The organism is Curtobacterium sp. NPDC086286 (assembly GCF_044746255.1).
Classification (GTDB): domain Bacteria; phylum Actinomycetota; class Actinomycetes; order Actinomycetales; family Microbacteriaceae; genus Curtobacterium.
Genome location: NZ_JBIVBW010000001.1, coordinates 674,896 through 732,566, shown reverse-complemented (window position 1 = coordinate 732,566; position 57,671 = coordinate 674,896). Strand labels below are relative to the sequence as shown.

The window sequence follows — 57,671 nt, the reverse complement described above, 5'->3', positions numbered from 1 at the left end:
GGTTGGCGGTGGCACGGACCTCGCGGCGCTGGCGCATCTCCTCCCAGTCGGCGGTGGTGCGGGCGGCGCCCATCACGGTCAGCATCTGGCCGATGGCCTCGCCGTCGCGGATGACCACGCGGTGCACACCGCGGACCTCACGGCCCTTCGCCGCGATGCCGAGCCGCGAGGCGGCACCGACGAGGGCCATCGCGGCCTCGTTGCCGGGGCAGGTGACCTCGAGCGCGGCGGCACGACCCGGGTCGGTCAGGGTGCCGGCGGCGAGGAACGCTCCACGCCAGATCGCGGCGAGGTCCTCGCGGTTGCCGGTGGTGAGCCGGTTCGGCAGACCGCGCACCGGGCGGCGGCGGGCGTCCATGAGGCCCGTCTGCCGGGCGAGGGTCTCCCCCGCCTCGAGCACGCGCACGAGGTACCGGGTGCCACGACGGGCTGACGCGGACGACCCCACCGACGCCTCGCTCCGCACGCCGTACAGCTCGGCGAGGTCCTTGCGCACACGGTGCACGATGATCCGGGTGTCGAGTTCGACCTCGACGGCGATCCGGCCCGAGATGACGTGCAGGCCACCCGCGAACCGCAGGATGGTCGCGAGCTCGGCAGCGCGGACCGTGTTGCGGTTCACGACGACCCGGGCCAGTTCGTCCTTGACCTCGGCAGTCAACGGCACAGCATCATTCCTAACGTTTCTTCTGGTGGGGTCCGCGTGCCCGGCGCACGTCGTGTGGAGCGGCCGGAGGGACGGTCACTCTCGGCCGAGGTCTCGGTTCTTCACACGCACGGCGACGTCGGGCATCCCGCGGAGGAGGTTCGCCAGCTCGGCGACGATGGCGACCGAACGGTGCTTGCCGCCGGTACAGCCGATGGCGATCGTAGCGTGTCTTTTGTTCTCGCGCTGGTACCCCTCGAACACCGGCTCGAGGACGTCGGCGTAGCGCTCGACGAACGTGCGGGCTCCGGGCTGGGCCAGGACGTAGTCCGAGACGGGTCGGTCGAGGCCCGTGTGCGGGCGGAGTTCCGGGACCCAGTAGGGGTTCGGCAGGAACCGCACGTCGGCCACCATGTCGGCGTCGGCGGGCAATCCGTACTTGAACCCGAAGCTCATCAGGGTCACCTGGACACCCGTGAAGTGGTCGTCGGCGAACTGCTCGGTCACGGCGTTCGCGAGTTGGTGGATGTTCAGGTCGGAGGTGTCGATGACGAGGTCCGATGCCTCGCGCAGGGCAGCGAGCCGGCTGCGTTCGCGGCCGATGCCGTCGAGCAGCGTGTCCTCGCCCTGGAGCGGGTGGGGCCGCCGCACCTGCTCGAAGCGCCGCACGAGGACCGCGTCCGTCGCCTCGAGGAACAGCACCCGGACGCGGGCCGAGGCGCTCTTGCGCACCTGCTCGACCGCCTGCTCGGGGTCGGTGAAGAACCGGCCGCCGCGGACGTCGACCACCGTGGCGATCTTCGGGATCTTCTCACCGGCACGGTCCGCGAGCTCGGTGAGCGGCGCGAGCATCTGCGTCGGGAGGTTGTCGACGACGTACCAGCCGAGGTCCTCGAGCGCCTTCCCCACCGTCGAACGACCGGCTCCGGACATGCCGGTGACGATGAGGATGTCGTGCTGCTGCGGCGATCGTGTCGGCGCTGGGACGCTGTCGGTCATCTGGGAGTGGGCTCCGTCGTGGCGGCCCGGGCGCGTCGCCCGGGGAGGTCTCGGCTGCGGGACAAGGGTATCGCCCGGACGCCGGGCTCGGGGCCCGTCATCCGGTCGGGTGCGGTCCGTCCGTCGGCCCTGGCCCGTCGGTCGGGTGCGGTCCGTCGGTCGAGTGCGGTCCGTCGGTCGGGTGCGGTCCGTCGGTCGGGTGCGGTCCGTCCGTCGGCCGCACGGGAGGTGCGGTGTGCGTCATGCGGGCAGGTGCGGGCCGTCGTCGGTCACCTCGGGGAGCCGGGCCGGCCCTCCGGAGCGGGTGGCTGCTGACTGCGTGGCGGCTGCCAGGTCGGGCGCGCTGGCTGGGCCGGGCGCGCTGGCGGTGCCCGGTTCGCCGGTTGCGTCGGCCGCGCTGGCGGTGCCGGGTTCGATCGCCGTGTCCGGCGCACCGACCCCGTCGGGAGCGCTCGTCGGCGTCGGGGCGCCCGCGGCCTCCGGCGCGCTCGTCGGCGTCTGCGCGAGCTTCGTGACCACGGCCGCCGCCGTCGCCGGCCCGACGCCGTTCACCTCGGCGATCTCATCCGCCGTCGCCTCGCGCAGGCGCGCCACCGACCCGAAGTGCTTCAGCAGCGCGTTCACCCGGGTGGGCCCGAGACCCGGGATCTCGGACAGCCGCGACCGGACGTCCCGCTTCCGCCGGGTCCGCTGGTGCGTGATCGCGAACCGGTGCGCCTCGTCGCGGATGCGCTGGATGAGGAACAGTGCCTCGGAGTTGCGCGGCAGGATCACCGGGAAGTCGTCGTCCGGCAACCAGAGTTCCTCGAGCCGCTTCGCGATCCCCACGAGCGCGATGTCGTGCACCCCGGCCTCGTCCATCGCGCGCTTCGCCGCCTGCACCTGTGGCTGCCCGCCGTCGACGATGAGGAGCTGCGGCCGGTACGCGAACCGCTTGGTGGGCTTCGAGCCCTCGACGACCTCGTCACTGGTGACGTCGGGAACGTCCGGCAGCTCGGCGTCCTCGTCGAGGCGCGCGAGCCGGCGGGACAGCACCTGGTACATGCTGTCGGTGTCGTCGGTGGTCTCGGCGATCGAGTACCGCCGGTACTGGTCCTTGCGGGGCAACCCGTCCTCGAACACGACCATCGACGCGACGACGTTCGTCCCCTGCAGGTGCGAGATGTCGTAGCACTCCATGCGGAGCGGTGCCTCGGTCATGCCGAGGGCGTCCTGGATGTCCGCCAACGCCGCTGACCGCGTCGTGTAGTCGGCGGAGCGCTTCGTCTTGTAGAGCATGAGCGCCTGGGCAGCGTTCTGCGCCGCGGTCCGGGCGAGCCCCGCCCGGTCACCCCGCTGCGCGGTGCTGAGCTTGGTGCCCCGACCGCCACGGCGTTCGCTGAGCCACTGCTGCAGCGCGTCGGCGTCCTCCGGCAGTTCCGGCACGACGACCTCGCGCGGGGGCTCCTCGCCCGTCGCGTACTGTCCCTGCACGATCTGCTCGATGAGGTCGCCCGTCGAGATGTCGAGTTCCTTGTCGACGACCCACCCGCGCACACCGCGGATGCGCCCGCCGCGCACCGAGAACAGCTGCACGGCCGCGGCGAGCTCGTCCTCGGAGATGCCGAACAGGTCGAGGTCGACCGAGTCGCGGAGCACGACCGCGGACTTCTCGAGCACGGCCTCGAGCGCGCCGACCTGGTCGCGGAACTTCGCGGCCTGCTCGTACTGCATCGCGTCGGCCGAAGCGGCCATGCGCTGCCGCAGCTGGGTGATCACCCGGCGGTCGTAGCTCGCCATGAAGCGCACGAACTCCTCGACCAGCGCACGGTGCTCGGCGATCGTGACCTTCTGGGAGCACGGACCGCCGCACTTGCCGATCTGCCCCGGGAAGCACGGCTTGCCGGTCTGCATCGCCTTCTTGTACGACGAGTCCGAGCAGGTGCGGATCGGGAACACCTTGATCATCAGGTCGATCGTGTCGTGCACCGCCCAGATCTTCGGGTACGGCCCGAAGTACTTCGCGCCCTTGATCTTCCGGTTCCGGGTGACCATCACCCGGGGCGACTCCTCGCCCAGGGTGATCGCCATGTACGGGTAGGACTTGTCGTCCCGGAACTTGACGTTGAAGGGCGGATCGAACTCCTTGATCCACGTGTACTCGAGCTGCAGCGCCTCGATCTCGGAGCCGACCGTCGTCCACTCGACGCTCCGTGCCGTGAGCACCATGCGCCGGGTGCGCTCGTGCAGCGTCGGCAGCGGTGCGAAGTAGTTGCTCAGCCGGGCACGGAGGTTCTTCGCCTTGCCGACGTAGAGCACCCGGCCGGCTTCGTCACGCCAGCGGTAGACGCCCGGATCAGTGGGGATCTCCCCCGCCTTCGGACGCCACGGGACGGTGTCCGCCACCTACCGAGCACCCGCCTTCTGCTTCGCCTTCGGCCGCTTCTGGCTCGCCGTGCGTGCGCCGACCGCCTGTTCCTTGCCGACCCGCGCGTCCTGCGCGTCGAAGATCTCCTTGAGGAAGACCCCGGTGTGGCTCTCGGGCACGTTCGCCACGTGCTCGGGCGTCCCCGTCGCGAGGACCGTCCCGCCGCCGGATCCACCCTCGGGTCCCATGTCGATCAACCAGTCCGCCGACTTGATGACGTCGAGGTTGTGCTCGATCGTGATGACCGTGTTGCCCTTGTCGACCAGGCTCTGCAGCACGAGGAGCAGCTTGCGGACGTCTTCGAAGTGCAGACCGGTGGTCGGTTCGTCGAGGACGTAGACCGTCCGGCCGTTCGACCGGCGCTGGAGCTCGGTGGCGAGCTTGACGCGCTGCGCCTCGCCCCCGGAGAGCGTCGTTGCGCTCTGCCCGAGCCGGACGTAGCCCAGCCCGACGTCGACGAGCGTCGCCATGTACCGGTGGATCGCGGAGATCGGCTCGAAGAACTCGGCTGCCTCGCTGATCGGCATGTCGAGGACCTCGGAGATGTCCTTGCCCTTGTAGTGCACCTGCAGCGTCTCGCGGTTGTACCGCGCACCGCCGCAGACCTCGCACGCGACGTAGACGTCGGGGAGGAAGTTCATCTCGATCTTGATCGTGCCGTCACCGGAGCAGTTCTCGCAGCGACCGCCCTTGACGTTGAAGCTGAAGCGACCGGGCTGGTAGCCGCGCGCCTTCGCCTCGGGCGTCTCGGCGAAGAGCTGCCGGATCCGGTCGAACACACCCGTGTAGGTCGCCGGGTTGGACCGCGGGGTCCGACCGATCGGCGCCTGGTCGACGTGCACGACCTTGTCGAGCTGGTCGAGCCCCTTCACGCGGGTGTGCTTGCCCGCGATGTGCCGTGCGCCGTTGAGCTGGTTGGCGAGCACCTTGTAGAGGATGTCGTTGACGAGCGTCGACTTGCCCGAGCCGCTCACCCCGGTGACCGCGGTGAACACCCCGAGCGGGAAGTCCGCGTCGATCGACTTGAGGTTGTTCGCCCGCGCACCCTGCACGCTGATCGTGCGCTTGAGGTTGACCTTGCGACGCTCGGCCGGGACCTCGATCGCACGTCGGCCCGCGAGGTAGTCGCCCGTGATCGATTCGCGGTTCTCGATGATCCCCTCGTACGAGCCGGAGTGGACGACGTTGCCGCCGTTCACACCCGCGCCGGGGCCGATGTCGACGACCCAGTCCGCCGTGCGGATCGTGTCCTCGTCGTGCTCGACGACGATGAGCGTGTTGCCGAGGTCCTTGAGCTTCACCAGGGTGTCGATCAACCGCCGGTTGTCGCGCTGGTGCAGCCCGATGCTCGGCTCGTCGAGGACGTAGAGCACGCCGGTCAGACCGGACCCGATCTGGGTGGCCAGACGGATGCGCTGCGCCTCGCCGCCGGACAGCCCGCCCGCGCCACGGGAGAGCGTCAGGTAGTTCAGACCGACCTCGAGCAGGAACTCGAGCCGCGCCCGGATCTCGCGCAAGACCGCCGCCGCGATGTGCGCCTCGCGCTCGGTGAGGGTGAGGCTCTCCATGAAGCCGTACGCGTTGTCGAGCGACATGTCCGTCACGTCGGCGATGCTGCGGCCGTCGACCGTCACCGCGAGCACCTCGGGCTTGAGGCGAGTGCCGTCGCAGACCGGGCAGGGGACCTCGCGCAGGTAGCCCTGGAAGCGCTGCCGCTGCGAGTCCGACTCGGCCTCGGCGAACTTGCGCTCGATGTAGGGCATGACGCCCTCGAACCCGCTCGTGTACCGCATCTCGCGGCCGAACCGGTTGCGCCAGGACACCGACACCTGGAAGTCCTTGCCGGTGAGGATCGCTGCCTGCACCGAGGCGTCGAGACGGTTCCACGGGGTGTCCAGGTCGAACCCGAGGTCCTTGCCGAGGCCGGCGAGGAGCTTCTCGAAGTAGGAGTAGAGCCCGCTCGTGCCCGTCCACGGCAGCAGGACGCCGTCGCGCAGGGACGCCTCGGGGTCGCCGAGGACGAGGTCCGGGTCGACCGACATGCGGGTACCGAGGCCGGAGCACTCGGGGCACGCGCCGAACGGCGCGTTGAACGAGAACGTGCGGGGCTCGATCTCGGTGAGCGCCAGCGGGTGGTTGTTCGGGCAGGAGAGGTTCTCGGAGTAGGTCCGGACCGCACCGGGTCCCTCGGCGTCGACGAGGTCGATCGCGACCGTGCCGTCGGTCAGGCGCAGTGCCGTCTCGAGCGAGTCGGTCAGACGCCCGAGGATGTCCTCGTTCGCGACGAGACGGTCGACGATGACGGAGATGTCGTGCTTGACCTGCTTCTTGAGCTTGGGCGGGTCGCTGAGCTGGATGCGCTCCCCGTCGACGATCGCGCGGGCGTAGCCGGACGCCGCCAGTTCTTGGAAGAGGTCGACGAACTCGCCCTTCTTCTTGGAGATGACGGGCGCGAGCACCTGGAACCGCGTGCCCGACTCGAACTCCATGAGCTGGTCGGCGATCTGCTGCACGCTCTGCTTGCTGATCACCTCACCGCAGACGGGGCAGTGCGGGATGCCGATGCGCGCCCAGAGCAGACGCATGTAGTCGTAGACCTCGGTGATGGTGCCGACCGTCGATCGCGGGTTGCGGTTCGTCGACTTCTGGTCGATCGAGACCGCGGGCGAGAGCCCTTCGATGAAGTCGACGTCCGGGCGGTCGACCTGCCCGAGGAACTGGCGCGCGTACGCGGACAGCGACTCGACGTAGCGGCGCTGTCCCTCGGCGAAGATCGTGTCGAACGCCAGCGAGGACTTGCCGGATCCGGACAGACCCGTGAACACGACGAGCGAGTCGCGTGGGATCTCGAGGTCGACGTCGCGCAGGTTGTGCACGCGGGCGCCGCGCACGCTGAGCGTGGAGGTGCTGTGCGGTGCCGTGCCGCCGGGGATGTGGAGGTCTACGGGCTCGCCGAAGGCATTCCGGCCCGACGTCGAGGTTCCGCGGTCAGAGGTGATGGTCATCGTCGTCGATTCTACGAAGCGGCACCGACATTCGGCCGCGATGGACGGTCAGACGAGTGCGTCGAGAGCGAACGCGACCCCGGCGGCACGCTCGCTCGCCACCCACAGCCGGGCGGCCTCGGCCCGGTCGTGGGCCCGCGGTTCGGCCCGGACGACCGCTGCCGGCCCCCGGAGCTGCATCCAGCCCGACGGCCCCCAGTACTCGCCGGATCGGACGCCGTCGGCGATCGCCGCGTGCACGAGCGGGTCGGCGCCGGCGTCCTTGCCCTGGGCGTAGAGCCGCTGCGCCGGACGGGTCCACGCCGGCTCCGATCGGGACGATGCGACGTCGGGACGCTCGGGTGACAGCAGGTCGAGCGAGAACCCGGGGTGGGCGACGACGCTGGAGACCGGTGACCCGGCATCGGCGAGGCGTTCGGCGAGCTCGAAGCCGAAGAGCATGACCGCGAGCTTGCTCCGCCCGTACTGGCGGTAACTCGAGTAGTGGCTCGCGCCGAGCGGGTCCGACGGGTCGAGCCGTGCCCACCGGTGTGCGATCGACCCGAGGTGCACCACGCGCCCCGCGCGTCGGTCGAGCAGTGGGAGCGTCAGCGCCGTCCAGGCGAAGTGCCCGAGGTGGTTCGTGCCCACCTGCAGCTCGGTGCCCTGGGCCGTTCGCTGCATCGTGCTCGCGCCCACCACGCCGGCGTTGTTCACGATCGCGTCGACACCCTCCGGCTGCAGCGCCGCGAGCTCGTCGGCGGCTGCCCGCACGCCGTCGAGGTCGGCGAGGTCGAGGTGCACGTGCGCGAGGTCGGCGCCGTCCACGTGGCGACGGATGCTCCGCTCGGCCGCCGCAGCGCGCTCGCGGCTGCGGGTCGCGAGGACGACGCGGTGACCGGCGGCGGCGAGCTGCTCCGCGGCGAAGTACCCGAGGCCGGCACTCGCACCGGTGACGACGACCGTGCGACGAGACCCGTCGCGCGCGGCGCGCGCGCCGGCGTCAGCTGACATGGCCCGCCGACTCCATCTGGCGGAGCGCCTTCTTGAGGTCCTGCACCTCGTCGCGGAGCCGTGCGGCGAGTTCGAACTTCAGCTCGGCCGCCGCCTGCAGCATCTGCTCGTTGAGGTCGCCGATGGTCGCTTCGATCTGCATCGCCCCTTCGCCGGCGATCCCGCCGCGCTTGAGGTTCGGCGTCGGCGAGCGTCGGCCGTCCGCTCCGGGGCGACCTTCGAGCAGCGCCTTCGTGTCGTCGTTCTCACGCGCCAGGATCTCGGTGATGTCGGCGATCTTCTTGCGCAGCGGCTGCGGGTCGATGCCGCGCTCGGTGTTGTACGCCACCTGCTTCTCGCGGCGCCGGTCGGTTTCCTCGATCGCGGTCTTCATCGAGTCGGTCATCTTGTCGGCGTACATCAGCACCTGGCCCGACACGTTGCGGGCGGCACGACCGATCGTCTGGATGAGCGACGTCGACGAGCGGAGGAAGCCCTCCTTGTCGGCGTCGAGGATCGCCACGAGGGAGACCTCGGGCAGGTCGAGCCCCTCGCGCAGGAGGTTGATGCCGACGAGCACGTCGTAGACGCCCTGGCGCAGTTCGGTCAGCAGCTCGACGCGCTTGAGGGTGTCGACGTCGGAGTGCAGGTACCGGACCCGGACGCCGGCGTTGCCGAGGAAGTCGGTGAGTTCCTCGGCCATGCGCTTGGTCAGCGTCGTGACGAGGACACGCTCGTCCTTCTCGACGCGCTGGTTGATCTCCTCGAGCAGGTCGTCGATCTGGCCGTCACTCGGCTTCACGACGATCTCGGGGTCGACCAGGCCCGTCGGGCGGATGATCTGCTCGACGACGCTGTCGGTCACGCCGAGTTCGTACCGGCCCGGGGTCGCCGACAGGTAGACCTTCTGGCCGGAGCGCTCGAGGAACTCTTCCCAGGTGAGCGGCCGGTTGTCGAGGGCGCTCGGCAGCCGGAACCCGTGCTCGACCAGCGTGCGTTTGCGGGAGGCGTCCCCTTCGTACATCGCGCCGATCTGCGGCACGGTGACGTGCGACTCGTCGATCACGATGAGGAGGTCGTCCGGGAAGAAGTCGAGCAGGCAGTGCGGCGGTTCCCCCGCGGCACGGCCGTCCATGTGGCGCGAGTAGTTCTCGATGCCGGAGCAGAAGCCGATCTGCTCCATCATCTCGATGTCGAACGTGGTACGCATCCGGAGCCGCTGGGCCTCGAGCAGCTTGCCCTGCCCCTCGAGCTCGGCCAGGCGCTCGGCGAGTTCGTCCTTGATCGTGGCGATCGCCCGGTGCATGACCTCGGTGTCGGCGACGTAGTGCGACGCCGGGAAGATCGACACGGCGGGCATGTCCTCGATCACGTTGCCGGTGAGCGGGTGGAGGTACGACAGGGCCTCGACCTCGTCGCCGAACATCTCGATGCGGATCGCGTGCTCTTCGTACATCGGGATGATCTCGAGCGTGTCGCCGCGGACCCGGAAGGTCCCTCGTGCGAAGTCGACGTCGTTCCGCTGGTACTGCATCGCGACGAACTTGCGGACGAGCTGGTCGCGGGAGATCGTCTGGCCGACGTGCAGCGCGACCGACGCGTTCATGTACTGCTCCGGCGTCCCCAGGCCGTAGATGCAGGACACCGTCGAGACCACCACGACGTCGCGCCGGCTGAGCAGCGAGTTCGTCGTCGAGTGCCGGAGCCGCTCGACCTCGGCGTTGACCGAGGAGTCCTTCTCGATGAAGGTGTCCGTCTGTGGGACGTAGGCCTCGGGCTGGTAGTAGTCGTAGTACGAGACGAAGTACTCGACGGCGTTGTTCGGCAGCAGGCTCCGGAACTCGTTCGCGAGCTGGGCCGCCAGGGTCTTGTTGTGCGCGAGCACGAGCGTCGGCCGCTGCACCTGCTCGATGAGCCACGCGGTCGTCGCCGACTTGCCCGTACCGGTCGCACCGAGCAGTACGACGTCGGTCTCACCGGCGTTGATACGACCGGCCAGTTCGGCGATCGCCGCGGGCTGGTCGCCGCTCGGCGAGTACTCGCTGATGACCTCGAACGGGCGGACCGCGCGCGTGGGCTCGATTGACACTGCCATGCCCACCACGGTAGTCGGCACCCCTGACACCGGAGCCGTCTGCTCGCCCTCGGCGTATCGTCCACGCCAAGCACGCTCCGAGACCGCTGATAGGGACCCGGCATAGCCTCCGATCCGTTCAGCAACCCGACTCGCTCTCACTCCCCGAAGAGGCCCCCATGACGACGGCGACCCCCGCCGCACCGACGAAGGGCACCCCGTTCCGCGGACGCATCCGCGGACGAGTGCTCATCCTGCTGTGCTGCATGTACGCGATCTCGTACATCGACCGCACCAACATCTCCACGGCGCTCCCCCACATCACCGAGGACTTCGGCTTCAACGAGACGACCGCCGGGCTCATCGTCTCCGCCTTCGCACTCCCCTACGCCCTGCTGCAGGTCTTCGGCGGCACGATCGCCGAGAAGTTCGGTCCCCGGAAGGCCCTGTTCGTCATCACCGTGATCTGGGGTGTCGCCACCCTCTGGACCGGGTTCTCGGTCGGCTTCTGGACGCTCTTCGCCGCCCGCGCGCTCCTCGGCCTGAGCGAGGCCGCCGCGTTCCCCGCCGCCACCCAGGCCATGAGCCGCTGGATCCCCCGCGACCGCAACGGCTTCGCACAGGGCGTCGTGCACTCCGCGGCGCGCCTCGGCAACGCCCTCGCACCGCTCCTCGTCGCCTGGGTCATCGGTGCGACGGGCAGCTGGCGGTGGGCCTTCTTCGCGACGGCCGTCCTGTCCATCGCCTGGGCGATCGTCTGGTTCGTCTGGTTCCGCGACAAGCCCGAGGACACCGCCGGCATCCAGCAGGTCGAGCTCGACGAGCTCCCGCCCGTCGAGACCCGCGCCACCCGGCCGCCCGTCCCGTGGCGCACGCTGGCCCGGCAGATCTCCCCGGTGACCTTCGTCGACTTCGGGTACGGCTGGGTGCTCTGGGTGTTCCTCACCTGGATCCCGACGTTCCTCAGCGACACCTACGGCCTGCCGATCAGCCAGTTCGCCCTCTTCACCACGCTCGTGCTCCTCGCCGGCGTCGTCGGCGACACCGTCGGCGGGATGCTCAGCGACCGGATCATCCACCGCGGCGGCGACAGCCGGAACGCCCGGAGGATCGTCCTCGTCATCGGCCTCGGTGGCTCCCTCGTCTGTCTCGTCCCCCTCGTGATCGGGCAGGGCCTGGTCGTCGCGACGATCTCGCTCGCCCTCTCGTTCTTCTTCCTGGAGCTCTGCAACGCCAACCTCTGGGCCATCCCGATGGACGTCGCCCCGCAGTGGTCCGGCACCGCGTCGGGGTTCATGAACACCGGCTTCGGCATCGCCGGCGTGATCTCGCCGATCGTGTTCGGCGCGCTGATCGACGCCTCCGGCTGGCAGCTGCCCTTCGCGCTCTCCTGCGCGCTGCTCGCCGCCGCGGCCGTGGTCGCGTGGTTCATGAAGCCGAAGCGGCTCACGATGACGGACGGCGTCCTCGAGATCGGCGTCCCGAAGGCCGAGCAGCACGCCGGCTGATCCGCGTCGCGACGACCGCGACACGCTGCGGACGGGAGGCGCGGTGCCAGCCCGACCCGCGCCTCCCGTCCAGCACTGCGCACGACGGGAGGCGCGCTGCGGGCCCGACCCGCGCCTCCAGACCCCGCCCGGTGCGGGCGACGCCCCATCGGCGGACGCGCTCAGCGCGTCGACCGCCGCCCGACGTCGTCCGTCTCCCCCACGAGCGCATCGTCCGGCTCGACCGGCTCGACCCGCGGTTCCGGGGCGACCACCGGCACGGCACCAGCACCCGCACCCCGAGCAGCCGCCTCCCGCTTCCGCGCCCGCGCCGCCCGCTGCCCACGCGATGACAACGACGGCCGCCCCGTGAGCGGCACGCTCAACGGCGTCCACCGGAACAGCTCCGTCACGGCCACCGACAGCACGAGCACGAGCACGTAGGTGACCAGCGTGAGCCAGGGCTGGGGCACGACCCGTTCGAGCCAGCTGTCGCCGTACAGCAGGATCCAGATCGCGAACGGGTGGCTGAGGAAGATGCCGAACGACCGGTCCGAGCCGTAATCGACGACGCGGGCGAGCGCGCTCCCGGGCCGGCGCCGATCCGCCCAGCGCGCGCCGATCGCCAGGAACCCGACGAACACGGCGCTGCTCCAGAGCACCTGGACGGGCTGCAGGGGCGTGCCGGCGGCGTAGAGCGACTGCCCGAGACCGACCTGCAGCCACCACACGCCGAGGGTGAGCGCGCCGACCCCCGCGAAGCCCCAGAGGACGGCGCGGCGGTGCACGCGGATGAACCGGAGGAAGGCATCCGCGTGGTCAGCGGCGATCGCGCCGGACACGATGAAGAACACGTACGAGAAGAAGAACTGCTTCTGGTAGCCGTGCATCCACGCGTCGCTGGCGGGGAAGTACTTGTACCCGGCGAAGACCACGAGCTGGAACACGAGTGTCACCGCGAGGACCGCGACGTGGTGGCCGCGCGTCCTCCGGACCAGCCACGCGATGACCGGCAGGAGCAGGTACACCTGCATCGTCACGAGCAGGAAGTAGAGGTGGTACCAGGAGACGCCGGTGACGATGCCCTCGGCGTACGTGCGCACGAGGTCGGGCACGTCGCCGCGGCGGGTGGCGCTGAGGAGCCAGGACGACGCCACGTAGACGAACGACCACGCCAGGTAGGGCACGCCGACGAGCAGGAAGCGCTTCGGCCAGAACTGGGCCATCGGCCGCGGGCGGAGCGTGTAGCTGTAGACGAGCACGAAGGCCGTCAGCGAGAAGAAGACCAGGCGGGTGAAGTGGAGCAGGCCGAGCAGGGCGTTCAGCGGGACGTCGTCGGCGGCGACCGTGTGACTGGTGGTGTGCACGCCGATGACGCAGGCGAAGGTCAGGATGCGGAGGACGTCGACCTCGTAGAGGTGCCGCGGCTTCCCCTTGGCGGTGCGGGTCGGCGTCTGCACCCGACGGTCGGCAGCGCCGGCGGTGGGCGTGGCGGCGTCGGCGGTGGGCGTGGCGGCGTCGGCGGTGGGCGTGGCGGCGTCGGTCACGGGTGTTCGGCCATCGTCCGCACCTTCGCCCGCTGGACCTTGCCGGTCGGCGCGCGCGGCAGGTCGGGCACGACGACGATCTCGACCGGACGGCGGAACCGTGTGAGGTGCGCCTCGGCTCGCGCGGTGAGGTCGGCGACCAGGGCCTCGGCGTCCACGGCCTCGTCCGGCTGCGGGATCACGTAGGCGATCGGCACCGCGCCGAGGACCTCGTGCGGCCGCCCGACGACCACGGCCTCGAGCACGCGGTCGTCGCCGAGCAGCACGTCCTCCACCTCGGAGGGGTACACCTTCTCGCCGCCCCGGTTGATGACGTCGTCCGAGCGACCGGCGAGCGACACCCAGCCGTCCGCCGAGACCGATCCGACGTCGCCCGTGCTCAACCAGCCGTCCGCGTCGAAGCGCTCGGCTGCGCGACCGAAGAGGTAGCGGTGGACGATGCCCTCGCCGCGGATCCAGAGGGCACCGACCTCGTCGGCGGGCAGCACCGTGCCGTCCTCGCCCCGGACCTGCACCTCGGATCCGACCGGCACGCCGACGGTCCCGACGTGTGCGGGTGCACCGAGCGGCGTGGCGGTGATCTGCGACGCCCCCTCGGTCATCCCCCAGCTGACGACGAGCGGGACGTCGCCGAGCGCCTGCCGCACCGGATCGGGCAGCGGAGCGGAGGCGCTGCGGACGAACCGGAGGCCCTCGGGGAAGTCGAGCGGACCGGTCTTCGCGAGGACCGCGAGGATCGCCGGGACCGCGTTCAGCCAGGTGATCCGGCGCTCGGCGAGCAGCTCCCAGAAGCCGGTGCGACGGAACCGCCGGTCGAGCACGAGGGTCCCGCCGGCCACGAGGGTCGCCAGCAACCCGACGACCTCGGCGTTCACGTGGAAGAGCGGGAGGGAGTTGAACCCGCGGTCCTCCGGCGTGAGGCGGTTGTGCTGCGCCACGGCCCGGGCCACGAACAGCAGCTGCGACTCGGGCAGCTCGACGCCCTTCGGGGTTCCGGTGGAGCCGGAGGTGAAGAGCACGACGGACCCCTCGCCGGGTGCGTCCGGGTTCTCCGACGGCAGGTCGCCGTCGCGGACGGATGCCGGGAGGAACGTGGCCGCATCGATCCCGCTCGCCGGCGCCCCGGGGACGGTCGCGTCCACGGCGCGGTCCGACACCACGAGCGAGGCGCCGCCGATCAGGTCGGCGAGACGGCCGGGTTCCGAGGTCGGCTGTCCGGTGTCGACGGGGATCGCCCGCCGACCGGTCGCGAGGGCGGCGAGGTGCACGACCGCGAACGAGAGCGGATCGGCGAGGTCGACCAGGACCGCCCCGGACGGCGCGACGCCGATCGCGTCGAAGGTCGACGACCACGCCGACACCGCGTCCTCGAGCGCGCGGTAGGTCAGGACGCGGTCACTGCGCGCGTCCTCGAGGTAGCTGCGCTCCCCGTCCTGCGCCGCGCGGGCACGGATGGTCGAGCGCAGGTCGGGTCGTTCGCCTGCTTGCTGCACGGACTCAGAGTATTGCGGGATCCTATGACCGGTCCGAGGGGAAGCGGTGGAGCAGCCACTGCCACAGCGTCTCCATCCGCGGGAGCCCGTCGCGGCCGATCGGGGTCGTGTCCTTGATCGTGCGCGAGTGCGACTCGGCCGGCGACCCCACCGCGATGTCGGTGAGGATCGCGTGCGGGTCCTCGTCGGGTCCGGGCGGCGCGGTGTCGGTCCGGAACGGCCCGTCGGGACCGTCGAGCCCGAGCACTTTCCAGGAGCCGCGGATCCGCGGGCCGAAGACGTCGCGCACGTCGTCGATCGCGTACATCCGGGCGACCGGTGTCCGCCCCGGGCGGTCCATCCAGGCCGCGTGCTCGCTGCCCAACGACTCCACGGGCGAGGAGAACATCAGCGCGCCCCGCACCGGCCGGATGTGCGCGATGTACGCCGCTTCTCCACCGCCCTGCGAGTGCCCGGCCACCACGATGTCCTGCCAGGCGATGTCCGAGTCGCCCTGGACGAACCGTCCCCACCCGCCGTCCGGGTCGTGGTCGTCGAGGTAGGCGATCGCGTCGCGGAACCGCGAGACGATCGAGCCGGCCGGCTGCACCGAGCTGAACCGTGACGGCCGGGTGCCGTCGAACCGGTTCCGCTGCACCTGCCCGTAGCAGTGCGGATCCGCCTCGCACGTCCCCGACAGCGTCTTGCCGAGGTTCCAGTAGTCGAGCCCGAGCACGTGGTACCCGTCGCGCAGCGCCGCGGACAGGAACAGCTGGTAGTCGGCGGGCCGGGCGCGGGTCGCCGGCAGGAACAACAGCAGCGGGCCGCCGGAGTCGGTGCGTGCCGCGAAGTCGTCACGGTTCGGCTCGAGGCGCTGGCCGTTGATCGTGCCGAGGCGGAAGCGGTGGAACTCCCCGACCGGACCGTGCTCGTCGCCGCGCGGTCGGTCGGCTGCGGACACCCGGCCGTGTTCCGCGACCCGATCGCCACCGAGGACGTTCGCCGCGACGAGCGACGCGGCGCCGATCGCCACGAGGAGGACGGCCGCGAGGACCAGGAGCACCCGGTGCTTCATCGGCCGATGCGCTCCCAGACCTCGTCGGCGGATCGGATCGTGTCGGCGAGGGTGCCGGTGGCGTCCACCACGTGGTCGGCCAGCGCCAGTCGGTCGGCGTCACTCGCCTGTGCGGCGACGCGGCGCTCGGCTTCGTCGCGGGGCATGCCGCGGTGCTCCACGAGCCGCTCGATCCGCTGGGCAGCGGGTGCGTCGACCACCACGACCGCGTCGAACCGCAGTGGACGACTTCCCCGGGCTTCGGCGAGGAGCGGCACGTCGTAGACCACGACGGCGTCCGGGTCCGCTGCCTCGGCTGCGTCGAACGCCGCCTGGGCGAGACGCCAGACCTCGGGGTGGGTGATCCCCTCGAGGTCCTTCCGCGCCGCGGCGTCGGCGAACACGATCGCGCCGAGTGCCGGCCGGTCGAGCGAACCGTCGGGGGCGATGACGCCGGGGCCGAACCGCTCGGCGACCTGCGCGAGGCCCGGGCTGCCGGGAGCGACGGCGTCGCGCGCCAGCCGGTCGGCGTCCACCACGGCCGCACCGTGCTCGGCCCAGCGGCCGGAGACGGTGGACTTGCCCGCGGCGATGCCGCCCGTGAGACCGATGATGCGCACACCGACAGGCTACCGACCCGCCACCTCCGGAACGGCCGGAAGCCCGGCACCCCTTCTCAGGGATGCCGGGCTTCCGGTACGGCTGCGCCGCTCGATCAGTTGGTCGAGCTGAGCTTCTCGCGGAGCGCTGCGAGCGAAGCGTCGTCGGCCAGGGTGCCCTGACCGTTCGACTCGGTCGCGAACGTCGAGGACGACGACGACGAAGCGGTCGCCGGGAGGTCGAAGCCACCCTGCGCCTCGTCGGCGATGGTCTTCGCGACCTGCGCCTTGTGGGCTTCCCAACGCGACTGGGCGGCAGCGTACTGACGCTCCCACTCCTCGCGCTGGGTGTCGAAGCCCTCGAGCCACTCGTTCGTCTCCGGGTCGAAGCCGTCCGGGTACTTGTAGTCGCCCTTGTCGTCGTACTCGGTCGGCATGCCGTAGAGCGCCGGGTCGAACTCGGAGCCTTCCGGGTCCACGCCCTCGTTCGCCTGCTTGAGGCTGAGCGAGATGCGACGACGGTCGAGGTCGATGTCGATGATCTTGACGAAGACCTCGTCGTTGACCGAGACGACCTGCTCGGCGAGCTCGACGTGCTTGTTCGAGAGCTCCGAGATGTGCACGAGGCCCTCGATGCCGTCGGCAACGCGGACGAAGGCACCGAACGGCACGAGCTTCGTGACCTTGCCCGGTGCGATCTGGCCGATCGCGTGGGTGCGGGCGAAGACCTGCCACGGGTCTTCCTGCGTGGCCTTGAGCGAGAGCGACACGCGCTCGCGGTCCAGGTCCACCTCGAGGATCTCGACGGTGACTTCCTGACCGACCTCGACGACCTCGCTGGCGTGCTCGATGTGCTTCCAGCTGAGCTCGGAGACGTGGACGAGACCGTCGACGCCGCCGAGGTCGACGAACGCACCGAAGTTGACGATCGACGACACGATGCCCTTGCGGACCTGGCCCTTGTGGAGGTTGTTGAGGAACGTGGTCCGGGACTCGGACTGCGTCTGCTCGAGCAGCGCGCGGCGCGAGAGGACGACGTTGTTCCGGTTCTTGTCGAGCTCGAGGATCTTCGCCTCGAGCTCCTGACCGAGGTACGGCGTGAGGTCGCGGACGCGACGCAGCTCGATGAGCGACGCCGGGAGGAAGCCGCGGAGGCCGATGTCGACGATCAGACCGCCCTTGACGACCTCGATGACCGTACCGGTCACGACGCCGTCGGACTCCTTGATCTTCTCGACGTCGCCCCAGGCGCGCTCGTACTGCGCACGCTTCTTCGACAGGATGAGGCGACCTTCCTTGTCCTCCTTCTGGAGAACCAGGGCCTCGACCTCGTCGCCGACCTCGACGACCTCGTTGGGGTCGACGTCGTGCTTGATGGAGAGTTCGCGCGAGGGGATGACACCCTCGGTCTTGTAACCGACGTCGAGGAGGACCTCGTCGCGGTCGATCTTCACGACGGTGCCGGAGATGAGGTCTCCGTCGTTGAAGAACTTCAGGGTCTTCTCGACCTCGGCCAGGAAGTCATCAGCCGAGCCGATGTCGTTGATGGCGACCTGCTTGGGAGCCTTGGTCGTGGTGGTTGTCATGTAGAGATTGCTCCGAACGGACATGAGTCGGGCCGAGACGGCGAGGGAGCGACCCCCTGGTCCGAACCGGATGCCGGTTCGAGCCGTCCTGGCGATGTGTTTGGTGAGCGCGGATTGCGCCGCACAAGTCTAACCGCAGCGAGCGAGCGCCCACAACCGGGCGTGTCGGATCGTGTCGGCCCCGATCGATCAGCCGAGCAGGGCGCTGCGGAGCGTGTCCAGACCGATGCTGCCGAGCGCGAGGGCCCGGTGGTGGAACGCCTTGAGGTCGAACGACGCACCCTCGCGGGCGGCCACCTCGTCGCGGATGGACTCCCAGACGCGCTGACCGACCTTGTACGACGGCGCCTGCCCGGGCCAGCCGAAGTAGCGCGCCACCTCGAACTGCACGAACTCGTCGGACATGTTCACGTTCTGGCGCATGAAGTCGAGGGCGTACTCCCACGTCCAGGCACCACCGTCGGGGTTCGTCTTCTGCAAGTGGACGCCGATGTCGAGCACCACCCGGGCCGCACGCATGCGCTGCCCGTCGAGCATGCCGAGCCGGTCCCCGTCGTCGTCGAGGAAGCCGAGCTGCTCCATGAGGCGCTCGGCGTAGAGCGCCCAGCCCTCGACGTGCCCCGATGACCCGGACAGCTGCCGACGCCAGGTGTTCAGCTCGCCGCGGTTGTAGACGCCCTGGCTGATCTGGAGGTGGTGGCCGGGGACACCCTCGTGGTAGACCGTCGTCTTCTCGCGCCAGGTGCCGAACTCGGTCACGCCCTGCGGTACGGACCACCACATGCGGCCGGCGCGCGAGAAGTCGTCGGACGGGCCGGTGTAGTAGATCCCGCCCTCTTGTGTGGGGGCGATCCGGCACTCGAGGCGCTTGATCGGGTCGGCGATGTCGAAGTACTTGCCGTCCATCGCCCGGATCGACTCGTCGCTCGTCTCCTGCATCCACCGCTGCAGGGCGTCGGTGCCGTGCAGCACCCGCGCCGGGTCTGCGTCGAGGACCTCGATCGCCCGGGCGACGCTCGCACCGGACTCGATGCGGTCGGCGATGCGCTCCTGTTCGTCACGCATCCGCGCGAGTTCCTCGATCCCCCACTGGTACGTCTCGTCGAGGTCGACGACCGCACCGAGGAACCGCCGGGAGTGCAGCTCGTACGCCTCGCGCCCGACGGCGTCGACCGGCGTCGCGAGCGGCATCAGCTCGTGCTCGAGGAACTGCCCGAACGACCGGTACGCAGCAGCGGCGACCTCGGCACCGCGGGCGAGCTCGGCCCGGAGCGGCTCGGGCACCGTGCCGCCGTCGTCGAAGGCGGCACCGTCGACCAGCTGCCGGAAGACGCCGTCCGCCGCGCCGGTGCGGGTGGCCTGCTCGGCGATGAGCGCGACCTGGCGACGAGCGGGCGTGACGTCCTCGCGCGTTCCCTCGAGCAGGGTCTCGCGGATACCCTCGATCGCGTCGGGGAGCGCGTGCAGCCGACTCGCGATGTCCTGCCAGTCGGACTCGGTCGCGGTCGGCATGAGGTCGAGGACGTCGCGCACGGACTGCGCCGGGCTGGCGATGACGTTGAGGTCGCGGAGGTGGAGCTTGCGGTCGAAGGACTCCTGGACGAGGTCGAGCTCGGCGCCGAGGTCGGTCTTCGTCACCTCGTCGACGGCGTCCACCGCGTCGGCCGCGTCCAGTGCACGCTTCGCGGCGCGCGCCGCGTCCGCCATGGCCGCCGCACCGGCGGGCGACGTGTCGCCGTACTCCCCCGTGCGCCCCGGGACGCCGATGTACGTGGCGACGGTCGGGTCGAGGTCGACGAGGGTGGACACCCAGTCCTCGGCGACGCGGTCGACGGCGGAGGGCTGGCGGACGGGACGGTCATCGGTCATGCTCACGACCCTATCCACGACCGCTCACGACGCGGAACCTGCGGGACTGGAGGCGCGGTGCGGGCCGGCACCGTGCCTCCTGTCCAGCGGGCGGTCGCGCCTCAGTGCGCAGCGGCTTCCCAGTTCGGGCCGACGCCCACGGACACGTCCAGCGGGACGGTCAGCTCGGCCGCGCCGCCCATGCGGGTGCGGAGGATCTCCTCGACCCGCTCCTGCTCGCCGGGCGCGACCTCGAGGATGAGCTCGTCGTGCACCTGCAGCAGCAGGTGCGACGCGAGCTCGCCGTCGCGGAGGTCGGCGGCGACGCCGAGCATCGCGATCTTCATGATGTCGGCCGCCGAGCCCTGGATCGGCGCGTTCAGCGCCGCGCGCTCGGCGTTCTCGCGGAGGACGCGGTTCGGGCTCTTCAGGTCGGGGAACGGGCGACGGCGACCGAAGATGGTCTCGGTGTAGCCGTCCTCGCGCGCCTGCTCGACGACACCGCGCAGGTAGTCGCGCACCGCGCCGAACCGGGCGAAGTACTCGTTCATGAGGGTGCGCGCCTCGGACTGCTCGATGCGGAGCTGCTTCGACAGGCCGAACGGGCTGAGGCCGTAGGCGAGGCCGTACGACATCGCCTTGACCTTCGTGCGCATCTCGGGCGTGACGTCGGCCGGCTCGACCGAGAACACCCGGGCGCCGACGAACCGGTGCAGGTCCTCGCCCTCGTTGAAGGCCTGGATCAGACCCGGGTCACCGGACAGGTGCGCCATGATGCGCATCTCGATCTGCGAGTAGTCGGCCGTGATGAGCGTCGTGTAGGGCTCGGCGACGGCGAACGCCGACCGGACCCGGCGCCCCACCGCGGTCTTCACCGGGATGTTCTGCAGGTTCGGGTCGGTCGACGAGATGCGGCCGGTGCTGCTGCCGGTCTGCTCGTACCGGGTGTGGATGCGACCGTCGACGATCGCGGCGTCGAGCGTGTCCACTATCTGCCGGAGCTTCGTGGCGTCGCGGTGCTGGAGCAGCAGGCCGAGGAACGGGTGCGGGTGCTGTTCCTGCAGGTCGGCGAGGCTCGCGGCGTCGGTCGAGAACCCGGTCTTCGTCTTGCGGGTCTTCGGCATCGCGAGCTCGGTGAAGAGGACCTCTTGCAGCTGCTTCGGCGACCCGAGGTTCACCTCGTGCCCGATCTCGGCGAAGGCCTGCTGCGCGAGTTCGGCCGCGCGCTCCCCCAGGTCGTGCGACAGCCCGGTGAGCACCGGACGGTCGATCGCGACACCCGTGGTCTCCATGCCGGCGAGGACCGGGACGAGCGGGAGCTCGATGTCGTCGAGGACGGTGAGCGAGGACTCGTCGAGACGCGCACGCAGCGCGGTGGTGACCCGGAGCACGAACCACGCGTGCACGCCGACGTTCACCGGGTCGGTCTCGGGGACGAGCTGGTTCGGGTCGGCCGTGGGGAGCTCTTCGCCGAGTTCCTGGTAGACGAGGTCGGCGAGGGGCTGCCCCTGCTTGCCCGGCTGCGCGAGCCACCCGGTCAGGCGGGCGTCGCCGGCGATGCCGTTCACCTCGAAGCCGACCGTGGCGAGTGCCTTGATCGCGGTCTTGGCGTCGTGGAAGTGCTTCGGGGCGTCGGAGGCGAACCACGCCGACAGCTGCTCGTAGTCCTTCGCGCCGCTGCCGCCCGGGACGAGGACGGCGTCGTCGTGCGTGGCGATGCCGATCGCGCTGAGGCGGCCGTCGATGACCTCGACCGCGACGCCGTAGCCGTTCGCCGCCTCGGCCGCGTTGCGCCGCTCGAGCCAGTAGCCGAGCTCCTCGTCGATGAGGGTCTTGACCGCGGGCGGCGTCGGCGCACCGCTGTCGACCGAGCCCTCGACCGCGCTGGACTCCGACGCCTCGCCGGAGCCCGCGACCTTGAACACGCGGTCGAGCAGCGTGCGGAACTGCAGCTTCGCGAAGAGCTCGCGCACCGCGGCCTCGTCGAGGGGACGGAGTGCGACGTCAGCAGGCCCGACGGGCAGTTCCACGTCGTTCACGAGCCGGTTGAGCTTCCGGTTGCGGATCGCCCGGTCCTTCTGCTCGCGCAGGTTGTTGCCGACGACGCCCTTGATCTCGTCGGCGTGCTCGAGCACTCCGTCGAGGGAGCCGTACGCCGTGATCCACTTCACCGCGGTCTTCTCGCCGACCTTGTCGATGCCGATGAGGTTGTCGCTGGTCTCGCCGACGAGGGCCGCGATGTCGGGGTACTGGTGCGGCTCGATGCCGTACCGCTCGTACACCTTGTCGCGGTCGTACCGGGTGAGCTCGGAGACGCCACGGACCGACGGGTACAGCAGCGTGACGTCGTCGTTCACGAGCTGGATCGAGTCGCGGTCGCCGGACACCACGTAGACCTGGTAGCCCTGTTCGGAGCCCTGGCGGGCGAAGGTGGCGAGGATGTCGTCGGCCTCGTAGTCCTCCTTCGTGACGGTGGTGATGCCCATCGCCTCGAGCGCCTGCTGGAGGAGCGGGATCTGGCCCTTGAACTCGGCCGGGGTCTCGGAGCGGGTGCCCTTGTAGTCCTCGTACTCACGCGTGCGGAACGAGAAGCGCGAGATGTCGAACGCGACCGCGAGGTGGGTCGGCTTCTCGCGCTGGAGGAGCATGAGCAGCATCGAGATGAAGCCGTGGATGGCGTTCGTGTGCTGCCCGTCACGGTTCACGAAACTGTCGACCGGCAGCGCGTAGAAGGCCCGGAAGGCGAGCGAGTGGCCGTCGATGACCATGAGGGTAGGCTTTGCGGAGTCCGACACCCGGACAGCCTACCGACGCCATCCGACACGGGAGTCCGCCAGCGTGACCGATCGAGCTGCCACCACCGGGACCGTCGACGAGCGCCTCGCCGATCGTGGGATGGGCGAGCTCGCCGAGAAGATGGGCATGGTCATCACGGAGCTCACGGCCGAGCGTGCGGTGGGCACCATCCCGGTCGAGGGCAACCGTCAGCCCGTCGGACTCCTGCACGGCGGCGCCTACGTCGTCCTGGCCGAGAGCCTCGGGTCGATGGCCGCGAACGTGCACGCCGGTCCCGGCCGGTACGCGGTCGGCATCGAGCTGAACGCCTCGCATTCCCGGAGCGCCACGAGCGGCCTGGTCACCGGTACCTGCACGGCACTGCACCTGGGCAACACGCTCACCACGCACGAGATCGTCCTCACCGACGACCAGGGGCGGCGCTGCTCCACCGTGCGCATCACCAACATGATCCGCGAAGCCCGCTGACCCCGGCGGGCGTCACGAAGGAGTGACCCGTGCCCGCCACCGACTGGAGGATCGAACTGATCCTCGTCCCCGTCAGCGACGTCGACCGATCCCGCGAGTTCTACGAACGGATCGGCTTCTCGATCGACCACGACCAGCGCGTCTCCGACGAGCTCCGCTTCGTGCAGGCCACCCCGCCCGGGTCCGCCTGCTCCATCGCGTTCGGCGAGGGCATCATGTCCCCGGACGTCGTCCCCGGCTCGCTCAAGTCGATCCAGGTCGTCGTCCCGGACGCCGACGAGGCCCTCGCGCACCTGCGGGGGCTCGGCGTCGACGCGATCGGGGTGGACGAGATGGCGTGGGGACGCTTCGTCTTCTTCACCGACCCCGACCAGAACGCGTGGACGCTGCAGCAGCTCCCGGCGCGCGGATGACCGGTCAGTCCTCGGGCGGGCGCTGCAGCAGCAGTCGGGCGTCGCCGAACCCGAGGCGGCGGTAGAGCGTCTCGCCCTCGACGCTCGAGTGCACCGACGTCCGCTCCGCACCGAGCTCGTCGGCGGCGTCGAGCAACGCGGTCACGAGGCGCTTCGCGACGCCGGCGCCCCGCAGGTCGGGGTGGACGTAGACGGTCTGCACGTCAGCGGTCAGCCGTCGCCCGGGTCGGTCCGGCGTCGGGGGCCGTGCGACGAGCCCGAGCCACGCCATGCCGAGCACCCGGCCGTCGCGTTCGGCCACGACGCAGCGGTGCGTGTCGGGGTGGGCGGCGGCGAACGCCGACATCGCCTCGCGGTACTCGTCCGGCGTCACGCCCGGCGTCGCACCGCCTTCGTCGACGCTCCACCGCCATCGCAGGTCGGCCACCGCCGGCATGTCGTCGGGCCTGGAGGCACGGATCACCACGTCGTCCATGGCTCCACCCTGCCAGGTGGTCGGCCTGGTGCGCGCTCGGGTCGCTACTTCTTGGCGCTGAGCTGCTCGATGATCGCCTTGGCGACGTCGTGCATGGTCAGGCGGCGGTCCATCGAGGCCTTCTGGATCCAGCGGAACGCCTCGGGCTCGGTGAGGCCCATCTTCTCGTTGAGCAGGCCCTTGGCGCGGTCGACGAGCTTGCGGGTCTCGAAGCGCTCGACGAGGTCGGCGACCTCGGCCTCGAGCGTGATGATCTGCTGGTGCCGCGAGAGGGCGATCTCGATCGCGGGCAGGAGGTCGTTCGGCGTGAACGGCTTGACGACGTAGGCGAGGGCGCCGGCCTCGGTCGCACGCTCGACGAGGTCCTTCTGGCTGAACGCCGTGAGGAGAACCACGGGGGCGATGTGGTTCTTCGAGAGCTTCTCGGCGGCGGAGATGCCGTCGAGCTGCGGCATCTTGACGTCCATCACGACGAGGTCGGGACGGAGGTCGGTCGCGAGCTGCACGGCGGTCTCGCCGTCACCCGCTTCGCCGACGACGTCGAACCCGTTGTCGCGGAGGATCTCGACGATGTCGAGGCGGATGAGCGACTCGTCCTCGGCGACGACGACGCGACGGGGTGCTGTTGCAGTTGCTTCTGTGTCACTCACACCCGGAAGCCTACTAGACGCAGGAAGTCGCGTTCGTCAGGCGGAGAGTCCTGCGTTGTACGAGCGGCGGGGCTGCGGTACCGGGACTGTCCCGCACGCCGTGAGCCGCGTTGTACGAGTGGCGGGACTCGAACCCGCACGCCGTGAAGCAGAGCATTTTGAGTGCCCCGTGTCTACCATTCCACCACACTCGCGTAGGGCATCAGGCTAGCAGGACGCCCGCTCGCGGACGTGCACCGGCCGGCACCGTCGCGCTCGCGGGCAGGCGCACGTCGAACACCGCGCCGCCGAGTTCTCCGTCGCCCCCGTGCGCGAGCGAACCGCCGTGCGCGACGGCGATCCCGCGCGCTATCGGCAGCCCGAGGCCGGCGCCGCCGGAGCGGGTGTCCCGAGCGTCCTCGAGCCGGACGAGTCGGTCGAACACGCGCTCGCGGTCGGCTGCCGGGATCCCGGGGCCGTCGTCCTCGACACGGAGCAGCATGCCGCCCGGTCCATTGCTGAGCGCGAGCCGGACCGTGCCGGTGCCCCCGGTGGCCCTCGCGGCGTTGTCGACCAGGTTGCCGAGGACCTGGGCGAGCCGGTCCGGGTCCACGTTGGCGTCGACCGGGTGCTCGGGAACCTCGACGCGCAGCTCCACGCCGGGCAGCCGGATGCGGAGCCGCTCGGCCTCGGTGTCGAGCCAGTCGACGAGGTCCGTCCGGCGCCGGTCGAGGGCGATCCCCCGGTCCAGCCGCGCCATCGTCAGCATGTCGTCGACGAGCCGAGCCGCCCGGTCGGCCTGCCGCACGACGTGTACCGCGAGCAGCTCGTTCGTCTCCGGGTCGTCCGGGCCGTTGCGCACGAGGGTGTCCGCCGCGGCCCGGACACCGGCGACCGGGGTCCGCAGCTCGTGGGCGGCGTCCGACAGGAACGCGCGGACCCGTTCCTCGGCGGCGACGGCCTGCGCCTCCGCACCCTCGACCGCGTCGAGCATCTCGTCGAGGGCGAGCGCCACCCGGCCGATCTCCGTGTCGGTGCGGGACGGCCGGAGTCGGCGTCCGCGGTCCCCCGCGGTGATGGACCGGGCCGCGGCGGTCATCTCGTCGAGCGGGCGCAGCGAGCGTCGGACGACGAGCACGACACCCACGACGGCGACGCCGAGGAAGGCGGCGGACGCACCGCCCATCACCCAGCCGAGCTGCGCCAGGGTCTCCTGCACGTCGCGCGTGCCGGCGGTCAGCGTGATGCGGGTGCCGTCCTCGAGCTCCGAGCGGAGGGTCAGCACGCCGTCGTCCTCGTGCACCGACGACGACGTGATGGTGGCGCCGGCACTGTCGGACGAGCCGGTGGTCGACGGAGCCGCCGAGGACCGGGCCGCCGGTCCGGGCAGGCCCGTCGGGTCGGGTGGCCCCTTCCGCAACTGCTCGGGGCTGGGGCCGGCCTCGACCGCGGCGCCGTCGGGTTCGACGATCCGCACGGAGAGCCCTTGCGCCGACAACCGGTCGGCGAGGTCGCTCGCGTCGAGCACCCCGACGAGCGCGGCCGCAGCGGACGCCCGGTCACGCAGGCGGTCCTCGACCTGCGCGGTCAGTCGGGCGCCGAGGACGGCCTCGACCGCGACGACGAGGGCCGTCAGCAGGACCGCGAGGAGCACGAGGATCGCGACCACGGTCCGCAGCCGGAGCGAGGTGGTCCGCAGGCGTCCGTCGCGCATCACGCCGCACCCCGGTCCACCGCGAGCCGGTACCCGAGGCCCCGGACGGTGTGCACGAGCCGCGGCCCGTGCGCCTCCATCTTCCGCCGCAGTGCGCTGAGGTGCACCTCGACCAGGTTGGGTGCGATGTCCTCGTAGCCCCAGACCTGGGTCGTGATCTGCCCCTTCGACACCGTCCGTCCGCGGCTCTCGGCGAGGAACCGGAGGAGTCGGAACTCGGTCGCGGTCAGGTCGAGCAGCACGCCGGCGCGGCGGACCGTGGAGCCGTCGGGGTCGAGCACGAGGTCGCCCACCTCGATCACGGACGGCACCCGTCCTCGGCGCCGGAGCACCGCCGTCACCCGGGCGACGAGCTCCGCCATCGCGAACGGCTTCACGACGTAGTCGTCCGCACCCTCGGCGAACCCGCGCAGTCGGTCGTCGAGCTCGTCCCGCGCGGTGGTCATCACGACGGCGGCGTCCGACCGGGCCCGGATGCGGGCGGCGAGCAGGATGCCGCTCGGCCCGGGGAGCATCCAGTCGAGCAGGACGAGGTCCGGCGCGGTGCGGTCGAGGTCGGCGGCGATGGAACGGCCGTCCGTGACCTCGGCGACGGAGAACCCCTCGGCGCGGAGGGTCGTCACGACGGCGGTGCGGAGGGAGTCGTCGTCCTCGACGACCAGGATGCGGGCGGGTGCGGTCACGGCGGACACCGTAGGTCGGCTCCGCCAGCACGGAGCATGGAACGGCCTGGAGAAACCCTGTGCTCCACGAATGCTTCAGTCCTGCTTCAGATTCGAACCCGAGCGTCGTCCTCGTCGGCGGACCGACCCGGTCGACCGACGGATGAACAGGAGAACACCATGGAGAACGAACAGGGCACGAAGCGTCGCCGGACCCTCCGCGCGGTCGGGATCGGATCCGCGGCGGCGGCCGTGCTGGTCCTCGGCGGGATCGGGGTGAGCGCAGCAGTGGCCGCCCCCGCCACGCCGAGCGCAGCAGTGGCCGCCCCCGCCACGCCGAGCGCATCGGCAACCGGAGCCCCGTCCGGAGTACCGAGCGGCGCACCGACCGTCGCGCCCACGGACGGACCCGCCGCCGGGCCCGCCGGGAAGGGCGACTCGACGGGCACCGCCCCCGGCTGCGTCGCCGGCCCGCTCGCCGACGGGAAGGCGCCGACCCCGCCGAAGGACGGCACGGCTCCGACCCCGCCGAAGGACGGGAAGGCACCCAAGCCCCCGAAGGACGGCACGGCACCCACCCCGCCGAAGGACGGAACGGCACCGAAGCCGCCGAAGGACGGGAAGGTTCCGACCCCGCCGAAGGACGGCGAGGCACCGACCCCGCCGGCCGCACCCGACGCGGGCGCCACCTCGACACCGGAGCCGACGACCGGGTCCTGACCGCCCCGCACCCGCCGCGGGAGGCGCGCGCCGTCGGCCGACGGACCGACGTGTGCCGTGCCTCCCGAGCCGGCGGAGCCGTCCGCTCAGGGACGCTCGATCGCCTCGATCGCCGCCACCACGCCCGCCCGCCGCGGCGACCGACGCGGCAACGCCGCAAGCAGCGCCCGCAGCACCTGCTCGTCCGCCGCGCCGTCCGCGGTGCGTGCCCACGCCTGCAGCGCGTCCACCCCGCCGTCCTGGAGGAGCGACTCACGGAACCGGGACCGGACGCGGTCACGCAGGTCGTCGACCCCGGGCGACGCGGACCCCGGCAGGACCGGTCCGGTGTACCGGTCGACGGCCTGGAGGCGCGCCCCGCGGTCGAGCGCGGACAGGACCGTCTCGACGTCGGTCCGGATCCCCTCCAGGCGGTACGGCCTGGACGTCAGGCGCGCGTCGAGCGCGTGGTCGGCGAGGACACGGCGGAGCCGCACCACCTCGGCCCGCAGCGTCTGGACGGCGCGCGGGTCGCCGTAGACGGCGACCGCGAGGTCCGCGGCGGCCAGTCCCTGCGGGTTCGCGGCGAGCACCGCGAGGATCTCCGAGTGCCGCTCCGACAGCGCGACCGACCGCGACCCGGCGTGCAGCGTCGCGGTGTCGGACCCGAGCAGGGTGAGCTCGACGGACGGGGCCGCCGCCGGACGGTGTGCGGTCCGGGCCGAGAGCGCCGCCAGTGCGAGTTCGGCCTCGGCCGCCGCGGCCGTCGCCGTCAGGAGCGGGAGCGTGTGGCGTTCGACGGCGCGGTCGTCGCCCGTGATGTCGAGCGCGCCGACCACCGTGCCCGCGGCGTCGCGGAGCGGGACCGCCGTGCAGGAGAACCCCTTCACGGCCGTCGCGTAGTGCTCCTCGGCGTGGATCTGCACGGCCTGTCCGAGCCGGAGCGCGGTCCCCGGAGCACTCGTCCCGGCGCGTTCCTCCGCCCAGTCGGCACCGGGGACGAACCCCATGCCCTCCGCGGCGCGCCGGGCTGATCGTGCGCCGTCCACCCAGACGAGCCGACCCGATGCGTCCGCCAGGGCGACGACGCACCCCGCCGACCGGACGTCGTCGAGCAGCAGTCGTCGGACGACCGGCAGCGCCGTGGCGAGCGGACCGGCGCGGCGCAGGGAGTCGAGTTCGTCCTCGCCGATCGAGGGCGTCGGCACGGTCTCGGGGTCGACGCGGGCGGAGCGACGCCAGGACGCGGCGACGAGCGGGCGGAGACCGGACGGTTCGCGCATGCGCCCTCCTGTCCGGTCCCCGTCGCGTCGTCGCGATCGGTGCGGTCAGCCTACTTCCGGCACCCCGCTCGGGCCAGGGCCGGCGCTGACCAGGCCGAGATCCGCGAGCTCGGCGTCGTCCAGCATCCGGGAGCGGGTGAGGAACCGCTTGCCCTCCGGTACCTCGAGCGAGAAGCCCGCGCCACGACCGTCCACGACGTCGATCGTGAGGTGGGTGTGCTTCCAGTACTCGAACTGCGACCGCGACATGTACACCTCGACGGGCGCGATGCCGTCGACCTCGAGCGCGCCGAGGAGCACGTCGCCCGAGCCGGTCGTGAACATGCCGACGGGGTAGCACATCGGGCTGGAGCCGTCGCAGCACCCGCCCGACTGGTGGAACATGAGCGGGCCGTGCCGGGCGGCGAGGGAGCGCAGGAGCTCCCCCGCCGCCGGCGTCACCGCCACGCGGGCGGTGGCGGGCCGGTCGTCGGTGTCGGGCCGGTCGTCGGTGTCGGGCATCAGAAGAAGCCCATCGGGCCCTCGGCGTAGGACACCAGCAGGTTCTTCGTCTGCTGGTAGTGCTCCAGCATCATCTTGTGGTTCTCCCGTCCGATGCCGGACTGCTTGTAGCCGCCGAACGCCGCTCCGGCGGGGTACTGGTGGTAGGTGTTCTCCCACACGCGCCCGGCCTGGATGTCACGGCCGGCGCGGTAGAGCGTGGTGGCCTCGCGGCTCCACACCCCGGCGCCGAGGCCGTACAGCGTGTCGTTGGCGATCGAGATCGCGTCGTCGTAGCCGCTGAAGCTCGTCAGCGCGAGGACCGGGCCGAAGATCTCCTCCTGGAAGATCCGCATCGAGTTGTCCCCCTCGAACACCGTCGGCGTGACGTAGTACCCGCCGGACAGCTCCCCGCCGAGGTCCGCCCGCTCGCCACCGATGAGGAGCTTCGCGCCCTCCTGCTTCCCGATGTCGATGTAGCTCAGGATCTTCTCGAGCTGGTCGTTCGACGCCTGCGCGCCGATCATCGTCGACAGGTCGAGCGGGTGCCCCTGCTTGACGGCGCGCACCCGGTCGAGGCCGTCCGCGACGAAGCCGTCGTAGATCTCCCTCGCCACGAGTGCCCGCGACGGGCAGGTGCAGACCTCGCCCTGGTTGAGGTTGAAGAACGCGAAGCCCTCGAGTGCCTTGTCGTAGAAGGCGTCCTGCTGCTGGGCGACGTCGGCGAAGAAGACGTTCGGGCTCTTGCCGCCGAGTTCGAGCGTCACGGGGATGAGGTTCTGCGACGCGTACTGCATGATGAGCCGGCCCGTGGTCGTCTCCCCCGTGAAGGCGACCTTGCGGATGTCCGGGTGCTGCGCGAGCGGTGCACCGACCTCGATGCCGAAGCCGTTCACGACGTTGAGGACACCGGCCGGGAGCAGGTCCCCGATCAGGTCGATGAGCACGTGGATGGACGCCGGCGTCTGCTCGGCCGGCTTCAGGACGACGCAGTTGCCCGCCGCCAGTGCCGGGGCGAGCTTCCACACCGCCATCAGGATGGGGAAGTTCCACGGGATGATCTGCCCGACGACGCCGAGCGGTTCGTGGAAGTGGTAGGCCACGGTGTCGTGGTCGATCTCCCCCGTCGAGCCCTCCTGCGCGCGGATCGCCCCGGCGAAGTATCGGAAGTGGTCGATCGCCAGCGGGATGTCCGCGCCGATGGTCTCGCGGATGGGCTTGCCGTTCTCCCACGTCTCCGCGACCGCCAGGGCCTCGAGGTTCTGCTCCATCCGGTCCGCGATCCTGTTGAGGATGCCGGCGCGTTCGGCGACGCTCGTCCGACCCCAGGCCGGGAACGCCTTCCACGCGGCCTCGACCGCACGGTCGACGTCCGTGGAGTCGCCGCGGGCGATCTCGGTGAAGACCTTGCCGGTGACGGGAGTGGGGTTCTCGAAGTACTGTCCCCCGGCCGGCGGGACGTACGCGCCGCCGATGTAGTGGTCGTACCGGGAGCGGTACGAGACGAGGGACCCCTCCTCGCCGGGTGCGGCGTAGGTGGATGGTGACGGTGCGATGGTCATGGTGGACACCTTTCGACGACTCTGTCGGGGCGCTGGGTCCGCGCCTGTCCGAACGCTACGACGGCGCAGGTTGCATCCGGTTGCACCTCTTCGCGGCGCTTCGCCCTCCGCGCGACGAACCGACCGCTGCCGGCCGAGGTAGCGTCGGACCGAGCAGACCTGACAGGGAGGAGTGCTCGTGGACTCTCGTGCCGTCCGCACGTTCCGCGTGTTCGTCATCGTCACCGCGGTCGTCGCCATCGCGCTCGGCATCGTCGCGATCGTCTGGCCGCGGCCGTCGCTCGTCGTCGTCGCGCTGCTGTTCGGCGTGTACCTCGTCGTGGCCGGCGCACTGCGGGTGTTCGCCGCGGTGCGGGGCCACGGCACGCCGCCGGTGTGGCGCTGGACCTCCGGCGTCGTCGGCGGCCTGGTCGGGGTCGCCGGACTCGTGACGCTGCTGGACCCCGCCGTCCCGCTCGTCGTCTACGCGGTGCTCGCCGGCGTCGGCTTCATCGTCGAGGGGATCGCGTCGTTGATCGGCGGCTTCGTGGGACACCCGGGGTCGTCGCGGGTCCCGTCGATCGTGAGCGGGGTGCTCTCGATCCTCGGGGGCGTGGTCGTGCTGGTCGCGCCGGGGCTCGCGCTGACCGTGTTCATGGTCTTCTCGGGCATCGCGCTCATCGTCGTCGGCGCTGCGGCCCTGCTACTGCTCCCGCCCCGCGCGGCCGTCCGTCGCTAGCCCGGGTGGGCCGGACGCGGCCTCGTCGGTCGTCGGAGGGCTACGCGCTGCCCGTCCCGAACAGCAGTCCGAGTCCGTAGGTGACCGCTGCCGCACCGAACCCGATCGCGAGCTGCCGGAGCGCCCGACGCAGCGGCGACGCACCGCTCAGCACGCCGACCACCGCACCCGTGCCGAGCAGGGCGATCCCGACGAGGAGCGCCGCGACCGCGATCGCCGCCCACCCCTCGAGGCCGAACAGGTACGGGAGCACCGGGATGATCGCCCCCGACGCGAAGAAGCAGAAGCTCGAGACCGCCGCGCTCATGCCGTTGCCGATGGCCTCGTGGTCGTCCACCGGCGCCGTGCCCGTCACCGCGGCTCCGCCGAGGACGTCGTCGGCGTGCTGCTGGGCCTCGGCCTCGGACATGCCCCGAGCGCGGTACACGAGGGCGAGCTCGTTCGCGTCCACGTCGAGGTCCGCGACGGCCCGGCCGGCTTCGGGGTGCGGCGCCGATGCCGTGAGGAGCTCGCGCTGCGACCGCACCGAGACGTACTCCCCCGCCCCCATCGACAGCGCGCCGGCGAGGAGTCCCGCGATGCCGCTCAGGAGGACGAAGTGCCGGTCCGCCCCGGACGCGCTCACGCCGATGATGAGCGCCAGGTTCGACACGAGGCCGTCGTTCGCGCCGAACACCGCGGCACGGAAGGTGCCGGACAGACGCATCCGCCCGCGGTTGGCGAGCCCGCGGACGACCTCGCCGTGGATCCGTTCGTCGGCCGCCATGCTCGCGGTCGCGTCGGCGTCGTCGGCGTAGGGCGAACGGTCCTCGGCGCGCTGCATGAGCGCGAGGACGAACACCGACCCGAACCGCTTCGCCAGCGACGCGAGCACCCGGGTGCGGAGGCTCCCGCGCTGCGGCCGCCCGACGTCGTCGCCGAGCAGGTCGAGCCAGTGCTGCTCGTGCCGTCCCTCGGCCTCGGCCAGGGCGGACAGGATCTCGCGTTCCTCACCGTGTCGCCGGGCGGCGAGGTTCCGGTAGACGGCGGCTTCCGCCCGTTCGTCCGCCAGGTAGCGGCGCCAGCGTCGGACGTCGGTGCGCTGGGCGGTGGGTCGGGACTGGAGGCTCACACCGGCCATCCTGCCCGCTCGCGCGACCGCGTGGTCGCGGCGGCCGCGGGGCGGAACGCGACAGGGCGCGGACCGGAGGCTGCGTGCGTCGCCGCACCGTGCCTCCCGTCCGCGCCCTGTCGGGACGCGACGTCAGTCGCGCACGTAGGCCGGAGCGGCCTCGGCGTGGGCGTCGCCCACGCGGTGCACGCGCAGGTCGTTCGTCGACCCCTCGATGCCGGGAGGGGAACCGGCCGTCACGATGACGCGGTCCCCGGGGGCGGCGAGGCCGTTCTCGAGGAGGACGTCGTCCACCTGCGAGAAGAGCTCGTCGGTGTGGGTCTTGCGCTCGACGAGGAACGAGCGGACACCCCACGTGAGGGCCATGCGGCGACGCGTCGCCTCGTTCGGGGTGAACGCGATGATCGGCAGGCCGTGGCGCAGACGCGACATACGGCGGGCCGAGTCGCCGGACTCGGTGAACACGCAGAGGTACGAGGCCTCGGTGAACTCCGCGATCTCGACCGCGGCGAGCGTGATCGCCCCGCCGAGGGTGCGCGGCTTGGTGCCGAGCGGCGCGATGCGCTCGAGGCCGTGGTCCTCGGTGGACTCGACGATGCGGGCCATCGTGCGGACCGTCTGCACCGGGTACTCGCCGACGCTGGTCTCGCCCGAGAGCATGACCGCGTCCGCGCCGTCGAGCACGGCGTTCGCGACGTCGGAGGTCTCGGCGCGGGTCGGGATCGGCGACGAGATCATCGACTCGAGCATCTGGGTCGCGACGATGACCGGCTTCGCCATGCGGCGGGCGAGCTCGACGGCGCGCTTCTGCACGATCGGGACGGCCTCGAGCGGGAGCTCCACACCGAGGTCACCGCGGGCGACCATGATGCTGTCGAACGCGTCGATGATCTCCTCGAGCGCGTCGACGGCCTGCGGCTTCTCGATCTTCGCGATCACGGGGAGGCGCTTGCCCTCTTCGTCCATGATCTCGTGGGCACGCTCGACGTCGGCGGCGTTGCGCACGAACGACAGCGCGATGAGGTCGGCACCCTGGCGGATGCCCCAGCGGAGGTCCGCCTCGTCCTTCTCGCTGAGCGCGGGGACGTTCACGGCGACGCCGGGCAGGTTGATGCCCTTGTTGTTGGACACGGTGCCGCCGACGACGACCTCTGTGCGGACGCGCACGCCGTCGGTGTCGAGCACGCGGAGGCGGACCCGGCCGTCGTCGATGAGCAGCGGGTCACCGGGCTTGACGTCCTGCGGGAGGCCCTTGAAGGTCGTGCCGCAGATCTCCTTCGAGCCGGGGACGTCCTCGGTGGTGATGGTGAACACGTCGCCGACCGCGAGGTCGTGCGGGCCGTCGGCGAACTTCGCGAGGCGGATCTTCGGACCCTGCAGGTCGACGAGGATCGCGACGGGCTTGCCGAGCTCCTCGGCGGCGCGACGGACGTTCTCGTAGTTGGCCTCGTGGACGCTGTAGTCACCGTGGCTGAGGTTGAGGCGGGCGACGTCGACGCCTGCCTCGATGATCTCCTTGACGGTCTCGTACTCCGACGTTGCCGGTCCGAGCGTCGAAACGATCTTTGCGCGTCTCAATGGATTCCTTCGTGGTGGTGGATGGTGCTTGGGTTTCCGCGCTGTGGGGCCGCGCGGAACGAAGCGAGGCCACCAGCACCCTATCGAGTGCCGGTGGCCTGTCGCTCACTGCTGGGTGGGCATCGGGTGGACGTCCATCGTCAGACCGAGATCGCCCGGTCGGTCGCCTTGACCGGAGCCGGGAGGATCGTCGAGCCCTCGAGGTACTCGTCGACCTTCGCGGCGGCGGCCCGGCCCTCGGCGATCGCCCACACGATGAGCGACTGCCCACGACCGGCGTCGCCCGCGACGAAGACGCCCGGCTCGTTGGTCGTGTAGTCGGCCTGGCGGGCGACGGCACCGGAGACCGTCACGGGCAGCCCGAGCTGCGGCGCCAGCGTGTCGGTCTCGGGACCGGTGAAGCCCATGGCGACGAGGACGAGGTCCGCGGGGATCTCACGCTCGCTGCCGGCCTTCGGGACACGGCGTCCGTCGAGGTACTCGGTCTCGGCGACGCGGAGCGCCCGGACCTCGCCGGCCTCGTTCGCGAGGAACTCGACGGTGGACGCGAGGTAGTGGCGTTCGCCGCCCTCTTCATGGGCGCTCGTGACCTCGAACACGGTCGGGAACATCGGCCACGGCTGCTCGGACGGACGCTCCAGCGGCGGCTGCTTGCCGATCGCGAGGTTCGTCACGCTGAGCGCACCCTGCCGGTGGGCGGTCCCGATGCAGTCCGCACCGGTGTCGCCGCCGCCGATGACGACGACGTGCTTGCCCTCGGCCGTGACCTGGTTGTCGACGGTCGTGCCGGCGTTGGCCTTGTTCTGCTGCACGAGGTAGTCCATCGCGAAGTGCACGCCGGCGAGGTCGCGCCCCGGGATCGGCAGGTCGCGCGGGACCGTGGCGCCGGTGGCGACGACGACCGCGTCGTACCGGGACTTCAGGTCGTCCCAGGTGATGTCGCGCCCGATCTCGACGCCCGCACGGAAGCGGGTGCCCTCGGCCTGCATCTGGGCGAGCCGCGCGTCGATCTGACGCTTCTCCATCTTGAAGTCCGGGATGCCGTAGCGGAGCAGACCACCGATGCGGTCGTCGCGCTCGTACACCGCGACGGTGTGGCCGGCGCGGGTCAGCTGCTGTGCGGCGGCGAGCCCGGCGGGACCGGACCCGACGACCGCGACGGTCTTGCCGGTCAGGCGCTCCGGCGGGTGGGGCGTGACCCAGCCGTTCTGGAACGCCTCGTCGATGATCGAGACCTCGACCTGCTTGATCGTCACCGGCGGCTGGTTGATGCCGAGCACGCAGGACGCCTCGCACGGTGCCGGGCAGAGCCGACCCGTGAACTCCGGGAAGTTGTTCGTCGCGTGGAGTCGCTCGATCGCCTGCCGGCCCTCGCCGCGCCAGGTGAGGTCGTTCCACTCGGGGATGAGGTTGCCGAGCGGGCACCCCTGGTGGCAGAACGGGACGCCGCAGTCCATGCAGCGTCCGGCCTGTCGCTTGAGCGCGCCGGACTCCTGCTGCTCGTAGACCTCTTTCCAGTCCATGAGCCGCACGGGTACGGGTCGTCGGGCCGGGAGCTCGCGCTCCTGGACCTTCAGGAATCCCTTGGGGTCAGCCACCGGTCACCTCCAGAATGCGGTTCCAGACGACGTCGCCGTCCGGGTCGAGGCCCTCGTCGACGGCCTGCTGTCGGGTCTCGAGCACCGCCGCGTAGTCCCGCGGCAGCACCTTGACGAAGTCGCTCAGGTCACCGGACTCGAGCAGTTCGCTCGCGAGGGTCGACCCGGTCTCGGCAGCGTGCCGCGCGAGCAGGTCGTTCACGATCTCGACGTCGGCGCTGTCGAGCGGCTCGAGCCGGAGTTCACCGGACGCGAGCGAGTCGGTGTTCACGTGCTCTTCCCGCAGGCCGCGGACGTACGCGGTCCCGCCGGACATGCCGGCACCGAGGTTCCGACCCGTCTCGCCGAGGATCAGGGCGAGCCCACCGGTCATGTACTCGAGCGCGTGGTCCCCCACGCCCTCGACGACGGCGGTCGCACCGGAGTTGCGCACCAGGAAGCGTTCGCCCACGATGCCGCGGATGAACATGCTGCCCTGGGTCGCGCCGTAGCCGATGACGTTGCCGGCGATGACGTTCTGCGCGGGGTCGAAGCCACTGCCCGCGTCGGGCCGCACGACGATCTCGCCGCCGGACAGGCCCTTGCCGACGTAGTCGTTGCTGTCCCCGACCAGGCGGAGCGTGATGCCCGCCGGCAGGAACGCACCGAGCGACTGCCCGGCGGAACCGCGCAACGTCACGTCGATCGACCCCGACGGCAGGCCGTTCTCGCCGTGGCGGAGCGTGACCTCGTGGCCGAGCATCGTGCCGACCGCGCGCTCCGTGTTCCGGATCGGCAGGTCGAGCGCGATCGTCCCGCCGTGCTCGAGGACGTCGGCCGTCTGCTGGATGAGCTGCACGTCGAAGTGCTGCTCCAGCTCGTGGTCCTGGTCGCGCTGGTGCCGGCGGGGCTCGTCGGCGTCGAACCGCGGTCCCTTGAGCACGGGCTCGAGGTCGAGGCCGGACGCCTTCCAGTGCTCGACCGCGCGGTCGACGTCGAGGGCGTCGGCGTGGCCGATCGCCTCTTCGAGGGACCGGAAGCCGAGCTCGGCGAGGAGCTCGCGGACCTCTTGCGCGATGAACTCGAAGAAGTTCACGACGAACTCCGGCTTGCCGCTGAATCGCTTGCGGAGCTCGGGGTTCTGGGTCGCGACGCCGACCGGGCACGTGTCGAGGTGGCACACCCGCATGAGGATGCAGCCCTCGACCACGAGCGGCGCGGTCGCGAAGCCGTACTCCTCGGCGCCGAGCAGCGCGGCCACGACGACGTCACGGCCGGTCTTCATCTGCCCGTCGACCTGGACGACGACGCGGTCGCGCATGCCGTTGAGCATGAGCGTCTGCTGCGTCTCGGCGAGGCCGATCTCCCACGGGGTGCCCGCGTGCTTGAGCGAGTTCAGCGGCGACGCACCGGTGCCACCGTCGTGCCCGGAGACCAGGACGACGTCGGCGAGGGCCTTCGTCACACCGGCGGCCACGGCCCCGATGCCCGACTGGCTCACGAGCTTCACGTGGACGCGTGCGGACGGGTTCGCCCGCTTGACGTCGAAGATCAGCTGCTTGAGGTCCTCGATCGAGTAGATGTCGTGGTGCGGCGGCGGCGAGATCAGGCCGACACCCGCGGTCGCGTGCCGGGTGCGGGCCACCCACGGGTACACCTTGGTCGGGGGCAGCTGCCCGCCCTCGCCCGGCTTCGCACCCTGCGCCATCTTCAGCTGGATGTCGGTCGCGTGCGTCAGGTACATGCTCGTGACGCCGAACCGCCCGGACGCGACCTGCTTGATCGCGCTCCGACGCTCGGGGTCGAGCAGGCGGTCGACGTCCTCGCCGCCCTCGCCCGTGTTCGACCGGCCGCCGAGACGGTTCATCGCGATCGCGAGCGTCTCGTGGGCTTCCTTCGAGATGGAACCGTAGGACATCGCACCGGTGTTGAACCGCTTGACGATCGACTCGATCGGCTCGACCTCGTCGAGCGGGACCGGCTTGCGGGCACCCTGCGCGAAGCGGAAGAGGCCGCGGAGCGTCATCAGCTGCTCGGACTGGTCGTCGACCGCCTGCGAGTACTCGCGGAAGATGTCGTAGCGACGGGAGCGCGTCGCGTGCTGCAGCCGGAACACGGTGTCCGGGTTGAAGAGATGCGGCGGGCCTTCGCGACGCCACTGGTACTCGCCGCCGGTCTGCAGGCGCTCGTGCGAGAGGACAGCGCCGTCCTGCGGGTACGCCTGGGCGTGCCGCTCGGCGTTCTCCTTCGCGATGACCTCGATGCCGACGCCGCCGAGGATCGACGAGGTCCCGGTGAAGTACCGGTCGACGAACTCCTGGCTGAGCCCGACGGCCTCGAACGCCTGCGCGCCGGCGTAGCTCGACACCGTCGAGATGCCCATCTTCGACATGATCTTCAGCACGCCCTTGCCGAGCGCCTTGATCACGTTCTTGACGGCCTGCTCCGGCGTGATGCCGCTGATCATGCCCTGGCGGACGAGGATCTCGCAGGTCTCCATCGCGAGGTACGGGTTGATGGCCGACGCGCCGTAGCCGATGAGGGTCGCGACGTGGTGGACCTCGCGCACGTCACCGGCCTCGACGATGAGCCCGACCTTCATGCGCTGCTCGGTGCGGATGAGGTGGTGGTGCACGGCGGCGAGCAGCAACAGGCTGGGCACTGGTGCCTGTTCGGCGTTGCCGTCGCGGTCGGACAGCACGATGAACTGCTTGCCGGCCTCGATCGCCGCGTCGACCTCGTCGCAGACCGCGGCGATGCGCTTCTGCATGGCCTTCTTGCCGGCGTCGACGCGGTACAGGCCCTTGATCGTCACGGTCAGGTGGCGACCGGACTCGGTCTCGAAGTGCTGGATCTTGGCGAGCTCGTCGTTGTCGATCACGGGGAAGTCGAGCGTGATCTGCTTCGCGTGCTCGGGGCCGGCGCTCAGGAGGTTGCGCTCCGGCCCGAGTCCCATGCCCATCGAGGTGATGACCTGCTCGCGGATCGAGTCGAGCGGCGGGTTCGTCACCTGGGCGAACTGCTGGGTGAAGTAGTCGAAGAGCAGCCGGGGACGCTGGGACAGCACCGCGATCGGCGTGTCCGAGCCCATCGCCCCGAGCGGCTCCGCTCCGGTCTGCGCCATCGGACGCAGCAGGATGCGGACCTCTTCCTCGGTGTAGCCGAAGGCGCGCTGGCGACGGGTCACCGAAGCGGGCGTGTGCACGATGTGCTCGCGGTCCGGCAGGTCACCGAGGTTGATCCGGCCGCCGTCGAGCCACTCGCCCCACGGGCCGGACGTGGCCAGCTCGCGCTTGACCTCGTCGTCCTCGATGATGCGACCGGCCTCGGTGTCGACGAGGAACATCCGGCCGGGACGGAGCCGGCCCTTGCGCACGACCTTGTCGGCCGGCACGTCGATGACGCCCGTCTCGGAGCCCATGACGATCAGGCCGTCGTCGGTCACCAGGAAGCGACCGGGGCGCAGGCCGTTGCGGTCGAGGGTGGCGCCGACGAGCGTGCCGTCGGTGAACGTGATGGCTGCCGGGCCGTCCCACGGCTCCATGAGCATCGAGTGGTACTCGTAGAACGCCCGGAGCTCGGGGTCCATCCCGACCTGGTTCTCCCACGCTTCAGGGACCATCATCGACACCGCGTGCGGCAGCGACCGGCCGGTGAGCGTCAGGAGCTCGAGCACCTCGTCGAAGGACGCCGAGTCGCTGGCGCCCGGGCTGACGATCGGCAGCAGGGGCGCCATGTCGCCGAGCAGTTCGCTCTGCAGCTGCGACTGCCGGGCCCGCATCCAGTTGCGGTTGCCACGGACGGTGTTGATCTCACCGTTGTGCGCGAGCGTGCGGAACGGCTGCGCGAGCGGCCACGAGGGGAACGTGTTCGTGGAGTAGCGGGAGTGCACGATCGCGAGCTTCGACGCGAAGCGCTCGTCGCTGAGGTCCGGGTAGAACGGCTCGAGCTGGAGCGTCGTGACCATGCCCTTGTACACCATGGTCCGGCTCGACAGCGACATGAAGTAGACCTCGGTGTCGTGCTCGGCACGCTTCCGGAGGCGGAAGGCCTGGCGGTCGAGCGCGACGCCGCTCCACGACGCACCGTGCACGTCGTGCCGGATCGAGGCGACGAAGAGCTGCTCGAACGCGGGCATCGCCGCGCGGGCCAGGGTGCCGAGGACCTCGGGTCGGACGGGGACCTCGCGCCAGCCGAGGACGCGCAGGCCCTCTTCACGCGCGAGTCGCTCGACGGCGCCCTTCACCGCGTGGCGGTCGTCCTCGTCGACGGGCAGGTACGCGGTACCGACCGCGTACTCCCCCGCTGCGGGAAGGTCGAAGGACACCTCGGCGCGGAAGAACTCGTCGGGCACCTGGCAGAGGATGCCCGCGCCGTCGCCGGTCCCGGCGTCCGAACCGACCGCGCCCCGGTGTTCGAGGTTGCGCAGCGCACCGAGGGCGGCGTCGACGATGTCGTGCCCGGCCGTGCCGCGGAGCGTCGCGACCATCGCCAGGCCGCACGCGTCCTTCTCGTTCGCCGGGTCGTACATGCCGGTGGCGTCCGGGATCGCGGAGAACCGACGGTGCGGCGGCACGAGTGCCGCCGGGGACTGGGGTGGCTGGAGCGCCATGGGGAACCGTCCTCACGAGGAAGTGGAACAGGGACAGCGGTGGCCCGGTGGTGCGTTCCGCGACGCGTGGGCGGAACTGGTGCCCGTGCCCGCCGTCAGTGAGTTGCCCTGGCGGCGTGCGAGGTGTCGGACCCGCTTGTGGTGGGTCCGGGAGGTGCTGCTGACACTCGTGACCGATCGGGATCGGTCACGCAGGAGGGGTGCTTCCTACGCGCGGCCAGCCGTGCTGCTGGTGACCGGATCGGAGTCGGTGACGGCCGCCGGAGCGTCGTCGTCGGACTCTGACCAGGTGTCGTCCGAGTCTACCCCGGACTTCGAGCGGGGCTCGCGACCGGGCAGGTACGGGCTCGGCTCCTTGCCGAGGTGCCGCTTGGACTGGACGAGGAAGATGATGATGCCCAGCAGGATCGCCGCGAAGGACATCCACACGTTCGTCCGGATGCCGAAGAACGTCTCGCTCGTGTCGACGCGGATGGACTCGAGGACCGAGCGACCGATGCCGTACCAGATCAGGTAGAGCGACAGGACCTTGCCCCACTGCAGGCGGAACTTCTTGTCGAGCAGCAGGATCACGACGACGCCGACGACGTTCCAGATGATCTCGTAGAGGAACGTCGGGTGGAAGAGCGTGCCCTCGGGCAGGCCCTTCGGGAACGCCGCGTTCGACGACTCGATCTGCAGGCCCCACGGCAGGCTGGTCGGCATGCCGAAGAGCTCGTGGTTGAAGTAGTTGCCGAGGCGACCGAACGCCTGGGCGAGCAGCACGCCCGGCACGACGGCGTCGATGAACGCGGTGAACCGCAGGCCGACCTGGCGACAGCCGATGTAGGCGCCGATCGAACCGAGGATGAGCGCGCCGAAGATGGCGAGGCCGCCCTCCCAGATGTAGAGGAAGGACAGCGGGTCGCGCCCGGGGCCGAAGTAGTCGCTGACGTGCGTGAACACGTGGAACAGGCGACCGCCGATGATCCCGGCGGGGACGGCCCAGATCGCGATGTCGATGATGATCCAGCGCTCGACGCCGCGCGCGTTGAGCCGGCGGTTCGCGAGGATGACGGCGGCGACGATGCCGAGCAGGATGCAGATCGCGTAGGCGTGGATGCGGAAGTCGAGCGGCAGCGACCAACCGAACGCGTCGCGCAGCCAGGCGGTCAGGTCGAAGTACTGCCACGCGGTGCTCGGGCTCGGGATGCTCAGGAGGGGCATGGAGGTGCTGTCGCCTTTCGGTGCTGGCTGGGCGCGGTGCCGACGTGCCGTCGGCCCCGCTCACTGTAGCGCGGGAGGTGCGTGCGTCAGGAACCGAGGGGCCGGTCCTGTGGAAACTGTGACCGACGGGAGGCACGGTGCGGGCGGGACGCGTCGCCCACCCGCACCGCGGTGCGGGGCGGACGCGTCGCTCACCCGCGCCGCGGTGCAGGTGGGCCGACGGGGTCGCCGGCACCGCGCCTCCTGGACGTCAGCGGCGCTGCGCGCCCGAGGTGAGGTCGGCTGCCCGGTCGGCCACGCCCTGCACGCCGAGGTCCGCCAGGGCCCGGACGAAGGCGGAGCCGATGATGGCGCCGTCGGCGTACTCGAGGACCTCGCCGACCTGCTCCGCCGTCGAGATGCCGAGACCGACGCACGTGCGCTCGACCCCGGCGTCGCGGAGCCGTGACACGACGGTGCGGGCTGCGACGTCGACGCCCTCGCGCGCGCCGGTGACGCCCATCGTGGAGACGGCGTAGACGAACCCGCGGCTGGACCGGACCGCCTGCTGCATGCGGGTGTCCGACGAGGACGGGGCCGCGAGGAACACCCGGTCCAGGCCGGTGCGCTCCGACTCGCGGATCCACTCGGCGCCCTCGTCGGGGATGAGGTCCGGCGTGATGAGCCCGGCGGCACCCGCGGCGACGAGGTCGTCGGCGAACCGCTCGACGCCGTACCGGAGCACCGGGTTCCAGTAGGTCATAACGAGCACGGGCACGTTCGCCCGCTCGGTGATCTGGTGCACGGCGTCGAAGACCTGCGCGACGCGGAAGCCGTTCGCCAGGCTCTCCTCTGCCGCCCGCTGGATGACCGGGCCGTCCATCACCGGGTCGGAGTACGGCAGGCCGAGCTCGATGACGTCGACGCCGTTCTCGGCCAGGGCCACGGCGGCGTCGACGCTCGTCTGCACGTCGGGGTAGCCGGCGGGCAGGTAGCCGACGACGGCCCCCGCGCGCTCGACGTTGGCGGTGTCGATCGTCGTCGCGACCGTCTGGTTCGTGGTCACAGCTGCACCGCGTTCTCGTCGAGGATGCCGAAGTAGCGACTGGCGGACGCGACGTCCTTGTCACCCCGGCCGGACAGGTTGACGAGGATGACGCCCTCTGGGCCGAGTTCCTTGCCGAGCTTGATCGCCCCGGCGAGGGCGTGCGACGACTCGATCGCCGGCAGGATGCCCTCGGTGCGGCTCAGCAGGCGGAAGGCCTCCATCGCCTCGTCGTCGGTGATCGGCTCGTACTTCGCACGCCCGATCGAGGCGAGGTAGGCGTGCTCCGGCCCGACGCTCGGGTAGTCGAGCCCGGCGGAGATGCTGTGGCTCTCGATCGTCTGGCCGTCCTCGTCCTGCATGAGGTAGGACTTCGTGCCCTGGAGGACGCCCTCGCGACCGAGCGTGATGCTCGCGGCGTGCCGACCGGTCTCGACGCCGTCGCCACCGGCCTCGAAGCCGTGCAGCGCGACGGACTCGTCGTCGAGGAAGGCCTCGAAGATGCCCATGGCGTTCGAGCCGCCGCCGACGCACGCGGCGACCGCGTCGGGCAGGCGTCCGACCCGGTCGAGGACCTGCTGGCGGGCCTCTTCGCCGATGACCTTGTGGAACTCGCGCACCATCTCGGGGAACGGGTGCGGGCCGGCGACGGTGCCGAGTAGGTAGTGCGTGGAATCGACGTTGGCGACCCAGTCGCGCAGGGCGTCGTTGATGGCGTCCTTCAGCGTGCGGGAGCCGGTCTCGACCGGGATCACCTCGGCACCGAGCAGGCGCATCCGGGCGACGTTCAACGCCTGACGCTCGGTGTCGACGGCGCCCATGTAGACGACGCAGTCCATGCCGAACAGCGCCGCCGCGGTGGCCGTCGCCACGCCGTGCTGGCCGGCGCCGGTCTCGGCGATGAGGCGCGTCTTGCCGAGCCGCTTCGCCACGAGGGCCTGACCGAGCACGTTGTTGATCTTGTGCGAGCCGGTGTGGTTGAGGTCCTCGCGCTTGAGGATGATCCGGGCACCGCCGGCGTGCTTGGCGAACCGGGGCACCTCGGTGATGATCGAGGGCCGCCCGGTGTAGTCGCGCTGGAGCGTGTCGAGCTCGTCGCGGAAGGCCGGGTCCGCCCAGGCCTCGCGGAACGCCGCTTCGAGTTCGTCGAGCGCGAGGACGAGCGACTCGGGGACGAACCGCCCGCCGAAGTCGCCGAAGTACGGTCCGTGCAGGTCGCGGAGTGAGGTCACGATGGGTCTCCCGGGACACGCCCGGCGAACCGGGCTGGGATGGATGCTGTCGTCGGTCAGTCGCGGTCGGCGGCTGCGATGAACGACGCGAGTGTGGCAGCGGGGTCGTCGCCCGTCACGAGCGCCTCCCCCACCAGGACGACGTCGGCGCCGGCGGCACGGTAGTGCGCGACGTCGGCCGGACCGGCGACCGCGGACTCGGCGACGCGCACGACCCCGTCGGGGATCCGGTCGGCGAGCGATCCGAACAGGTCGCGGTCGAGCGAGAAGTCGGTCAGGTCGCGGGCGTTCACCCCGAGGATCCGCGCTCCGGCGTCGAGCCCGCGTGCGACCTCGTCCGCCGAGTGCGCCTCGACCAGGACGCGCATGCCGAGTTCTTCCGCCAGGGTGTGGAGCTCGACCAGCTGCTGCTGCTCGAGCGCCGCCACGATGAGCAGGACGACGTCGGCACCGGACGCCCGGGCCTCGATCACCTGGTACGGGTCGGCGATGAAGTCCTTGCGGAGGACGGGGACGCCCACCCGGGCCCTGACCGCTTCGAGGTCGGCGAGGCTGCCGAGGAACTTGCGCCCCTCGGTCAGGACGCTGATCGTCGAGGCACCGCCGCGCTCGTAGTCGGCGGCGAGGGACGCGGGGTCCTCGATCGGAGCCATGGACCCGCGGGACGGGCTGGCACGCTTGACCTCGGCGAGGATCTTCACCCGGTCGCCGGGGGCCAGGAACGTGAGGGCGTCGAGCGGGGACGCGACGCGGTCCAGGTCGCGTTCGACGTCCGCGTACGGACGGTCGACGCGACGGGCCGCGGCGTCCTCGAGCGCGCCCGCGACGAGGGTCTCGAGCACGTTCGGCATGCTGGACCTACTCGGAGTGGTGCTTGGGGACGAACTTCGGGCCGTCGACGCCGTAGCCCGCCTTCTTCATGACGCCACCGACGATGAGGCCGATGAGCACCACGCCGGCGGAGGCCCAGACGCCCCACGGCTGGTCGAACCAGAAGAACAGCGTGCCGGCCGCGAATCCGATCAACATGATCACGACGGCGGTCCAGGCTGCCGGCGAGTGGCCTTCGCCGAGTTCTGCGGGCTCAGTGTTGCTCACGGTGCTCCTCGTTCTGCTTCGACGCCGTCGTTCGACCGGCGTCCGTTCGATCCTACCGTGTCGTCCGAGGCCGCTCCGGCAGCGTCCGCGCTCGCGTCGTCGGGGCCCGCGGCTGCGCTGTCGGGGCCAGCGACCGCGTCCGAGGTCGGGTCGACACCGGCGCTCAGGTCGTCCCAGTCGACGACGGCGTCACGCTCGACCGGCGCCACCGCACGGGCATCCGCCGCCGCACCCGCGGTGGCCGCACCGTACTTCCGGCTCGGCCCCGGCCAGGACCGCTGCACGAGGAGCACGACGACCCCGAGAGCCATCGCGAGCACGCCGCCGACGATGCCGACGACCGGCCACGCCGACACGTCCACGCTCGACACGGCCCGGCGGACGGCGGACAAGTCCGCGACGCCCGCGACCTCGCCCACGGCACCCTTCGCTGCGGCGACCGGGTCGGCCAGGGCGGTGATGCCGGACACCACCACGCCGACGCCGAGCAGGATCTCGACGGCGGCGAGCACGATCCGGACGACCCGACCGGCGATGGTCATCGCCAGGAAGAGCGCGAGGCTCGCGATCGCCAGGGCGGTGTACTGCGGGACCGCGGCCGCACCGTCGGCGTCCACCTTCGCGGCGACGGCAGCGCCCGCGTGGAGGTGGACCGTGAACCAGGTCTGCGTCCACGAGAGCATGATGATGCCCGCGACGGCGAGGCCGGCGACGACGACGAGCGGCCGGGAGCGGCGGGCCGTCACGAGTGCACCCCGCGCATCCGGTTGGCGGTCGCGATGGCCCGCAGCGGTGCCGCGGCCTTGTTCACGGCCTCGATGTGCTCGGTCTCGGGGTCGGAGTCGGCCACGAGCCCGGCCCCGGCCTGCACGCGTGCCACACCGTCCTTGATGAGGGCGCTGCGGATCGCGATCGCGAGGTCAGCGTCGCCGGCGAAGTCGAAGTACCCGACCACGCCCGCGTAGGCCCCACGCTTCGCGGGTTCGAGCTCGTCGATGATCTCGAGCGCCCGCGGCTTCGGCGCCCCGGAGAGGGTGCCGGCCGGGAAGGTCGCACGGAACACGTCGATCGCCGAGGCCCCGGGCCGCACGGCGCCCTCGACGCTCGACACCAGGTGCATGATGTGGCTGAACCGCTCGACCGTCATGAACTCGGTAACGGCGACCGTGCCCGGCTCGCAGACCTTCTGCAGGTCGTTGCGCGCCAGGTCGACGAGCATGAGGTGCTCGGCGCGCTCCTTCGGGTCCTCGAGCAGGTCCTCGCCGAGACGGACGTCCGCCTCGGGTGTGGCGCCGCGCGGACGCGACCCGGCGATCGGGTGGGTGATCGCCCGGCCGTCCTGCACCTTGACCAGGGCCTCGGGCGAGGCACCGACGATCCAGAAGCGCTCGTCGGCGGTGTCCGCCAGCGACAGGAAGTACATGTACGGGCTCGGATTGAGCGTCCGCAGCACGCGGTAGACGTCGAGGGGATCCGCGGTGACCTCGTGGTCGAACCGCTGCGAGATGACGACCTGGAAGACGTCCCCGTCGCGGATGAAGTCCTTCGATCGCTCGACGGCCGCCATGTAGTCCGCGGGGGTGGACCGGTGGGTCGGGGTCGGCTCGGCGATGTCGAACGCCTCGGCGACGGTCGCGGCGGAGGGCTGCACGAGGTCGGCCTGCATCCGGTCGAGCCGCGCCTGGGCGTCCGCCCACAGTGCCTCGGCGTCGTCGACACCGTCGTTCAGCACGCTGGCGACGAGCAGGACGAGCCCGGTGCGGTGGTCGAGCGCGGCGAGCTCGGACACGAACGCGAGAGCCTGCCCCGGCACGTCGAAGTCGGCCGGCGGCACGTTCGGCAGGTGCTCGAGCTGACGGACGGCCTCCCAGCCGATGAACCCGACGGTGCCACCGACGAGCGGCGGGGTGCCGGGGATCCGCGGGGTCGCCCAGCGCTCGTGCAGCCGCGCCAGGACCTCGAGCGGCTCGCCGTCGAGCGAGTCGACGGCGCGGGACGCCGGGATGCCGGTGTCGATCCACGCGGCACGGTCGCCGTCCTGGGTGAGCACGCCGAAGCTGCGCACCCCGACGAAGGACCAGCGCGACCAGAGGCCGCCCTGCCCGGCGGACTCGAGCAGGAAGGTACCGGGCCGGCCGTCGGCGAGCTTCCGGTAGACACCGACCGGCGTCTCGCTGTCGGCGTAGAGCGCGCGCACGACGGGGACGACTCGGTGGGCGTCGAGCAGGGCGTCGAACTCCGGACGGGAGGTCGTGTGCGGCGTGTCGGAGAGCGTCGCGGTGCTCATCGGGTCTCCTCCACGGCCCCACCGGCGACAGCGGACGGCGCACCGGCGAGGTCGGACGCGGCACCGTCGGGCGCGGACGCCGTCACGGGCTCGAGGGGGTCGACGTCGAAGCAGCGGTGCGCGCCGGTGTGGCACGCGGCGCCGACCTGCTCGACGGTCACGAGGAGCGTGTCCGCGTCGCAGTCGAACGCCGCCCCGCGCACGTACTGCGCGTGCCCGGAGGTGTCGCCCTTGCGCCAGTACTCGTTCCGGGACCGCGACCAGAAGGTCACCCGTCCCTCGGTCAGGGTGCGGCGGAGGGCTTCTCGGTCCATGTAGCCGAGCATGAGGACGTCCTTCGACGATTCCTCTTGCACGATGGCGGGGAGCAGCCCGTCCGCACCGAACCGCGCGCGGTCGAGGACCGCGTCCGTGCTGGTGCTGGTGCTGTCGGTCATGAGACTCCTAGCCTACGGCGGCGGGTCAGCGGACGGCGTGCCCGGTCGCGCGCAGCGCGGCCTTCACGTCACCGATGGTCATCTCGCCGCGGTGGAAGACGCTGGCGGCGAGGACGGCATCCGCGCCCGCCTCGATCGCGGGGGCGAAGTGCTCGAGCCGACCCGCGCCTCCCGAAGCGATGACCGGGACCGACGCGACCGCGCGCACCGCTGCCACGAGCTCGACGTCGAACCCGTTCTTCGTGCCGTCCGCGTCGATCGAGTTGACGAGGAGCTCCCCCGCGCCGCGCTCGACGGCCTCGCGCGCCCAGGCGAGCGCGTCGAGGTCGGACTCGGTCCGACCGCCGTGGGTCGTCACGACGAAGCCCGACGGCATCCGGTCGGACCGCTTGATGTCCAGGGAGAGCACGACGGCCTGCGCGCCGAACCGGTCCGCGATCTCGCCGACGAGGTCCGGACGCGCGATCGCGGCGCTGTTCACGCCGATCTTGTCCGCACCGCACTGCTGCAGTCGCGACACGTCGTCGACGCTCCGGACGCCGCCACCGACGGTGAGCGGGATGAACACCTGCTCGGCCGTGCGCGTCACCGTGTCGTACATCGTCGCGCGGTTCTCGACCGTGGCACCCACGTCGAGGAAGGTCAGCTCGTCCGCGCCCTGCTCGTAGTAGCGCGCGGCGAGCTCGACCGGGTCACCGGCGTCCTGCAGGTCCAGGAAGTTGACGCCCTTGACGACCCGGCCGCCCTTGACGTCCAGGCAGGGGATGACCCGGACGGCGGCCCCGCCCGCGCGTGCCGGCGGCACGGCACCGGAGCCGGTCACCCCGGTCACAGTCGTGCGGCGTGGATCGGGCTGACGAGGATGGCGCGCGCGCCGAGGTCGTACAGCGCGTCCATGATGAGGTTCGCGTCGTCGCGCGGGATCATCACGCGGACGGCCGACCAGTCGCGACCGTGCAGCGGCGAGACCGTCGGCGACTCGATGCCCGACGCCACCGCGGTCGCCTGCTCGAGGAGCCCGGTGGGGATGTCGTAGTCGAGCATCACGTAGCCGCGCGCGACGAGCACGCCCTGCAGTCGGCGCCGCAGGACGTCGATGCCGGGGATCGTCTCGTCGGTGGAGATGAGGAGCGCGGTCGACTCGAGGATGACCGGCCCGAAGATCTCGAGCCCGGCCGCCCGGAGCGTGCTGCCCGTCGAGACCACGTCAGCCACGGCGTCGGCGACACCGAGGCGCACGGCGCTCTCGACCGCGCCGTCGAGCTTCACGAGCGTCGCGGTGACGCCGTGCTTCGCGAGGAACTCCCCCACGAGCCCGGGGTAGCTCGTCGCCACCCGCACACCGTCGAGGTCCTGCAGCGTGCTGAACCGGCCGGGCGTACCGGCGAACCGGAACGTCGAGTCGGCGAACCCGAGCGCGTCGACCTCGTGCGCAGCGGAGCCGGAGTCGAGCAGCAGGTCGCGGCCGGTGATGCCGACGTCGAGCGCGCCGGAACCCACGTACGTGGCGATGTCGCGCGGGCGGAGGAAGAAGAACTCGACGCCGTTGCGCTCGTCGAGCAGGTGGAGCGCCTTCGGGTCGCGACGGCCGGCGTACCCGGCCTCGCGCAGCATGTCGGACGCGGTCTCGGACAGGGAGCCCTTGTTGGGCACGGCGATGCGGAGCATCAGGGGGTCTGCTTTCTGGTGGAGGGTCGGCGGCTGATCAGCGGATCAGAGATGTCGCCAGACGTCCGCCGGGGTGAGCCCCTTCGCCACCATGAGCACCTGCAGGTGGTACACGAGCTGCGAGATCTCCTCCGAGGTGCGCTCGTCGCCCTCGTACTCGGCCGCCATCCAGACCTCGGCCGCTTCTTCCACGATCTTCTTGCCGATCTGGTGCACGCCGGCGTCGAGTTCGGCGACGGTGCCGGAGCCCTCGGGGCGCGTGCGCGCCTTCTCGGTGAGCTCCTGGAACAGGTCGTCGAACGTCTTCACGCGCACCAGGCTACCGTCCCCCACTGACACGACCGACGTACCGTCCGGACGGGAGGCGCGGCTCGTGTCCGCCGCGCCCGTCACCTCGGGCACCGGTCCGGTCACGAGCGTGCTGCCGCGGCCGCCTCGCGCAGGTCCGCGATGCGCGCGGCCGGCTCGCCGCCGTAGACCGCAGAGCCCGCCACGAGGGTGTCGGCACCGCTGCGGACCGCCTCGGGCACCGTGTCGACCGCGATCCCGCCGTCGACCTCGAGCCAGACGTCGAGCCCCGAGGCGTCGACCGCCGCACGGGCGTCGGCGAGCTTCGGCATCACCGAGCGCATGAACGCCTGGCCGCCGAACCCGGGCTCGACCGTCATGAGCAGGATCATGTCGTAGGCGTCGAGGTGGTGGAGCACCTGGGTGATCGGGGTGCCGGGCTTCACCGCGACGGCTGCCCGGGCGCCGTTCGAGCGGATCGCCGCGGCGGTCGCCACCGGGTCGTCGGCGGCCTCGAAGTGGAAGGTCACGCTCGACGCACCCGTCTCGGCGTACTTCGGCGCCTCGGTGTCGGCGTTCGTGATCATGAGGTGGACGTCGAGCGGCACCGGGGAGACCTCCTGCAGGCGCTGCACGATCGGCAGGCCCAGCGTGAGGTTCGGCACGAAGTGGTTGTCCATCACGTCGACGTGCACCAGGTCGGCGGTCTCGATGCGGTGGAGCTCGCGTTCGAGGTTCGCGAAGTCGGCGGACAGGATGCTCGGCGAGATGCGGATCGTCACCCGTCGAGCCTACCGGGGTGCGTCCGTCAGCCCGCTCCGCACCGGCCTCAGCTCGCGCCGACCGCGCGGGAGCCGAGGTCCGAGCGGAGCATCGTCTCCAGCGCCGCGTCCACCAGCCGCTCCCCCTCGGCGCGGTCGATCCGACGCGAGACCACGAGCGCGGCGATCCCCTGCATGGTGGCGGCGAACAGGAGCTTGAACAGGTGCCGGGAGTCGCCGTCGCCGCCGTCCGCCAGCGCGCTCCCCATCGCGCCGTCGAGCACGGCGAACAGCGACGAGGCGGCGGCCTGCACCGACTCGGCCCGGGTGGTCGTCTTCGCCTGGAACATCAGGTCCATCAGCGCGGCGTCGTCGATCGCGAAGTCGACGTACGCGAGGGCGACCCGGCGGAAGCGGTCGTCCAGGTCACCGGCCCCGGCCAGCGCTCGGCGCACCGCGGCGGCCAGCCGGTCGAAGCCGAGCTCGGCCACGGCGTCGAGGAGCGCCTGGCGATCGACGAAGTGGCTCCGTGGCGCTCCGTGGCTCACACCGGCACGGCGCGCGAGGTCACGCAGGGACAGCCCGTCGACACCGTCCTCACGCAGGACCGTCACGGCCTCGTCGAGCAGGACGGCGCGGAGGTTCCCGTGGTGGAAGGGACGATCCGGCATGGCTCCACCCTACACCGCGACTAGGCATTGCCTATTTTCTAGTCAGTGCCTAGATTGGGACCATGACACCGCAACAGCACCTGCTCGTCTTCGGCGCGACGGGCCAGACCGGCCAGCACTTCACGCAGTTCGCCCTCGACGCCGGACACCGGGTGCGCGCCGTCGCCCGCACGCCGGCCAAGCTCACGATCCAGCACGGCGACCTCGAGGTCGTACCGGGCTCCGTCCCCGACGACCTCGACCTCGACGCACTGCTGGACGGTGTGACCGCCGTCGTCGTGATGCTCGGGGACGTCGACGCGCAGCGTGACCGTCTGGTCAACACGCCCTTCGTCCGGGCGCTCGTGCCGGCGATGCGTCGGAGCGGTGCCACCCGCCTGCTCTACCAGGCGGGCGGGTTGAGCGCGCCTCCCGGCCGGCGGCTCGCACCGGTGCTGCGGCTCGTGCGGGCGACGCTCGCCCGCGCGTACCGCGGTCAGCACGCCGACAACGAGGCGGTGATGCGCTACCTCGACGCCGAGGCGCGGGACATCGCCTGGACGGTGCACCGGGCCGGCATCGGCTCGGACGGGCCCGCGAAGGGCGAGCTCCGCCGCTCGGCGCGGTGGATCAGCATCGCGACCTTCCGCGACTGCGCCGCGTACAACCTGCGGGCGCTGTTCGACGAGGACGCCGTGCACACCTGCGACGGGAGCGCGTACCGCCGGTCACGCTGAGCAGAGGGCAGCCTCCGGAGCGGACGAGCCTGGACGGCGCGGGTACCGTGGGGTCGCTGGCACGAGTTGAGGCCCGCTCACCACCTCAGGAACGGAAACAGAATGCGGCTTCCCGCCCGCGCGGCAACCTTCGGCGTTGCGCTGCTCGTCACCTCCGTCGCGATCGCGGCCACCAGTCCGGCGACGGCCGCCTCACCTCCGACGCAGGGCGGAGCCGTGCTCCAGATCCTCTCGCCGTGGTATCAGGACAGAGGGACACCGCAGTTCGCCGACGGGGAGGACGTCGACCTCCGGACCGCCGACACCAGTCGTGGGATCGATGCCAGAGCGACGCTGTCGAGTACCAGCAGCGCGACGTTCACGCTCACGCCGCCCACGGGCAAGCCCCTCACGACCGGCGTCTACCGCCTCGTCGGACAGCAGTCGATCGACACGATCCCGACGCTCCAGATCAACGGCGCGGACGTGTTCGGGGAGTTCGACATCATCGATCTCGCGTCGGACCCGGCAGATGGTCGGATCACTCGGTTCGACGCGGTCGCGCCGGGGATCGGCGAGTTCCGCTTCGGCGAGGACGCACCAGGGTCGGTGGTCCTCGGTGCGCGCAACCTGGTGTTCCAGAAGGCGTACGTGGGGGCACGGAGGACGAGTCAGGTCGAGACGGTACACAACACCGGCAGCGCACCCGTCACACTCGGCAAACCCACGGTGACCGGCCCGGAAGCCACGTCCTTCGCCGCGAGCGGCAGCACCTGCGGGACGACGCTCGCGGCGGGAGCCACGTGCGCCTTCTCTGTCGACTTCAAGCCGAAGGCCTCCGGACCCGCGTCGGCTTCGCTCCACGTGCCGATCGGGGGCACGAGCCAACGAGTCGCTCTGACAGGTTCGGCCTTCTCGGGGAAGACTGCGATCACGTCGTCGGGCAAGGACAGCGTGGACAAGGGCAAGACCACGACCGAGACCTCCACCTCCAGTGCGATGTCCGTTCGGGAGAGCGCGCAGGCATGGTTCTTCAGCGCGCAGGACCTGGGCGGCAAGGGAGAGATCATCGGTGTCCGACTGCAGAGTCCCGGCCTCAAGTCCTTCCCGCGAGGCACACGAGCCACCACGACCGGTGGACCGTACAAGATCGTCACGACGGTGCGTGGCCTCGGATGTGACACCACCGGCACCATGACGGTCAAGCAGTTCCTCCTCGACCCCGTCACGGGACTGCCCGACACCGTCGACATGTCGTTCACGCAGTACTGCTTCGACAAGCTCGCGCAGCGGGGGTCGTTGCAGTGGCAGGCGCGTCCCGACGTCGCAGCTCCGGGCGCGCCGACCGCTGTACGGGTGTCGGCCACCTCGACGTCCGTGCAGTGGAAACCCTCCCCGTCCAGCGACGCGGTGAGGACGGTCGCCCGACTCGTCCAGGGCGACGGCACCGGCGCGACGCCGCAGAGCGGTGTCCCGCTCGACGTCACCGGCACGTCCGCCACGCTGCCGACTGTGCCGACCGGGCAGCGGTACACGGTGGCAGTCTTCGCCGTGGACGCAGCTGGAAACGTCAGCTCGGCAGGCACAGCCGGGTTCGGCACGACTCCCGTGACCGTCATGACCCCCAGTAGCCCGACGATCACCGGGATCGAACCCGGACCGGGGTCGGTCACCGTGTCCTTCTCGCCTCCCGCGAGCGACGGTGGCTTGCCGATCACCGGCTACGAAGTCTCCACCGGGTCGTTCACCGCCACGGGCTCGGAGAGTCCCATCACCCTGACCGGTCTGCCGCGGAACAACTACCAAGTGCGGGTGAACGCGGTCAACGCAGCTGGGAAAGGCCTCGCCTCGGCGAGTTCCGCGTCCTTCTGGCCCGAGGGGTGACTGCTTCGAACAGGTTTCATGCCTGAGCGAAGCGGTCAGGCGACGCGCCGGAACAGCGCGATGAACATCGCGTCCGTCCCGATCCGGTGCGGCCAGAGCTGCACCGTGTCCCCGTCGGCCGCCCGAGGGTCCCGCGCGGCCACGGACCGCACGACGGAAGCGGTGTCGAGCTGCTCGAGCTCGCCACCGTGCCGAGCCATCAGCGCGTCGACCTGTCCGCGGGTCTCCGCCAGGTGCGGCGAGCACGTCACGTACGCCAGGGTCCCGCCCGGTGCGAGCACCCGCACGGCGGCGTCGAGCAGTTCGGCCTGCAGCGCGGCGAGCTCGGGGACGTCCTCGGGCTGCTTGCGCCACCGGGCCTCCGGACGACGCCGGAGCGCTCCGAGTCCGGTGCACGGCGCGTCGAGCAGGATCCGGTCGAACGTCACCCCGGCGCCGTCGCGACCGAAGCGCCGACCGTCGCCCTCGACCACGGTCACGCCGTCGCCGGAACCCGCGAGGGCCTTTCGCACGAGTCCGGCACGCGCCGGCACGAGTTCGTTCGCCACGAGGGTCGCCCCGCCCTGTGCGGCCTCGGCCGCGAGGAGCGCCGCCTTGCCACCGGGCCCGGCGCAGAGGTCGAGCCACCGCTCCCCCGGCCGGATCGCCGACGACCGGCTGAGCGCCAGTGCCGCGAGCTGGGAGCCCTCGTCCTGCACGCGGAGCCGTCCGGCGGTGACGCCCGGCACGCGGGCGGGGTCGCCGGAGATCCCGCGGATGCCGACGGGCGAGACCGGCAAGTCCGCCTCGGGGTCCGTGAGCGGTTCGGGAGGCGCGACCTGCGTCTCGTCGTCGGCGTCCGTCTCGTGTTCGGTCGCGGTCGCGGCGTGGGCCCGCGCAGCGGCGACGTCCTCGTCGGTGGCCAGCCCGGGCAGCGCGGCGAGCTGAACCCGGGGCGCGGCGTTGTCGGCCGCCAGGAGCGCGGCGAGCTCGTCCCGCGAGCGTTCGGCAGCGAGGGCGTCCCGCAGCGCGGACACCACCCACGTGGGGTGCGACCACCGGGTGGCGAGCAGTGCGTCCCCACCGCGGCCCTCGGTGATGAGCGCGTCCCACTCGTCGTCGGTGCGTGCGGCGACCTTGCGCAGCACGGCGTTGACGAAGCCGGTGGCGCGGCGGGCACCGACCTCGCGGGCGAGCTCGACCGTGGCGTCGACGGCGGCGTGCGTCGGGGTGCGCATCCCGAGCAGCTGGTGGGCGCCGAGCCGGAGGACGTCGAGCACGTCGGACTCGACGTTGTCGATGCGACGGCCGGAGGCGAGGGCGATGATCGCGTCGTACCGGCCGAGCATCCGGATCGACCCGTAGGTCAGCTCGGTGGCGAACCCGGCGTCGCGCGCGGAGAGCCCGGCGCGGCGGATCCGGGTCGGGAGCAGGAGGTTGGCGTAGGCGTCGTCGACCTGCACCGCCCGCAGCACGTCGAAGGCGACACGGCGGGCACTCGTCTGCCGCGGTCCGTGGTGCCGGCGCTGCCCGGTGCTCGCGGCGCTCACGCCAGGACCTTCCCGTCGAGGGAGCCGAGGCCCCGGGCCCAGGCGGCGGCGTCCATCGCCTTCTTGCCGGCGGGTTGCACCTCGGTGAGCACGAGCGGGTCGTCGGCGGTTCCGACGAGCAGCCGACCGCCCTGGACGCTGAGCGCACCGGGGGCGAGCGACGGGGCGGGGTCTGCTGCGCCTCCTGGCAGTCGGGTGCTGCGGAGCAGCTTGACGCGGGTCTCGCCGAGGTGGGCGTACGCGCCGGGCTCGGGCGTGACGCCGCGCAGGCGTGCGTGCACGACGGTGGCCGGTGCGGCGAAGTCGATGCGACCGTCGTCGATGGTCAGCTTCGGGGCGAGGGTGGGCTCGCCGGTCTGCTCCACGGCGACCGCGGTGCCCGCGGCGATGTCGTCGACGACGCGGACGACGGTCTCGGCGCCGGTCTCGGCCATCGCGGCGAGGACCTCGCCGGAGGTCGCCTCGGGGTCGATGTCGAACGGGTCGCTCGCGTACACCGGACCGGCGTCGAGCGCCTCGACGAGCTGGAACACCGTCGCGGCGGTGCGGGTGTCGCCGGCCATCACCGCGCGCTGGACGGGGGCGGCGCCGCGGTACTGCGGCAGGTCCGAGAAGTGCAGGTTCACCCAGCCGAGCCGCGGGGCGTCGAGCGCCGGGCGTCGGAGCAGGGCGCCGTACGCGACGATGACGCCGAGGTCGACCCCGAGCTCGGCGATGCGGTCGGTGACCTCGTCGTCGACCCGGGACGCCTCGATCACCGGGAGGCCGAGCTCCTGTGCGACCTGGGCGACGGGGGTCGGGGTGAGGACGCGCTTCCGGCCCTGCGGGGTCGCCGGACGGGTGAGCACCGCGGCGATCTCGTGCTCGGACGCCGCGAGGCGGCGGAGGGTGGGGACGGCCGCAGCGGGGCTGCCGGCGACGACGAGACGCATGGGTTCGATCCTCCCATGTCCGCAGCCGCCGGACGTGCCGTACCGCGGACCGGTACGTTCTGCGGCACGGCTCACCAGGAGGTCCCATGTCCGACGTCACCACGTCCACCAACCGCTACGCGGGCTCGAGCATCCAGGCGATCGCACTCGTCGTCGGGATCGTCTTCCTGCTCGTCGGGATCGCCGGGTTCGTCCCCGGGCTGACGACGGGCGACCTCGGCGGGGCGGGGCACGGCTCGATGGCGATGCTGCTCGGACTGTTCCAGGTGTCGGTGCTCCACAACGTCGTGCACCTGCTGTTCGGGGTCGCCGGACTGCTCGCGGCGCGGTACGCCACCGGGTCCCGCATGTACCTCGTGATCGGTGGCGTCGTCTACTTCGTGCTGTGGGTGTACGGGCTGTTCACCGCCGGACACGACTTCGGGGCGAACTTCGTGCCGCTGAACTGGGCGGACAACTGGCTGCACCTGGTGCTGGCGATCGGGATGGTGGCGCTCGGCGTGGTCTTCCCGCGCGAGCGCCACACCGCCGTCACCGCGGGCTGACCGCGTCGCCGACCGGACCCGCGGCCGCTCGCGCCGCGGCCGCTCGGGCCTCGGTGAAGGCCGTCACGCACCGCCGGACCTGCTCCTCGGTGTGCGCCGCCGAGAGCTGCACCCGGATCCGTGCCCGGCCCTTCGGGACCACCGGGTAGCTGAACGCCGTCACGTAGATCCCGCGTGCCTGCATCTCGTCGGCGATCCGTGCGGTCAGGGCCGCGTCGTGGAACATCACCGGGACGATCGGGTGCTCCCCCGGCAACAGCTCGAACCCGGCGTCGGTCATGAGCGACCGGAAGCGCCCCGCGTTCGCCCGCAGCCGCTCGCGCGCGTCGTCCGACCGCTCGATGAGGTCGAGCGCTGCGACCGTCCCCGCGGCGATCACCGGCGCGAGCGAGTTCGAGAACAGGTACGGACGGGACCGCTGCCGCAGCAGGTCCACGATCTCCCGCCGGCTGGCGACGTACCCGCCGCTCGCACCCCCGAGTGCCTTGCCGAACGTGCCCGTGTACACGTCGACCCGGTCCGCGACGCCGCACAGCTCGGGCGTCCCCCGGCCGTGCTCGCCGACGAACCCGACGGCGTGCGAGTCGTCGACGATGACGAGGGCGTCGTACCGGTCCGCGAGGTCGCAGATCTCGGCGAGCGGGGCGATCGAGCCGTCCATCGAGAAGACGCCGTCGGTGACGATCGCGCGGAACCGGGCGTCCCCGGCGGCGACGAGCTGCGCCTCGAGGTCCTGCACGTCGCGGTTGCGGTACCGGTACCGCTGCGCCTTCGACAGCCGCACGCCGTCGATGATCGAGGCGTGGTTCAGCTCGTCCGAGATGATCGCGTCCTCCGGCCCGAGGAGCACCTCGAACAGGCCGCCGTTCGCGTCGAAGCACGACGAGTACAGGATCGTGGCCTCGGTGCCGAGGAACGCCGACACGCGACGCTCGAGGTCG

The 57,671-nt window shown here is 71.3% G+C and carries 48 protein-coding genes and 1 tRNA gene (2 of these 49 only partly in view); 8 read left to right on the top strand and 41 right to left on the bottom strand.

Annotated features, from left to right (window positions below):
* From whiA to uvrB, 6 genes are all read right to left on the bottom strand, one after another.
* Positions 1–667 carry the 5' portion of a DNA-binding protein WhiA gene (gene whiA / locus ACIPKM_RS03480; protein WP_070416210.1) on the bottom strand. 314 nt of this gene lie to the left of the window's left edge, so 667 of the gene's 981 nt are visible here — the first part of the coding sequence; the start codon lies at positions 665–667; its stop codon lies off the left edge, out of view.
* Between the two features lie 75 nt (positions 668–742).
* Positions 743–1,645 (bottom strand): RNase adapter RapZ, encoded by a 903-nt coding sequence (gene rapZ, locus ACIPKM_RS03475; protein WP_070416211.1) that lies wholly within the window; start codon positions 1,643–1,645, stop codon positions 743–745.
* A gap of 240 nt (positions 1,646–1,885) precedes the next feature.
* Positions 1,886–4,030, bottom strand: coding sequence for an excinuclease ABC subunit UvrC (uvrC, locus tag ACIPKM_RS03470; RefSeq protein WP_071296302.1), 2,145 nt, complete (start codon positions 4,028–4,030; stop codon positions 1,886–1,888).
* On the bottom strand, positions 4,031–7,057 hold the full coding sequence (gene uvrA / locus ACIPKM_RS03465) for an excinuclease ABC subunit UvrA (protein ID WP_139199561.1): 3,027 nt from the start codon (positions 7,055–7,057) through the stop codon (positions 4,031–4,033).
* Positions 7,058–7,105: 48 nt separating this feature from the next.
* A complete protein-coding gene (locus ACIPKM_RS03460) occupies positions 7,106–8,050 on the bottom strand; it encodes an SDR family NAD(P)-dependent oxidoreductase (protein WP_402736171.1) in 945 nt (314 codons plus the stop codon).
* Positions 8,040–10,112 (bottom strand): excinuclease ABC subunit UvrB, encoded by a 2,073-nt coding sequence (gene uvrB, locus ACIPKM_RS03455; RefSeq protein ID WP_402736179.1) that lies wholly within the window; start codon positions 10,110–10,112, stop codon positions 8,040–8,042. The genes ACIPKM_RS03460 and uvrB overlap by 11 nt, the downstream gene beginning before the upstream one ends.
* Before the next feature lie 170 nt (positions 10,113–10,282).
* Between uvrB and ACIPKM_RS03450 the strand changes: the two genes are divergently transcribed.
* Entirely contained in the window at positions 10,283–11,611 is a 1,329-nt protein-coding gene (locus ACIPKM_RS03450; RefSeq protein ID WP_070416214.1) for an MFS transporter, read from the top strand.
* Positions 11,612–11,772: 161 nt separating this feature from the next.
* Here the strand turns inward: ACIPKM_RS03450 and ACIPKM_RS03445 are convergent, their stop codons facing one another.
* From ACIPKM_RS03445 to polA, 7 genes are all read right to left on the bottom strand, one after another.
* Entirely contained in the window at positions 11,773–13,137 is a 1,365-nt protein-coding gene (locus ACIPKM_RS03445) for an acyltransferase (RefSeq protein ID WP_402736170.1), read from the bottom strand.
* Entirely contained in the window at positions 13,134–14,630 is a 1,497-nt protein-coding gene (locus tag ACIPKM_RS03440) for a class I adenylate-forming enzyme family protein (protein ID WP_402736169.1), read from the bottom strand. The genes ACIPKM_RS03445 and ACIPKM_RS03440 overlap by 4 nt, the downstream gene beginning before the upstream one ends.
* 22 nt (positions 14,631–14,652) lie before the next feature.
* The gene (locus tag ACIPKM_RS03435) at positions 14,653–15,684 is read right to left on the bottom strand and encodes a BPSS1187 family protein (RefSeq protein WP_402736168.1); all 1,032 of its coding nucleotides are present in this window, start codon (positions 15,682–15,684) and stop codon (positions 14,653–14,655) included.
* The gene (gene coaE, locus ACIPKM_RS03430; protein WP_402736167.1) at positions 15,681–16,283 is read right to left on the bottom strand and encodes a dephospho-CoA kinase; all 603 of its coding nucleotides are present in this window, start codon (positions 16,281–16,283) and stop codon (positions 15,681–15,683) included. The genes ACIPKM_RS03435 and coaE overlap by 4 nt, the downstream gene beginning before the upstream one ends.
* A gap of 95 nt (positions 16,284–16,378) precedes the next feature.
* Positions 16,379–17,848: a 30S ribosomal protein S1 gene (rpsA, locus tag ACIPKM_RS03425; RefSeq protein WP_070416219.1), complete on the bottom strand. Its 1,470-nt coding sequence runs from the start codon at positions 17,846–17,848 to the stop codon at positions 16,379–16,381.
* Between the two features lie 189 nt (positions 17,849–18,037).
* Positions 18,038–19,717 (bottom strand): DUF885 domain-containing protein, encoded by a 1,680-nt coding sequence (locus ACIPKM_RS03420; protein WP_402736166.1) that lies wholly within the window; start codon positions 19,715–19,717, stop codon positions 18,038–18,040.
* 101 nt (positions 19,718–19,818) lie between these two features.
* Positions 19,819–22,491 carry a DNA polymerase I gene (gene polA / locus ACIPKM_RS03415; protein WP_402736165.1) on the bottom strand — a complete coding sequence of 891 codons (2,673 nt, stop codon included), beginning with the start codon at positions 22,489–22,491 and terminating at the stop codon, positions 19,819–19,821.
* 100 nt (positions 22,492–22,591) lie between these two features.
* Here polA and ACIPKM_RS03410 point away from each other — a divergent pair, with 100 nt between their 5' ends.
* Together ACIPKM_RS03410 and ACIPKM_RS03405 are read left to right on the top strand one after the other, a co-directional pair.
* On the top strand, positions 22,592–22,960 hold the full coding sequence (locus ACIPKM_RS03410) for a PaaI family thioesterase (RefSeq protein WP_071296366.1): 369 nt from the start codon (positions 22,592–22,594) through the stop codon (positions 22,958–22,960).
* Between the two features lie 29 nt (positions 22,961–22,989).
* Positions 22,990–23,373: a VOC family protein gene (locus tag ACIPKM_RS03405; RefSeq protein WP_070416222.1), complete on the top strand. Its 384-nt coding sequence runs from the start codon at positions 22,990–22,992 to the stop codon at positions 23,371–23,373.
* Positions 23,374–23,377: 4 nt separating this feature from the next.
* On the opposite strand, the gene ACIPKM_RS03400 is transcribed toward ACIPKM_RS03405, so the two are convergent.
* The 5 genes from ACIPKM_RS03400 to ACIPKM_RS03380 all read right to left on the bottom strand — a co-directional run bounded on the left by ACIPKM_RS03400 (position 23,378) and on the right by ACIPKM_RS03380 (position 26,874).
* Positions 23,378–23,848 carry a GNAT family N-acetyltransferase gene (locus tag ACIPKM_RS03400; protein WP_261646533.1) on the bottom strand — a complete coding sequence of 157 codons (471 nt, stop codon included), beginning with the start codon at positions 23,846–23,848 and terminating at the stop codon, positions 23,378–23,380.
* Between the two features lie 44 nt (positions 23,849–23,892).
* On the bottom strand, positions 23,893–24,498 hold the full coding sequence (locus ACIPKM_RS03395; RefSeq protein ID WP_022905562.1) for an ANTAR domain-containing response regulator: 606 nt from the start codon (positions 24,496–24,498) through the stop codon (positions 23,893–23,895).
* Positions 24,499–24,611: 113 nt separating this feature from the next.
* Positions 24,612–24,692 (bottom strand) — tRNA-Leu (locus ACIPKM_RS03390).
* A gap of 8 nt (positions 24,693–24,700) precedes the next feature.
* Positions 24,701–26,191 (bottom strand): ATP-binding protein, encoded by a 1,491-nt coding sequence (locus ACIPKM_RS03385; RefSeq protein WP_402736164.1) that lies wholly within the window; start codon positions 26,189–26,191, stop codon positions 24,701–24,703.
* Positions 26,191–26,874 (bottom strand): response regulator transcription factor, encoded by a 684-nt coding sequence (locus ACIPKM_RS03380; protein ID WP_070419053.1) that lies wholly within the window; start codon positions 26,872–26,874, stop codon positions 26,191–26,193. Before ACIPKM_RS03380 ends, ACIPKM_RS03385 begins: the two co-directional genes overlap by 1 nt.
* 159 nt (positions 26,875–27,033) lie before the next feature.
* On the opposite strand from ACIPKM_RS03380, the gene ACIPKM_RS03375 reads away from it, so the two are divergent.
* Positions 27,034–27,573, top strand: a complete 540-nt coding sequence (locus ACIPKM_RS03375) for a hypothetical protein (protein WP_402736163.1) — start codon at positions 27,034–27,036, stop codon at positions 27,571–27,573.
* A gap of 86 nt (positions 27,574–27,659) precedes the next feature.
* On the opposite strand, the gene ACIPKM_RS03370 is transcribed toward ACIPKM_RS03375, so the two are convergent.
* From ACIPKM_RS03370 to ACIPKM_RS03360, 3 genes are read right to left on the bottom strand one after another with little or no spacing between them, the layout of a single operon-like run.
* The gene (locus tag ACIPKM_RS03370; RefSeq protein WP_402736162.1) at positions 27,660–28,835 is read right to left on the bottom strand and encodes a GAF domain-containing protein; all 1,176 of its coding nucleotides are present in this window, start codon (positions 28,833–28,835) and stop codon (positions 27,660–27,662) included.
* A gap of 45 nt (positions 28,836–28,880) precedes the next feature.
* Positions 28,881–29,336 (bottom strand): DUF779 domain-containing protein, encoded by a 456-nt coding sequence (locus ACIPKM_RS03365; protein WP_402736161.1) that lies wholly within the window; start codon positions 29,334–29,336, stop codon positions 28,881–28,883.
* On the bottom strand, positions 29,336–30,877 hold the full coding sequence (locus ACIPKM_RS03360; RefSeq protein WP_402736160.1) for an aldehyde dehydrogenase family protein: 1,542 nt from the start codon (positions 30,875–30,877) through the stop codon (positions 29,336–29,338). The genes ACIPKM_RS03365 and ACIPKM_RS03360 overlap by 1 nt, the downstream gene beginning before the upstream one ends.
* Before the next feature lie 178 nt (positions 30,878–31,055).
* Here ACIPKM_RS03360 and ACIPKM_RS03355 point away from each other — a divergent pair, with 178 nt between their 5' ends.
* Entirely contained in the window at positions 31,056–31,595 is a 540-nt protein-coding gene (locus tag ACIPKM_RS03355; RefSeq protein WP_070416229.1) for an HdeD family acid-resistance protein, read from the top strand.
* A 40-nt stretch (positions 31,596–31,635) separates the two neighbouring features.
* Here ACIPKM_RS03355 and ACIPKM_RS03350 read toward each other — a convergent pair whose 3' ends face one another.
* From ACIPKM_RS03350 to ACIPKM_RS03270, 17 genes are all read right to left on the bottom strand, one after another.
* Positions 31,636–32,715, bottom strand: a complete 1,080-nt coding sequence (locus ACIPKM_RS03350; protein ID WP_071296287.1) for a VIT1/CCC1 transporter family protein — start codon at positions 32,713–32,715, stop codon at positions 31,636–31,638.
* Positions 32,716–32,838: 123 nt separating this feature from the next.
* A complete protein-coding gene (gene pyk, locus ACIPKM_RS03345; protein WP_070416231.1) occupies positions 32,839–34,284 on the bottom strand; it encodes a pyruvate kinase in 1,446 nt (481 codons plus the stop codon).
* 140 nt (positions 34,285–34,424) lie between these two features.
* Positions 34,425–35,882: a glutamate synthase subunit beta gene (locus ACIPKM_RS03340; RefSeq protein WP_092387017.1), complete on the bottom strand. Its 1,458-nt coding sequence runs from the start codon at positions 35,880–35,882 to the stop codon at positions 34,425–34,427.
* Positions 35,875–40,392, bottom strand: a complete 4,518-nt coding sequence (gltB, locus tag ACIPKM_RS03335) for a glutamate synthase large subunit (protein ID WP_071296364.1) — start codon at positions 40,390–40,392, stop codon at positions 35,875–35,877. Before gltB ends, ACIPKM_RS03340 begins: the two co-directional genes overlap by 8 nt.
* A gap of 288 nt (positions 40,393–40,680) precedes the next feature.
* The gene (gene lgt / locus ACIPKM_RS03330; protein ID WP_402736159.1) at positions 40,681–41,679 is read right to left on the bottom strand and encodes a prolipoprotein diacylglyceryl transferase; all 999 of its coding nucleotides are present in this window, start codon (positions 41,677–41,679) and stop codon (positions 40,681–40,683) included.
* A gap of 250 nt (positions 41,680–41,929) precedes the next feature.
* Positions 41,930–42,724: a tryptophan synthase subunit alpha gene (gene trpA / locus ACIPKM_RS03325; protein WP_402736158.1), complete on the bottom strand. Its 795-nt coding sequence runs from the start codon at positions 42,722–42,724 to the stop codon at positions 41,930–41,932.
* Entirely contained in the window at positions 42,721–43,935 is a 1,215-nt protein-coding gene (gene trpB / locus ACIPKM_RS03320) for a tryptophan synthase subunit beta (protein ID WP_070416234.1), read from the bottom strand. The genes trpA and trpB overlap by 4 nt, the downstream gene beginning before the upstream one ends.
* Before the next feature lie 56 nt (positions 43,936–43,991).
* Positions 43,992–44,777: an indole-3-glycerol phosphate synthase TrpC gene (gene trpC / locus ACIPKM_RS03315; RefSeq protein WP_402736178.1), complete on the bottom strand. Its 786-nt coding sequence runs from the start codon at positions 44,775–44,777 to the stop codon at positions 43,992–43,994.
* Positions 44,778–44,793: 16 nt separating this feature from the next.
* Entirely contained in the window at positions 44,794–45,033 is a 240-nt protein-coding gene (locus ACIPKM_RS03310) for an HGxxPAAW family protein (protein ID WP_070416235.1), read from the bottom strand.
* A complete protein-coding gene (locus tag ACIPKM_RS03305; RefSeq protein WP_402736157.1) occupies positions 45,030–45,779 on the bottom strand; it encodes a Trp biosynthesis-associated membrane protein in 750 nt (249 codons plus the stop codon). The genes ACIPKM_RS03310 and ACIPKM_RS03305 overlap by 4 nt, the downstream gene beginning before the upstream one ends.
* Positions 45,776–47,320 (bottom strand): anthranilate synthase component I, encoded by a 1,545-nt coding sequence (locus tag ACIPKM_RS03300; RefSeq protein ID WP_071296284.1) that lies wholly within the window; start codon positions 47,318–47,320, stop codon positions 45,776–45,778. The genes ACIPKM_RS03305 and ACIPKM_RS03300 overlap by 4 nt, the downstream gene beginning before the upstream one ends.
* A complete protein-coding gene (gene hisI / locus ACIPKM_RS03295; RefSeq protein WP_402736156.1) occupies positions 47,317–47,757 on the bottom strand; it encodes a phosphoribosyl-AMP cyclohydrolase in 441 nt (146 codons plus the stop codon). The genes ACIPKM_RS03300 and hisI overlap by 4 nt, the downstream gene beginning before the upstream one ends.
* Before the next feature lie 25 nt (positions 47,758–47,782).
* Entirely contained in the window at positions 47,783–48,580 is a 798-nt protein-coding gene (hisF, locus tag ACIPKM_RS03290) for an imidazole glycerol phosphate synthase subunit HisF (protein ID WP_402736155.1), read from the bottom strand.
* Between the two features lie 5 nt (positions 48,581–48,585).
* A complete protein-coding gene (gene hisG / locus ACIPKM_RS03285; protein ID WP_022906699.1) occupies positions 48,586–49,425 on the bottom strand; it encodes an ATP phosphoribosyltransferase in 840 nt (279 codons plus the stop codon).
* Positions 49,426–49,470: 45 nt separating this feature from the next.
* Positions 49,471–49,734 (bottom strand): phosphoribosyl-ATP diphosphatase, encoded by a 264-nt coding sequence (locus tag ACIPKM_RS03280; RefSeq protein ID WP_031259753.1) that lies wholly within the window; start codon positions 49,732–49,734, stop codon positions 49,471–49,473.
* A gap of 101 nt (positions 49,735–49,835) precedes the next feature.
* Positions 49,836–50,495, bottom strand: a complete 660-nt coding sequence (rpe, locus tag ACIPKM_RS03275) for a ribulose-phosphate 3-epimerase (protein WP_071296283.1) — start codon at positions 50,493–50,495, stop codon at positions 49,836–49,838.
* A 47-nt stretch (positions 50,496–50,542) separates the two neighbouring features.
* Positions 50,543–51,145 (bottom strand): TetR/AcrR family transcriptional regulator, encoded by a 603-nt coding sequence (locus ACIPKM_RS03270; RefSeq protein WP_402736154.1) that lies wholly within the window; start codon positions 51,143–51,145, stop codon positions 50,543–50,545.
* A gap of 62 nt (positions 51,146–51,207) precedes the next feature.
* Here ACIPKM_RS03270 and ACIPKM_RS03265 point away from each other — a divergent pair, with 62 nt between their 5' ends.
* Together ACIPKM_RS03265 and ACIPKM_RS03260 are read left to right on the top strand one after the other, a co-directional pair.
* Positions 51,208–51,861 (top strand): NAD(P)-dependent oxidoreductase, encoded by a 654-nt coding sequence (locus ACIPKM_RS03265; protein ID WP_402736153.1) that lies wholly within the window; start codon positions 51,208–51,210, stop codon positions 51,859–51,861.
* A gap of 216 nt (positions 51,862–52,077) precedes the next feature.
* The gene (locus ACIPKM_RS03260) at positions 52,078–53,724 is read left to right on the top strand and encodes a choice-of-anchor D domain-containing protein (RefSeq protein WP_402736152.1); all 1,647 of its coding nucleotides are present in this window, start codon (positions 52,078–52,080) and stop codon (positions 53,722–53,724) included.
* A gap of 35 nt (positions 53,725–53,759) precedes the next feature.
* Here ACIPKM_RS03260 and ACIPKM_RS03255 read toward each other — a convergent pair whose 3' ends face one another.
* Positions 53,760–55,253 carry an RsmB/NOP family class I SAM-dependent RNA methyltransferase gene (locus tag ACIPKM_RS03255; protein ID WP_402736151.1) on the bottom strand — a complete coding sequence of 498 codons (1,494 nt, stop codon included), beginning with the start codon at positions 55,251–55,253 and terminating at the stop codon, positions 53,760–53,762.
* Positions 55,250–56,185: a methionyl-tRNA formyltransferase gene (gene fmt / locus ACIPKM_RS03250; protein WP_402736150.1), complete on the bottom strand. Its 936-nt coding sequence runs from the start codon at positions 56,183–56,185 to the stop codon at positions 55,250–55,252. The genes ACIPKM_RS03255 and fmt overlap by 4 nt, the downstream gene beginning before the upstream one ends.
* An 86-nt stretch (positions 56,186–56,271) precedes the next feature.
* On the opposite strand from fmt, the gene ACIPKM_RS03245 reads away from it, so the two are divergent.
* On the top strand, positions 56,272–56,730 hold the full coding sequence (locus tag ACIPKM_RS03245; protein ID WP_402736149.1) for a DUF4383 domain-containing protein: 459 nt from the start codon (positions 56,272–56,274) through the stop codon (positions 56,728–56,730).
* On the opposite strand, the gene ACIPKM_RS03240 is transcribed toward ACIPKM_RS03245, so the two are convergent.
* Positions 56,717–57,671: the 3' portion of a glycine C-acetyltransferase gene (locus ACIPKM_RS03240; RefSeq protein WP_402736148.1), read on the bottom strand. 266 nt of this gene lie beyond the right edge of the window; 955 of the gene's 1,221 nt are visible here — the last part of the coding sequence; its start codon lies off the right edge, out of view; the stop codon is at positions 56,717–56,719. The two genes, ACIPKM_RS03245 and ACIPKM_RS03240, sit on opposite strands and share 14 nt — an antisense overlap.

Bases quoted from the DNA above. Each gene is read 5' to 3' on its own strand.
- rapZ (WP_070416211.1), bottom strand. From the start codon at position 1,645: ATGACCGACAGCGTCCCAGCGCCGACACGATCGCCGCAGCAGCACGAC.
- uvrA (WP_139199561.1), bottom strand. From the start codon at position 7,057: ATGACCATCACCTCTGACCGCGGAACCTCGACGTCGGGCCGGAATGCC.
- ACIPKM_RS03460 (WP_402736171.1), bottom strand. From the start codon at position 8,050: ATGTCAGCTGACGCCGGCGCGCGCGCCGCGCGCGACGGGTCTCGTCGC.
- ACIPKM_RS03450 (WP_070416214.1), top strand. From the start codon at position 10,283: ATGACGACGGCGACCCCCGCCGCACCGACGAAGGGCACCCCGTTCCGC.
- ACIPKM_RS03435 (WP_402736168.1), bottom strand. From the start codon at position 15,684: ATGAAGCACCGGGTGCTCCTGGTCCTCGCGGCCGTCCTCCTCGTGGCG.
- rpsA (WP_070416219.1), bottom strand. From the start codon at position 17,848: ATGACAACCACCACGACCAAGGCTCCCAAGCAGGTCGCCATCAACGAC.
- ACIPKM_RS03420 (WP_402736166.1), bottom strand. From the start codon at position 19,717: ATGACCGATGACCGTCCCGTCCGCCAGCCCTCCGCCGTCGACCGCGTC.
- ACIPKM_RS03410 (WP_071296366.1), top strand. From the start codon at position 22,592: ATGGGCGAGCTCGCCGAGAAGATGGGCATGGTCATCACGGAGCTCACG.
- ACIPKM_RS03400 (WP_261646533.1), bottom strand. From the start codon at position 23,848: ATGGACGACGTGGTGATCCGTGCCTCCAGGCCCGACGACATGCCGGCG.
- ACIPKM_RS03385 (WP_402736164.1), bottom strand. From the start codon at position 26,191: ATGCGCGACGGACGCCTGCGGACCACCTCGCTCCGGCTGCGGACCGTG.
- ACIPKM_RS03375 (WP_402736163.1), top strand. From the start codon at position 27,034: ATGGAGAACGAACAGGGCACGAAGCGTCGCCGGACCCTCCGCGCGGTC.
- ACIPKM_RS03370 (WP_402736162.1), bottom strand. From the start codon at position 28,835: ATGCGCGAACCGTCCGGTCTCCGCCCGCTCGTCGCCGCGTCCTGGCGT.
- ACIPKM_RS03365 (WP_402736161.1), bottom strand. From the start codon at position 29,336: ATGCCCGACACCGACGACCGGCCCGACACCGACGACCGGCCCGCCACC.
- ACIPKM_RS03360 (WP_402736160.1), bottom strand. From the start codon at position 30,877: ATGACCATCGCACCGTCACCATCCACCTACGCCGCACCCGGCGAGGAG.
- ACIPKM_RS03350 (WP_071296287.1), bottom strand. From the start codon at position 32,715: ATGGCCGGTGTGAGCCTCCAGTCCCGACCCACCGCCCAGCGCACCGAC.
- gltB (WP_071296364.1), bottom strand. From the start codon at position 40,392: ATGTACGACCCGGCGAACGAGAAGGACGCGTGCGGCCTGGCGATGGTC.
- lgt (WP_402736159.1), bottom strand. From the start codon at position 41,679: ATGCCCCTCCTGAGCATCCCGAGCCCGAGCACCGCGTGGCAGTACTTC.
- ACIPKM_RS03300 (WP_071296284.1), bottom strand. From the start codon at position 47,320: ATGAGCACCGCGACGCTCTCCGACACGCCGCACACGACCTCCCGTCCG.
- hisI (WP_402736156.1), bottom strand. From the start codon at position 47,757: ATGACCGACAGCACCAGCACCAGCACGGACGCGGTCCTCGACCGCGCG.
- hisG (WP_022906699.1), bottom strand. From the start codon at position 49,425: ATGCTCCGCATCGCCGTGCCCAACAAGGGCTCCCTGTCCGAGACCGCG.
- ACIPKM_RS03270 (WP_402736154.1), bottom strand. From the start codon at position 51,145: ATGCCGGATCGTCCCTTCCACCACGGGAACCTCCGCGCCGTCCTGCTC.
- ACIPKM_RS03265 (WP_402736153.1), top strand. From the start codon at position 51,208: ATGACACCGCAACAGCACCTGCTCGTCTTCGGCGCGACGGGCCAGACC.
- fmt (WP_402736150.1), bottom strand. From the start codon at position 56,185: ATGCGTCTCGTCGTCGCCGGCAGCCCCGCTGCGGCCGTCCCCACCCTC.
- ACIPKM_RS03245 (WP_402736149.1), top strand. From the start codon at position 56,272: ATGTCCGACGTCACCACGTCCACCAACCGCTACGCGGGCTCGAGCATC.